Source organism: Streptomyces sp. RLA123 (genome assembly GCF_056270165.1).
Window position 1 is genome coordinate 6982494 of record NZ_JBWDOR010000003.1, and the last position, 53921, is coordinate 7036414.

A 53921-nucleotide genomic window follows, 5' to 3' on the forward strand; every position below is an offset into this window, starting at 1 on the left:
AGGTGTTCAGCCGGGCCGAGGTGTACTGGCAACTGCCGTACCAGCACTGGTACCCGGCGGGGTTCTCCTTGCGGGCGGTGATGACGAGGTGGCCCTGGCCGTCGAGGGCGGCGTTGCGGTTGCCCGCGGTGTAGTACTGCCGCTCGTGGTTGTTGACGTTGTCGCCGGTCTCGATCTGCCACTTGCCGCCGTCGACGCCGTTGCCGGCCGGGCCGTCGAACTCGTCGGCGAAGGTGGTGACGGCCGCCGCGGCGGCGGGGGCCGGTGCCGGGACGCCGCTCGCGGGGCCCGCGGTCGTGAGGGCGGCGAGGGCGAGGAGGCCGGTGACGCCGGCGGCGAGCAGGCCGCGGACGCGCGGGCGTCGGCGCGGGTGTGGGGGGACTGTGTTCACGCGCACTGCCTTTCATGGTGGGCATGTACCTGACATGCGAACAACTGCGGGAGGGCCCGGGCGCTGTCGTGCATGGGGGCGCGGGAGGTCCATCCGCCTTTGTTCAAGGCTTAGTTCACGCCGTGATTGAACTGCCGGGTCAAGAGCCCGTCAAGAGGTCTGGACCAAGAAGAGCGGGCCCGCGCGGGAATCCCCGCGCGGGCCCGCCGCGCACCGCTGTGCTGTCCCGCCACGTGCCCCGGCGGCTGCCCGTCAGGTGCCGGGCTTGCGCCCGTACACGTACACGTCGTCACCGGTCTTGAGCATGCTCCAGTACTTCTTCGCGTCCGCCGAGCGCATGTTCACGCAGCCGTGCGAACCCGGCGGGGACCAGACACTCCCCGCGATCGAGTGGAACGCCTCGCCGCCGTCGAAGAACTGGCTGTACGGCATCGCGACGTGGTAGATCGTCGAGTAGTGGTTGATGTGCCGCCAGTAGATCTTCTTCAGGCCGGTCCGCGTCTCGTAGCCGTTGCGGCCCGTCCGGACCGGCACCGGCCCGAACTTGAGGGTCTTGCCGTCCTGTATCCAGCTGAGCTGCCGGGTCAGGTCGACACAGGCGATGCGCCCCTTGTTCGTGGGGCACTTGCCCGCCTTGTTCGGCGTGCGGCCGGCCGCCTTCTGGGCGTTCATGATCTTCATGACACCCCAGGTCACCGGTCCCGCGTAGCCCGCGTTCGGGTAGATGCCGTTCTTCGTCTGGAAGGCGCGTATCGCGTTGCAGTCGGCCGACGACTGCTTCCCGTCCACGGGCCGCCCGAGGAACTTCTCCACTTGCTTCTGGTACGGCCCCTTGCTCGCTGTGCAGGCCGATGCGGCATGCGCCGTGCCGCCCCCCGCGACGACCGGAGTCACCGCCATCACGGCCACCGCGAGGGCCGCCCCCGCGCGCCGTCCCGCTGACAATCCCGCTCCCATGGTTCCCCTTCCCCGCCTGACCGCCGTGCGACGGCCTCACTCCCTAGGACATCCGGGAGCCGTGGGAGGTTGCGGTGACGGGACGGCGCATCGCGTCAACTACGCGGCATGGTCAGTGGGTTGAGGAACCCTCCAGTGCCTCCCGCACCGTGCGCACCGCCCGCTCCGTGTCCTCGCGGGTGATGTCCAGGTGGAACACGAAGCGCAGCCGCCCCGGGTAGGCGGCGCACAGCACCCCGCGCTCCGCGAGGCGTTCGCGTACCTCGTCCGCGGTCAGCCCCGGCGCCGGCTCGGCGAAGACCATATTGGTCTGCGCGGGTTCGACGACCAGGCCGGGAACGTCCTTGAGGCCCTCCGCGAACAGCGCGGCGTGCGCGTGGTCGTCGGCCAGTCGCGGCACATGGTGCTCCAGGGCGTGCAGCGCCCCCGCCGCCACGACACCGGCCTGCCGCATGCCGCCGCCCAGCGCCTTGCGCCAGCGCAGGGCACGCGCGATGAAGTCCCGTGAACCCAGCAGCGTGGAACCGAGCGGGGCGCCGAGGCCCTTGCTGAAGCAGACCGAGACGCTGTCGAAGTTCCCCGCGATCAGCCGCGCCTGCTCGAACGGGTCGCCGCCCGCGGCCACCGCCGCGTTGAACAGCCGCGCCCCGTCCAGGTGGGTGGCCAGCCCGTGTTCCCGGGCGAGTCCGGTGGCCGCGCGCAGGTAGTCCAGCGAAACGGGCCGGCCGCCGATGGTGTTCTCCAGGCAGAGCAGCCGGGTGCGCGGGAAGTGCGGGTCGTCCGGCTTGACCGCCGCCGCGATGTCCGCCGGGTCCAGCGTGCCGTCCGCGCGGTGCGGCAGCGGATGGGGCTGGATGCCGCCCAGCACGGCCGCGCCGCCGCCCTCCCAGCGGTAGACATGGGCCGACTGCCCGGCGATGTACTCGTCCCCGCGGCCGCAGTGGGTCAGCAAAGCGCACAGATTGCTCTGCGTACCGGAGGACACGAACAGCGCCGCCTCGAAGCCCAGGCGCTCGGCGATCCGCTCCTGCAGGGCGTTGACGGTGGGATCCTCCTTGAAGACGTCGTCGCCCACCGGGGCCTCTGCCATCGCCCGGCGCATCGCCTCGCCGGGCCGGGTGACGGTGTCGCTGCGCAGGTCCAGGACACGGGCGGGGGCCCCGCCGCCGACGTCGCCGACTCCGGAGGCAGCGGCAGGGGCAGTGGCAGTGGCAGTGGGCGTGGCATCGGTATTCGGCATGGCCTCACCCTGCCACGCCCGCCCCGGCGACCCGCGGCCGGTACGATCGCCCGGTGAAGCTCTACTGGCACGTCGTTCTGCCGCCGCTGTGCGCCTGACCGGGCGCACTCACTGACGGCACAGCCCGCCGCGGACCCGCGCCCCCGGCAGGCCACGCGCCATCCGGGGCCGCACCGGTGCGCCCGTTCCGAATCCGCTCCTTCCGATTCGTGACGAAAGGCCACCGCCGTGCCCGAACTCTCTCCCGCAGCCCCCGCGCGCCCGCTCGCGGCCCGACCGTCCGGCGGCCGCGCCCGGTTCACCCAGGGCGCCCTGCCGATCCTGACCGCCGCACTGCTGTGGGGCACCACCGGGACCGCCGCCTCCTTCGCGCCCGCCGGTGCGGCGCCCGCAGCGGTCGGCGGCGCGGGTCTCGTCCTCGGCGGCCTGCTCCTGCTGGCCGGCGCCCGGGGTGTCCCGGCGCTGCTGCGCTCCACCGGGCGGGGCCGCCGTCCGCTGCTCGCCGTCGGCGCCCTCGCCGTGGCCGGGTACCCGCTCGCGTTCCACCCGGCGGTCGCCCGCACGGGCGTGGCCGTCGCCACCGTGATCGCGCTCGGGAGCGCGCCGGTCTTCACCGGACTGCTGGCCTGGGCGGTCCGCCTCCACCGTCCGGGCCCGCGATGGACGGCCGCCACCGCGACGGCGGTGCTCGGCTGTGCCCTGCTCGTCCTGGGCGGCGGAGGCGGTGGCGGTGGCGCGGCCACCCGCACGGATGGCACCGGCGTCGCCCTCGCCGCCCTGGCCGGGTTGTCGTACGCGCTTTACTCACTCGTCGGCGGCCAGCTCATCGGGGGCGGCCACGCCCCCGGCGCGGTGATGGGCGTCCTCTTCGGTGCGGCCGGGGTTCTCACACTGCCGGTCGTCCTGGCGTCGGGGGCGACGACGTGGCTGCCGACCGCGCGCGGTGCGGCCGTCGTCCTGCACCTCGCGCTGCTGACCACGTTCCTCGCCTACCGCCTCTTCGGCCACGGCCTGCGCCGTACGTCCGCCTTCGCGGCCACCACCCTCACGCTCGCCGAGCCCGCGGTCGCCGCCCTGCTCGGCGTCGCCGTACTGGGCGAGCGCCTCGGCCCGCTGTCCTGGACGGGCCTCGGCGTGCTCGGCCTGGCCCTGGTGGTCCTCTCCCGCGGGGACGGGTGAGGGCGGGGCCGGTCCGCGGAGTCAGGAGGAGTACTGGAGTGCCCGCGGCCCGGCGTACAGAGCTGTGAACGGGGCGCTCGACGCCGCGCCGCCGGCCTTCCGTGACAGCGGCAGCCACAGGGAGAGGTTCAGGCTCGTCCGGTCGAACACCTTGCGCGCGCCGAGCTCACCGGCGGCGCGGCCCGCCTCGGCGGCGTCGAGGTGTTCCAGCGCGGCGAGGGCGTCCTGCACGGCGGACCTGTCCGACACGGAGTCCGCGGCGCGGACGCGGAGCAGGCCGATCTGCCGCTCGTCCGGCTGGTGCAGCAGCCAGACGCCGGCCAGCCCCTGCCCCGCGGCCTCCTCGAGGACGGCCGGCCACGCGTGCTCCAGCACCCGGGCGTCGTCCGCCCGCCCCGGGCAGGACCAGCGCTCCAGCCTGCTGACGTGGTGTGTCGAGGCCAGCGGCGTGAGGTCGTGGGCGCCGGCGACCCGCCAGACGCGGCGGTCGACGCGGGTGAAGAACGGCCGGTTCCAGAAGGGGACACCCGGCTCCAGTTCGAGCTGTTCGGTGAAGCGCACGTAGGCGACGGCGTTCTCCCAGGTGTCGAAGACATAGCGGCCGCCGACCTGGTTGGCCGCCGACCTGGTTGACGCCCAGGTGCTCGTCCCTTCGCAGGGGCACGTATTTGTGGTGCATCCCGGGGCGGTCGTCCATGGCGGGACGGTCGGCCTCCACCAGGCCGGCGATCTGCTGGACGGACAGGTCGCCGGGCAGATCGAAGTCGGACGTGAAGGCGGCTTCGGCGGCGATCCGTCCGGCGGGGTGGTCACGGATGTCCCTGGGTGTCCTTTCGCGTGACGCCTTGCCGTCCCGAAGCGCTGCCGCGCCTCACATCGCCGTCGGCGGAAGGTCGTCCTCCTCCACCCGTTCGCCCTCCGCCTGGGAAGGGGTGGTGTGGGGGACGTCGGGGTGGATCTCCATGGTGCTGCGCTCCGCGGGGTCGTACTCCCGCTCGCCCTCCGCCTGGGAGGGGGTCTGGAGGTAGACGCGGGGATCGGTGTCGGAAGCTCTGGAGTTCATGGTGCTCCTCCTTCGCGGGATCCCCTCCATCGTGCTCCTTCAGGCGCGGCGGGGCGAAACCAGCAGGAAGGCAGCCCGGCCGCCGCGGTCGCGGTGGAGCGTGCACTGCCAGCCGTGGGGTTCCAGCAGCGCGCGGCACCGTTCGAGCGCGGCCTCGGCGGGGCCGTCCCCGGGCGAGGGCCAGGAGACCTCGGCGACGCCGTCCTGCGCGGCGGCGGGGGCCACGGTGTAGCCGGGCCGGGTGGCGCGGCCGGAGTCGTCGCGGGCGGACGGCGGGAGGCCCGCGGCCTCCAGGGCGAGGGCGACGGCGTGGACGTACCGGTCGCGTTCCCAGGGTGCAGGGCGGCCGGTGTCGCCGTCCTGGAGGACGCGCCGGATCTCCAGCAGGCCGGACCAGGCCGCCGCGACCTCGGCGGCGCGCGAGCCGGAAGCGGAGCCGGAGCCGGTCCTTCCGTCCCCGGTGCCCCGTCCGTCGTCGGCCGCGAACCCTGACACGCCGGCCTCCGGCTCGCGCGCCGGGTCGCCGCCGGGCTCCGGCGCCGGCCGCGCCGCAGGGAGATCGGTGCGGGCCAGTTCGGCGCGGACGCGCAGGCCCTCCGGGGTCAGGTAGTGGCCGCCGGTGCGTCCGTACCGCACCGCGAGGCCCTGGTTGGCCAGCGCCGTGCAGGTCGCCTCCCGCGCCCCCAGCAGCCCGGTGTTCGCGTCGGACTCCAGGAGGGCTCTGCGCTGTGCGGCGGTCAGGGGCATGAACCGCAGCCTATGTGCCCTGCGCCGGCTCCTGGAATGCCCTACACTCGAAATTCGAGCAGCTGTTCGAATGGAAGGGCGGAGGCGGGCACGACCATGGTCGAACCGGAGCGCTACCAGGACCAGGACCCGGGGCCCTGTGTGCTCTACATCCGCTGCGGCGGCACGGACCCCGCGACGCTCGCCGCCCTGGCGGGGCTGGTCGGCCAGTTCACGCCGGTCGTGCGCGTCGAGCGGCCGGACGCGGTCGTGGCCGACGTGCGCCCCGCGGTGGGCTTCTACGGGCTGCTGCCGGAACAGCTCGCCCTCATGATCAGCACCCGGGCCTCCGCGCTGTACGACGTGGGCCTGACGATCGGTGTCGCCGGCAGCCGCACGGTGGCGTACCTGGCGGCCCACGACAGCCTGGCCGGCCGCATCCGGGCCGTGGACGCCGATCCCGGCGCCGTCGCCGACTTCCTGCGCCCCCAGCCCGTCGCGGCCCTCCCCGGGATCACCGCGGAAGCCGTGAGCGCACTGGTCGTGGCCGGCCTGGGCACCGTCGGCCGGGTGGCCGCCGCTCCGCTGCCCGAGGTGCAGCGGATCCTCGGCGCCGGCCCCGGGCGGGCGGTGTGGGACCGCGCGCACGGCGTCGACGCGGGCCCGCTCGTCCCCGAGTCGCCGCCCGGTTCGCTCGCCGCCGACCGCCTCTTCACGGCCGACGCCACCGACCGGGGCGCGCTGAGCCGGGCCGTCCTCGAACTCGGCCTCGGCCTCGGGGACCGGCTGGGGAGCACGGGCCGCACGGCGACCGGCCTCACCCTCACCATCCGGCTGGGCGGCGGGTCCTCCGTCAGCCGCAGCCGTACTTTCCCCGCCGCCACCTCCGATCCGGGCGAACTGGCGGAGGCCGCCTATGCGATGCACGAGGCGCTCGGCGCGCACCAGGCCCCCGTGCGTGCGGTGGCGCTGCGCGCCGAGGGGCTGTCGGGCGCCGGCGCCGTGCCCGCACGTCCCGTGCCCGCGGGGGCCACCGCACGGGGCCGTGCCGTGCTGCCGTCGACCTTCGCGGTGCACCCCGTTCAGGAGGAGCGCCGGATGTCCTCCTGAACCACCGCCTCGAGCAGCGCGGCCATCAGTTCGCGGCCGTCCAGTGGCCGCGGCTGCGGGGACCGCCGGGCCCGCGTCATGTCCGCGAAGCACGGATCGCAGACGCCGAGGGGGAGGTGCGGGATGCCGCAGTCGCGGACGGTGTCGTCCCCCCGTCCGCAGACATCGCAACGCCAAGATGCCGCCACATGTTCGATGGTGCCCGGTCGGGGCGCTTCGCAACAGGGCGCGACCGGCCCGCGACGCGACGTCAACCTCCGTCGCACCGCGGGCCGTTGCTCCCCGCGGGTGCCGTCGCCCGGCTACGCGTCCCCGATCACGCGCAGTGTGTGCGCCCGCAGCGCGCACGCCACCATCCCGTCGGGGGTGTGCCGCAGTTGCGGCTCGGTCGCCGGGTGGTGCCCGGAGATCAGGTCGACGATGCGGTAGGCGGCCTCCTCGTCCTCCGCCGCTGTGCACACCAGCACCGTGCCGTCTCCTGCCCCGGGCGTGGCGTCCGTTCCCTGTGCCATGCGTCCCCTCCGTCGGTCCCGGTCTGTCGCCGTCACGGTGGACGCGTCGGAAGACAGCGGCGACGGTGCCCCGGTTCTGCCGCCGCCTGCCGTTCACCCGCACGAAGCACCACGCGGTGCAAGCGGCTTACGATGAGTGGCCCGCAGTCGGACCCGGAGAGGAAGCCTTGGCCAAGCAACGGATTCCGGTCGTCGTCCTCGCGGGATTCCTGGGTTCGGGAAAGACCACGCTCCTCAACCACCTGCTGCGCACCAGCGGCGGGACCCGCATCGGCGCCATCGTCAACGACTTCGGCAGCATCAACATCGACGCCCTGTCGGTGGCGGGCCAGGTGGACTCGATGGTCGCCCTCGACAACGGCTGCCTGTGCTGCGCGGTCGACGCGACCGAGATGGACGACATGCTCGCCCGTCTCTCCCGGCCCCAGGCCCGGATCGACGTCATCGTCGTCGAGGCCAGCGGGCTCGCCGAACCGCAGGGCATGATCCGGCTGCTCCTTGCCAGCACGAACACCGCCATCACCTACGGCGGTCTCGTGGAGGTCGTCGACGCCGCCGAGTTCGAGGCCGTCCGGGCCCGTCATCCCGAACTCGACCGCCATGTGCGCGCGGCCGACCTCGTCGTCCTCAACAAGACCGACCGTGTGGACGCCGCGGCGCTCGGCCGGGTCCGCGCGGGCCTGACCGCGCTCGCCCCGGAGACCCCGCTCGTCGAGGCCGCCCACGGCCGCGTCGAACCCGGCCTGCTCTTCGACCCGCGGCCGCGCCCGGCGGACGACGCGCCGGCGCGTCAGCTCTCCTTCGAGGAACCGTCCGCGGACCATGCCGATGACTTCGACTGCAACGACTGCAACGACTGCAACGACCACGAGGGACATCTCCACGCCTCCTACGAGAGCGTCGAGTTCACCTCCGAGGCGCCTCTGCACCCGCGCCGCCTGGCGGAGTTCCTCGACAGCCGCCCCGCCGGGCTGTTCCGCATGAAGGGCTTCGTCCGCTTTGCCGCGCCCGGCCACCGGCAGAAGTTCACCCTGCACGCCGTGGGCGGCTTCCTGCGTTTCACGTCCTCCGCGTGGGCCCGCGGGGAGTCCCGGGCCACCCGCCTGGTCATGATCGGTTCCGGCCTGGACGCGGACGGCCTGCGCAAGCGGCTCGACGCCTGCGTGGCCGCTCCTGCGGCCGAGATCCCGGAGGACGCCATGCTCGGCGTCCTGCGCTACGTACGGCCCTGAGCCCGCCGCCGGCGCGCCTCCCGGGTGGCCCCGCACGCGCACAGCACGGCGGCCGTGAGCGGGATCAGCGGGAGGAGGACCCCGATCGTCCAGTTCAGGACGCTGTGATCGGTGGCCACCCGTGTACCCCACCAGGTGCGCACCACGGACACCACTTGCCCGGGCCTGCCCGGGTACCGCACCATCACCGGATCGTGCGACGCGGCCGGGCGCGCCGCCGTGCCGACCGGCCGTCCGGTGCACTCCGTCGGCGCCCGCCCCCGTTCCCCGGTGCGCTTCTCGCACTCCAGGAGCACCACGCGCTCCTCACGGCCCAGCGCCCCGACGTCGAACGCCCCATGGGCGGCCGTGAAGGCCGCCACCGCCAGCAGCAGCGCGGTGAGCAGCGACCACACCAGGCAGACGGCCTTCGCGCTGCCACGCCTGCGCCGCTTCGCGAGCACACCCTCAGCGTAGGCCGTCCGCCCCGCTGCCTGCGGGTCAGAAGAACCCGACGACCAGCCGTACCCCGCCGCCGCCGAATCGCCCCGCCATCGCCCGCATCACGGCGAGGGCACGCGGCCAGTGCGTCTCCCCGCCCAGTACCACACCCGCGGTCAGCGGTTCGTAGTGACAGGTCCCTGTCGGAACCGGCCACTCGGTGCTCCGATCCTCGCGCAGCCCCGGCGGCGCCGGGCCCGTGACGGCGAGGACGTCCGCGGGCCATTCGGACGGCACCAGCCACTGATCGAGCGAGTGCGGCAGGGCGGTCCGCATCCAGGTCAGCCGCCCCGCGAGATGAGCGGGGGCAGCAGTGGCTGGCAGAGCGGCCGACTCGGACCACGTGACCCAGGTGGTGTCCTCCAGTTCGGGGCCGTCCGCCCGACGCAGGGAGGGCGCCAAGCCGCCGGACAGCTCGTCGGGCAGCCCGCGTCCCGCCGCGAGGGGACGGAACCCCGCGGAGTCGCGCACGCCGAACAGCGGGCCGAAGGCAGTCCTGCTCGTCGTCCAGCCGCCACAGGTCCACGGCCAATGACCCATGGCTCACCGTCGTAGAAGTCCGTGCCCGCGCCGGGATGCCGGAACCCGATGCCGCCGTGGACGTCCGGGCACCCGGCGATGTCGCGCGGCGATGTCGCGCGGCGCCGGTCAGCGGCCGCGCAGGGCGCCGGCCGTCGTGCCCGCGCGCTCGCGCAGAAGAACGCGCAGGGTGTTGGCGTGCTCGTAGCCGACGCGGCGGGCGACGGCCTCAACGGGCAGGTCGGTGGTGCGCAGGAGGTGCGAGGCCCGCTCCACGCGCAGGTCCTGGACGAAGCGGACGGGGGAGACGCCGAGGACGCGGCGCACCGCGCGCTGGAGCGTGCGTTCCCCGACACCGACGGCCCGTGCGGCCTCCGCGATGCCGATCGGCTCGTCGAGCCGGTCCCGCACCCACCGCTCGAAGGCGGCGACGGTCGGGTCGCTCTGGGCCAGCGCGCTGGGGATGATGTACGCGGACTGGGACGCCCGGTGGTCGACGACGAGGTAGCGGGCGACCAGGTCGGCCAGCGCCGGGCTGCTCATGCGGACGACGGCGAGGGCCAGGTCGACGTGGCCGAAGGCGGCCCCCGCGGTGGTCACGCCCTCGCACGTGGTGACCACGCGGGTCTCGTCGACGGTGACCGCGGGGTAGCGCTGCCGGAGGACCGGTGCGAGCCACCAGCTGGTGGTCGCGCGCAGCCCGTCCAGGACGCCGGACTCGGCCAGCAGGAACGTCCCCGTGCACGCCGAGGCGATCGGCTGCCCCTCCTGCCGGGTACGGGCCACCAGCCGGCGCACCGGGGCCGTCCCGGACCCCGCCACACGCTCCAGCAGGGCGTCCGGGCGGCGCTCCGCGAGGGCCGGCACGAGCAGCAGGTCCGCCCCCGCGGCCGCCGCGAAGGGCGCCGCGGCGACGGTGTGCCCGGCCCCGGTGCGCACACGGCGGCGGTGCGCACACGGCGGCGGAAGCCGACGGTCGTCACGTTCCACTCCGGCGGGGGGCTGCGGCAGCTCCCCGCGCACGGCGTTGGCCGCCTGGAGCACGTCGAGAATCGCGGAGAGCCCCGAGTCGAAGACCCCGTCGTACGCCACCACGGCTATGTCCATGACGGGAACGCTATGGGACACGCCGTTTCCGACACTGGGAGGAGACGCCGGGCGCACCTAGCGTTCTCGGTGTCCGGACGGATCGCTCACGCCGACGAACCCGGGCTTCCGGGTACCCCGGAACCCGGGTACCCGGGAACGCCCAGAATCGGAGCATGTGATGACGAAGATCGGTCTCCTGGTCCGCATCGAGGCCAGGCCCGAGCACGCGGCCGAGGCCGAGACGATGCTGCGCGACGCACTGGAGCTCGCGCGGGCGGAAGCGGGGACGGTCACCTCGTTCTCGTTCCGCGAGAGCCCCACCGTCTTCGGGGTCTTCGACTCCTTCGAGGACGAGACCGGTCGCACCGCCCACCTCCAGGGACGCATCGCCGAAACCCTTCAGGCGGCGGCCGGGTCGAAGCCGGCGTCCCCGCCCGACATCCGCCGGGTCGACGTGCTCGCGGCCGAGCTGCCCTGACGCCGCCCCGTTCGTCCACCGTCCACCGTCCATCGTTCACGGACGCAGGGAGGGAGCAGGCCATGGCCAGGACCACGGTCGTCAATCTCAAGGGCCACCGCGGCGACCCCGACTACGCGGACGTCGTCTACGTCGGCCGTCCGGCCCAGCGCGGCGGCTGGCATCTGCCGGGGTCCCCGCTGGCCAGCCCCTTCCGGCCGGGGCCGGACGGCACCCGTGAGGAGGTCCTGGAGATGTACCGGGACCACCTGCTGTCGCGGCCCGATCTGCTCGCGATGCTGCCCGGCCTGCGCGGCCGGCGACTGGGCTGCTGGTGCGTGCCCGAGCCGTGCCATGCCCAGGTCATCGCGGAACTGGCCGACCGCGACTGACGTTTGGCGCGGGCGCGGCGGCGATGTCCCGATCCGTGGGTCACGTGTCCCCATGGACCCGGGCCGGCGCGCCCCGTGCGACGCAGACTGGATCTGTCGGCCCCGGGCCCCGCCGGGGCGACAACACGAACTTCCTGGAGACACGCCATGGCCGAGATCATCGCGGACGTCGAGGTGCCCGAGACCAAGCTGGTGCACGAGGCCACCGAGCTCGTGCGGGACGCGGCGTCACCGGTCGTCTTCCACCACTCGCGCCGGGTCTTCTTCTGGGCCTCGATGCGCGGCCGCCTGCGCGGGTGGGACTACGACCCCGAACTGCTCTACGTCGGCGCCCTCTTCCACGACCTCGGACTGACCGAGCGGTTCGCGCGGACGGACCAGCGCTTCGAGATCGACGGCGCCGACGAGGCCCGCCGCTTCCTGCTGGAGCACGGCGTCGACAAGAGCCGCGCCCGCCTGGTCTGGGAGGGGATCGCCCTGCACACCACGCCGGAGATCCCCTGGCACATGGCGCCGGAGATCGCCCTGGTGACCTCCGGGGTCGAGGTGGACGTCCTCGGCATCGGCTACGACGAGATCCCGGCGGAGCAGCGGGAGGAGGTCGTCGCCGTCCACCCGCGGCCGGACTTCAAGAACAACATCCTCAAGGAATTCACCCACGGCATCGCGCCCCGCCCTGACACCACCTTCGGCAATGTCAAGGCCGACGTGCTGGAGCGCTTCGTGCCCGGCTATGTCCGCGGCAACTTCGTGGACACCATCCTGGAGTCGCCCTGGCCCGAGTGAGCGAAGGCCTCCCCGTGCTCAACCCCGGTCGGGGGAGGACCCGTTGGGGTGGGTGGTGCGGAAGCGCTCGCGGTACGCGCCCGGGCTGACGCCCAGCCTGCGGCGGAAGGCGCGCCGCATCGTCTCCTCCGACCGGAAGCCGCTGCGCCGGGCGACGGTGGACAGGGCGTCGTCGCCCGCCTCCAGCAGCGCCTGAGCGGCCTCCACACGGACGCGCTCGACGTACTCCGCGGCGGTGCCACCGGTCTCGTGGCGGAACAGCCGGGTCAGATGACGGGGGGACACCCCCGCACGCCCCGCGAGCGCCGGCAGGCTGTGGTCGCCCACCGGATCGGCCGCCACCTCGTCCAGCACGTCGCGCAGCACCGACTGCGCGGCGTGCCGCGACGTCTGGCGCACGCTGAACTGCGACTGCCCGCCGGGCCGCGCCATGAAGACCACCAGGTACTTCGCGACGGCGCGGGCGACCTCCGCCCCGTGGTCGGACTCCACGAGCGCCAGCGCCAGATCGATGCCGGCGCTGATCCCCGCCGAGGTGATGAAGCGGCCGTCACGTACGAAGATCGCGTCGGAGTCCACCCTGATGGCGGGATACCGGGCGGCCAGATCGGCGGCGAGCCGCCAGTGCGTGGCGGCCCGGCGTCCGTCCAGCAGCCCGGTCGCCGCCAGCGGGAACGCCCCGGCGCACACGGCGGCGACGGTGCGGGAGTTCTCCGCGAGCCGGGTGACGGCCTCGATGAGCGGGGTGTCGGAGACCGCGGCCCACCAGTCGGACCGCCCGGGGACGACGAGGGTGTCCAGGGGGAAGTCGACCGCGTCCAGCGCCATGTCGGGCATCAGGGGCAGCCCGGCCGTGCTGGTCACCGGCTTGCCGTCGAGGGAGGCCGTGTACGTCAGGTAGTCCGCGCCGTACTCGTTGGCGACGGTGTACACCTCGAGCGGCCCGGCGACGTCCATCAGCTGCACCCCGTCGAAGAGCACGACCAGGACGCGGTGCGGTGCCGTCCGGCCGGGGGACGCGGTGCCGGTGTTCACGCCGAATGCCTCTCCGTCGGTCGCTCCGGGGCCGGCCGTGCCGGACCGCGGGGTCACGACCATCATCACCCGGCGGCCGGACCGCCCCCACGGGGGTGACCGTCAGACCGGCTGGGCGGACCCAGTCGGCGCGACGGGCCGGTGGAGCGGCGCCAGGCACCGTGTGGTCACCACCCGGTGCGTGTGCTCGTCGTCGTGGATGGCGGTCGAACCGGCGAGCCGACGCACGATGTCCAGCCCGCGCCCGTGCTCGTCCGCCGGGGTGCCGTCGACCGGCCCGGTCGTCCCCGGCCTGGAGTCCCCGGTGTCGGTCACGGTGATCACCAGCCCCCGCCCGCAGATGGTGAGGCGCACCGACATCTCGGCGCGGCCGTGCCGCGCCGCGTTGGCGGCGAGTTCGTCGACGATCAGCTCGGCGCAGTCCCGGTCCTCGGTGGCCAGCCCCCACATCACCAGCATCTCGGAGGTGAAGTGCCGGGCGGTGCTCACGTAGGCCGGTTCGGCCGGCTGTACCAGTTCCGCCGATTGTGTGGAGAGGATGTCTGCGGACATGACCCCGGCCCTTCAGCGATGAGATCCGCGTTCCCCACGACGGCGGGGAAGCGCCGTCCACGCCGAGCGGGTGCCGCGCCCCGGCGGACCCGGGCGGCTAGCGTGGACAGGTGCGTCTACTTGTGATGTCCGATACGCACGTGCCCAAACGTGCCAAGGAGCTGCCGTCCGAACTCGTGGGCCTGATCGCACACGCGGACGTCGTCCTCCACGCCGGCGACTGGGTGGACGAGGCGACCCTCGATCTGCTCCAGGCGCGCGCCCGGCGCGTGATCGGTGTCCACGGGAACAACGACGGCCCCGGCCTGCGCGCCCGGCTGCCCGAGGTCGCCCACGCGGAACTCGGCGGCCTGCGCTTCGCCGTCGTCCATGAGACCGGGCCGGCGCAGGGGCGGGAGCGCCGCTGCGAGGAACGGTTCCCCGGAGTGGACGTGCTCGTCTTCGGCCACAGTCACATCCCCTGGGACTCCACGGCGCCCGGCGGCATGCGGTTGCTCAACCCCGGTTCGCCGACCGACCGCAGACGGCAGCCGCACTGCACCTACCTGACCGCGGAGGTGGCGGGCGGCGCGCTGACGCAGGTCGTCCTGCACCGGTTGCCGCCGCGCACCTGAGGTCGTATGCCTCGCGGCCGGCCGTCAGTGCTCCAGCGCCGGCCCGCCGGCCGGCCGCACGCGCGCCCCGGCGGGGGCGTCGGGCACCTTCGGCGGGTTTGCCACGGGGACGACGCCGGCCGCCGGGAGCAGGGACAGCACCGCCTGCCGGTGGGCCTCGCTGGTCTCCTCGTCGTACGGGTCGGGAGTGGCGGGCACCTGCATGCGCAGCACCGGACCGGTGCCCAGCCGCGCGTAGCCGCGTCCCGCGGGGACCTGCGCGGCGGAGGTCGTGCCCTGGGGCGCGCCCAGCACGGCCTGCGTCTGGTCGGTGCTGACCGCCCCCAGCAGCACCCGTGCGCGGGTGTGAGCGACGACCACCTGCGACAGGGAGTCGGCGGTGTCCAGCTGATCGGCGACGGCCACGGTGACCCCGGCCCCGCGCCCGTGGCGCAGCGGAACGTCCAGCAGTTCCTGCGGGTCGGGCCGGCCCTCGGCGTGCGCGAGCTGGGTCAGCGCGGTCGGCCCGTCGACCAGGATCCACAGGGGCCGCCGCACGTCGTCCGGCGCGCCCCGGCCGGCCTGCCGGGCCCGGTTGACGGCGATGAGGCGCCGCTCGGTCTCGTGTGCGGCCCACTCCAGGGTGGCCAGCGCGCCGGCGAGTCCGCTCTCCACCGCCAGTACGCCCGGCCGTCCGTTGAGGCAGGCGTACTCCCCGGTCCCGCTGCCGTCGATGACCACGAGGTCGCCGTCCGGGAGGGCCTGGAGCGCGATGGACCGCAGGAGCGTGGTGGTGCCCGTGCCGGGGCGGCCGAGTGCGAGCAGGTGCGGTTCGGTCGAGCGCGGCCCGGTGCGCCACACCACCGGCGGCGCGTCGCGGACCTCCTCGCCGTCGGTCACGGGCACGGTGCGCTGTACGGCCTCGGCATCGGTGAAGCCGAGCACGGTCTCGCCGGGCGCGGTGACGAAGCGCTGGGCGGCGATGCCGGTGGGCAGCGGGGGCAGGGCGCTGAGGGTGAGGTGGTTCTCCTCCTCGTTCCAGTCGAAGCGGTACTCCCGGCCGCGTCCGGCCTTGGCGTGCAGGACATGCTCCACCCGGGCCCGCGCCACGGACTCCCCGTCGGTGAAGTACGCGGGGTACTTCAGGTGCAGCCGGGTCAGCCGGCCGTCCTCGAACTCGTAGTCGCCGAAGACGTTCTCCCAGCTCCCGTCGTGCGCGTACAGCGGGCTGGGGTCGCCCGGGTCCGACAGATAGGGCACCAGCGACTCGTACAGCGCGGTCAGCCGGTCGTTCTCCGCGCCGCTGGGACCGCTCGGCGCCGGAGTACGGTCCCGGCCCATCCACGCCGCCGAGCCCATCAGGGCGGCGACGGCCAGGTAGGCGCCGTACGGCAGGAGCACCAGGAGCAGGAAGCCCGCCCCCACCGCGGCCATCAGCGCCGGGCCGCGGCGGTCCTGCGGGGTCTTGCCCCACCAGGCCCGCAGCCAGCCGAGCTGGCGGCGCATCCCGCGGGAGATCACGATCAGCGGATGGAGCACATCGGTGGCGCTGTCGGCGACGCCGCGCGCCATGTCGCGCCCGCGGGCGAGCGCGAGGCGGCTGCTCAGCAGAGTGGGGAGGGGGCGCCGGGCCACGAGGAGCTCCAGAGGATCGCTGCGGGACGGGAACGACAACGGGGGCGGGCCCGGTGCGAAGGCGCGCCGGGCCCGGTGCGTGGACCGTGCGGTGACGGCCCGGCTAGAACTTGATCCCGCCCAGCAGGCTCGCCAGGCTCGCCCCTCCGGCCTTGATGCTCGGGGCGATGGCGGTGCCCGCGAGGTAGAAACCGAACAGGGCGCAGACAAGTGCGTGGGAGGCCTTGAGGCCGTCCTTGCGGAAGAACAGGAAGACGATGATGCCGAGCAGGACGACGCCTGAAATGGACAGGATCATGGGGCTACTCCTGTGTGATGGGGACTGTCACCATGAGTTGTTCCAGAATTACAGAAAGTAATAAGATCTGAAAAGCAGCAAATGGGTGATTTATGGAAGAATTCGCCCGATCGGCCCTGAAGGGCGGTTTCTCCGGCGTGATCCTTGCCGGTCGCCCGGCGTGTCATGTGGCAGGCCCCGCCGAAGGAGCAGTGAAGTCCCCCGAACGAGTGATCGTCGTCGTCAGGGTTCGGCCATGGCTTCTCGTACCGTCCCCGCCGGTGGATCGTGCCGGAACCGGGCATGCGGCGGGTGTGAAGGTGGTTGACGCTGCATAAGGTGGATCACACGGACCCCGCGCAGTCCCCCGTCCATTCGAGTGAGGAACGATGAGCGAGCCGACCCCGCAGGCCGAACCGGCGCACGATCCCGAGGTGCTGCAGCTGGCGGCCAAGGTCTTCGACCTCGCCCGTCAGGGCGGAACCGAGACCCTGGTGGCCTACGTCGACGCCGGTGTGCCCGCCAACCTCACCAACGACCGTGGCGACACGCTGGTGATGCTCGCCGCCTACCACGGCCACGCCGCGACCGTCGCCGCCCTGCTGCGGCACGGCGCCGACCCCGACCGTCCCAACGACCGCGGCCAGACCCCCCTGGCCGGTGCCGTGTTCAAGGGCGAGGACGAGGTGGTCCGCGCTCTGCTCGACGCCGGGGCCGACCCGGCCGCCGGCACCCCCTCGGCCATCGACACCGCTCGCATGTTCGGCAAGACCGACCTGCTCGAACTCTTCGGCGCCGCGTGATGCCGCGCGCCGCGACGACCCGACGGACCGCGAAGAGAAGTGGACCCATGACGGAAACCGACAGCTGGATCAACCCGCTGCGCGATCCATCCGACCTGCGGCTGCCCCGCATCGCGGGCCCCTCCGGCCTGGTGATCTTCGGTGTGACCGGTGACCTGTCCCGCAAGAAACTGATGCCCGCCGTCTACGACCTGGCCAACCGGGGGCTGCTGCCGCCGGGCTTCTCGCTCCTCGGCTTCGCCCGCCGCGACTGGGCGGACGAGGACTTCGCCCAGGTCGTGCACGACGCCGTCAAGGAGCACGCGCGTACCCCCTTCCGCGAGGAGGTGTGGCAGGAACTCGCGGCCGGTATGCGCTTCGTGCCCGGCGACTTCGGCGACGACGAGGCGTTCGAGAAGCTCCGCGTCACGGTCGAGGACCTGGACAAGGCCCGGGGCACGAGCGGCAACTTCGCCTTCTATCTCTCCGTGCCGCCGAAGTTCTTCCCGCAGGTCGTGCAGCAGCTGAAGAAGCACCGGCTGTCCGAGGCCCCCGAGGGCTCGTGGCGCCGGGCCGTGATCGAGAAGCCGTTCGGGCACGACCTGGTCAGCGCGCAGGAGCTCAACCGCGTCGTCCACGAGGTCTTCCCGCCCGCCGAGGTGTTCCGGATCGACCACTACCTGGGCAAGGAGACGGTCCAGAACATCCTGGCGCTGCGCTTCGCCAACACGATGTTCGAGCCGCTGTGGAACCGCAGTTACGTCGACCACGTGCAGATCACGATGGCCGAGGACATCGGGATCGGCGGCCGGGCCGGCTACTACGACGGGATCGGCGCGGCGCGGGACGTCATCCAGAACCACCTGCTGCAACTGCTGGCGCTGACCGCCATGGAGGAGCCCGCCTCCTTCGAGGCGAGTTCGCTCGTGCAGGAGAAGCTCAAGGTCCTCCAGGCGGTCAAGCTGCCCGCCGAGCTCGGCAAGCACACGGTGCGCGGGCAGTACGCGCACGGCTGGCAGGGCGGCGAGGAGGTGTCCGGCTACCTGGAGGAGGAGGGCATCGACCCCGACTCGACGACCGACACCTACGCCGCCGTCAAACTCGGCGTCGACAACCGCCGCTGGGCGGGCGTCCCCTTCTATCTGCGCACCGGCAAGCGGCTCGGCCGCCGGGTCACGGAGATCGCGGTGGTCTTCCAGCGCGCCCCGCACCTGCCGTTCAGCCGTACCGACACCCAGGAACTGGGGCAGAACGCCCTGGTCATCCGCGTGCAGCCGGACGAGGGTGTGACCGTGCGCTTCGGCTCGAAGGTGCCCGGCACCTCGATGGAGATCCGCGACGTGTCGATGGACTTCGCCTACGGCGAGTCCTTCACCGAGTCCAGCCCGGAGGCGTACGAGCGGCTCATCCTGGATGTGCTGCTCGGCGACGCCAACCTCTTCCCCCGCCCGCAGGAGGTGGAGGAGTCCTGGCGCATCCTCGACCCGGTCGAGAAGCACTGGGACACGCAGGGCAAGCCCGAGCAGTACACCGCAGGGACCTGGGGTCCCAAGGCGGCGGACGAGATGCTCGCACGAGACGGCAGGAGCTGGCGCCGGCCATGAACATCGACCTCACCCACACCACCTCGGCCAAGATCAATTCGGCGCTGGTGCGCGCCCGCAGGAGCGTGGGCAGTCCGGCCGTCGGCATGGTGCTGACCCTCGTCATCGTCACCGACGAGGGCAACCACTACGACGCGCTCAAGGCCGCCTCGGACGCCTCGCGCGAGCACCCCTCGCGCATCCTGGTGGTCATCAAGCGGCCCGGCCGCTCCCCGCGCGAGCGCAAGAGCGCCCGCCTGGACGCCGAGGTGCGCGTCGGCGGCGAGACCGGCACCGGTGAGACCGTCCTGCTGCGGCTGCACGGCGAACTCGCCGACCACGCCCACAGCGTGGTGCTGCCGCTGCTGCTGCCCGACGCGCCCGTCGTCGTCTGGTGGCCGGTCGACGCCCCCGACCACCCGGCCGAGGACGCACTGGGCGCGCTGGCGCAGCGCCGGATCACCGACGCGTACGCGGTCGAGCGCCCGCTGGAGCAGATCGACGCCCGTGCCGCCTCCTACCGGCCCGGCGACACCGACCTGTCCTGGACCCGGCTGACGCCCTGGCGGTCCATGCTGGCCGCCGCGCTCGACCAGGCACGCGTCACCGTCACGTCCGCCGTGGTGGAGAGCGAGGCGGACAACCCCAGCGCCGAACTCCTCGCGCGCTGGCTCGGCAACCGGCTGGGGGTGGCGGTGGACCGCGTCGTCACCGACGGCCCGGTGGTCACCGCCGTACGGCTGCGCACCGCCGGCGGCGACATCCACATCGACCGCCCGGAAGGCCCGCTGGCCACCCTCTCCATCCCCGGACAGCCCAGCCGGCACCTGGCGCTGATGGTGCGCACCACCGCGGAGCTCATCGCCGAGGAACTGCGGCGCCTCGACCCGGACGAGATGTACGCCACGGCCCTGCGCCACACCGAGGACGCCTCGGCGCCGCGCCGCGCGAAGACCACCGCCCGCAGCACCGCGAAGCGCGCGACCCCGGCGGCACCGGAGGCCGCCAAGTAGACGGACTGCCGCACGAGCACGCCGGGTGCCGTGCACACCGCCGCAAGCGCGAGCAACGCGGCCGTGGTGAACAGCCAGCACACCACGACCGTCAGCGCCGACTGCGCGTGTGCCCGCCACCCGGCGCGCCCGCTCCTGAACGTGAGCCGCGCGTGCAGCTCCGTCGTCAGCACGGTCGAGGCCGCCGTCACCACGGCGTTCGCCACCGCGAAGGGCATCGGCCCGGACAGCAGGACCAGCACCCAAGAGGACGCCAGCCCCACACCGCCGCCGCACAGGGTGAACCGCGCGAAGGCGCCCATGGTGCCCGGCGCGGCGTCCGAGGCGGAGGGGGTGGCGTCGGAGGCGGTGTCCGACGTGGGGCGTCGGCTGAGGCGGATCCGGTCCCCGGTCATGGTGTCCATGACCCGAAGGCTGCCCTTCCCCGCTGACAGGGCGCTGACCGCGCGCTGACACGCCCCCGGCGCGCGCCTGTACGGCCGCCTCAGGCGCCGTCCGCCAGCAGCCCGTGCAGCGCGGCACGTGCGACGGCCTCGGCCTCCTCCGCGTCGAGCGGGGCGTGACCGGTCATCAGACGGAAGACGAGCGGTCCGAAGAGCAGATCGGTCGCGGTGCCCGCGGTGACCCCGGGCCTGGCCCTGCCCTCGGCGACGAGGCGCTCCCACAACGCGGCGACGGCCTCGCGTCGGGCCTGAAGGAAATAGGCGCGGAAATAGGGTGCCCCGCCGGGGTCGGTGGCGCAGGCGGCCAGCAGCTGGCGGAAGACCCTGCCGCTGTCGCCGGAGAAGAACCCGCTGACGCGGCGCACCTGTTCGCACAGATCGGCCGTCGCGTCCCCGCTGTCGGGCAGCGGGATCGCGTCCGCCATCCGACGGCCGAAGGCCTCGGCGGCGACGGCGGTGCGCGAGGGCCAGTGCTTGTAGATGGTCATCTTGCTGACGCCCGACCGGGCGCTGACCGCGTCGACCGTGGCCGCCGACAGCCCGCCCTCGGCGAGCAGGTCGGCGGCCGCGGCCAGGACCGCCTCCCGCGCCCGGACGCTGCGCGGGTGCACCGAGGGGGCGGGGACCGCGGGGTGGGGGTACGGCTCAGCCGGTGGCAGCGACATCGTCGTGATCCGTACTGGTGGCCACCGGGCGCCACCGCTCCAGCTCGTCCGCCATCGAGTGCAGCTTGGCCTCGATCCGTTCGACGCTGTCGGGCCCCAACTGGAGGCGCAGCGGCGCCTTGTCGCTGCCCCCCAGGCCGACGATGATGCGGGCGGCCTTCACGGGGTCACCGGGCTGGGTGTGGTTGTGCTCCGGGGCCGTGTCGCGCGTGCCGCCGGCGGTGGAGGCGTAGTCCTCGATCAGGTGGGACTCGGTGTGCAGGCTCGAACTGTCGAGGAAGTCGGTCCGGAAGCGGCCCGGCTCCACGATCGTCACCCGGATGCCCAGCGGCCCGACCTCGCCGGCGAGTGCCTCGGACAGGCCCTCCACGGCGAACTTCGTGGAGGCGTAGACGCCCCAGCCGGGCGTGGCGGTGAAGCCGCCCACGGAACTGATGTTGAGGATGTGCCCCGAGCGGCGCGCGCGCATCCCCGGCAGGGCGGCGCGCAGCACATTGAGGGTGCCGAACACATTCGTCTCGTAGACCGCCTTGGCCGCCGCGTCGGAGATCTCCTCGACCGCGCCGAGCACGCCCCGGCCGGCGTTGTTGACCAGGACGTCGATGCCGCCGAAGCGCGTGGCCGCCGCCTCGACGGCAGCCCGCGCCTGCCCTTCGTCGGTGACGTCGAGCGGCAGCGCGAGGAGCGCGTCGCCCGCGTCGGGGAAGAAACGCCGCACGGCCTGTGGATCACGTGCGGTGGCCGCGACGACGTGTCCCGCCTCCAGGGCGGCGCGGGCGATCTCGGCGCCGAGGCCCCGTGAGGCGCCGGTGATGAACCAGCTGCTCATGATTCCCGCTCTCTCCGGCCGCGGTGGTCAGACGGCCGCGGTCAGTGCGTCGAACTGCGCGTCGGTCAGGGTGAGTCCGGCTGCCGCGATGTTGTCCTCCAGGTGGGTGACGCTGGACGTGCCCGGGATCGGCAGCATGTTGGCAGAGCGCTTCAGCAGCCATGCGAGCGCGAGCTGCGACGGGGAGGCGCCCTGGTCGGCGGCGATCCGCTCCAGGGGGCCGCCCGGCTTGGCGAGCTCTCCGGTGGCCAGCGGGAACCAGGGGATGAAGGCCATGTCTTGCTGCTCCGCGTACGCGAGCACGTCCTCGGCGGCGCGGTCGGCCAGGTTGAAGCGGTTCTGCACGGACACGATCCGGGCCGTCCGCGCGGCCTCCTCGATGTCGCCGGTGCTCACCTCGCTGAGCCCGATGTGCCGGATCTTGCCCTCCTGCTGGAGCGCGGCGAGCTCGCCGACCTGGTCGGCGACCGGGACCTCGGGGTCGATGCGGTGCAGCTGGAGCAGGTCGATCCGCTCCACCCCGAGGTGACGCAGGCTGAGTTCCACCTGCTGGCGCAGGTACGCCGGCCGGCCGACCGGGACCCACACGCCCGGCCCGGTCCGCACGAATCCGACCTTCGTGGCGATCGCCAGGTCGTCGGGGTACGGGTGCAGCGCCTTGTGCAGCAGCAGGTCGGCGGTGAACGGCCCGTAGGCGTCGGCGGTGTCGATGAACGTGACCCCGAGCTCCACCGCGCGCCGCAGGACACGCACCGCTTCCGCCGGGTCCCGCGGGTCGCCCCAGACTCCTTCGCCGGTGAGCTGCATGGTGCCGTACCCCAGGCGGTGCACCGGCAGGTCGCCGCCGATGACGAAGGTGCCGGAATCGCGGGCGCCGGTGTCCGCGCTGATCGATGTCATGAGGAACCTCCTGTATGAACTATACGTACAGTATGGATCCGCGCCCCCGGTTCCGCGACGCATGACGGACGGGCCTGTGACAACGGGGGGTTGTCGTCATCGCGGCATGGCCGACACCAAGGACCTTTCCGCGCACGATCGCGCCTTCGAGCGGATCAGGGAGGTGCGGGCGCAGGCCGTCCACCACGCCCGTCTCGCCTCGGTTCGCCGCCGAACGGCGCGAGCTGATGCGGGGACTCGTCCGGCAGGCAGGGCGTCTCCCGGTCCGACATCGCCCGACGCCCTCGGGGTGAGCCGCCAGGCCGTCCAGAAGACGCCGGCCGTCCGGGACGCCGTCCCGGATGCGGGTCGCCGGCAGTGGCAGCGGTGGTGAGTGGCGGAGCCGGGTGCCGGAGGGCTCGGCAGGCGCGCGCCCGCACGGTCGGCGACAATCGCCGACAGTGACCGGTGGACCGCGGGACGAGAGGACGGACGCCATGGATCAGATGCCTGCCGCGTTGCGGAACATCAGTGACCGCGAGAAGGAGCTGTCCCGCGGGGCGAGCATCTACCACGACACTCCTGTGCGGCACACGATGGAGTTCGCGTGGGAGCGGACCGACGGGGCCGGCCAGTCGGTGCTGGCCGTGATGGGGAGCAGCGGGGCGATCCCGATCCCGGTGACCGGTCAGGACATCGCCGTGCACGACCACGACGTACGGGTGGTCTCGGTGCGCACGTCGTACACCCGCTCCCCGGACGAGGGCGTCCCCATGCTCCACACCAGGGTCATGGTCGCCCCCGGGGCCTGATCCGCGGCCCGTCCGGCCGGGGACCGGGTCAGCGGTCCGGGCGGGGAAACGCCATGGGCGTGTTGTGGGGCGTGATGACCTGGATGGGCGAGGGCCACGCGTGCGCGGCGCCCGGCAGCGCGCGGTGCGCCTGCATGACGATCTGGCAGGCATGGCGCATGTCCTGGCGCAGGTCGTGGTGGAGCACCGCCGACAGGCGGCCCTCGCGCAGCAGTCGCGTGTTGTCCTGGTCGAGGTCGTGCGCCACGAAGACCCGGCAGTCGCGGCCGAGGGCGTCGAAGGCCTCCACGGTGGCGACGTTGCCGCCGCCGATCGAGTAGACCGCGCGGATCTCCGGATCGCGGCGCAGCGCGTCGAGCACCAGCTCGCGGAGCGTGTCGTCCAGCCCGTCGCTGTCCGTGATCTCCACCAGCGCGCGCTGCGGCCGAAGGGCCCGCAGCGTGGAGCGGAACCCCATCTCCCGCTCCTCCTCGCCGCGGAAGAAGCCCCGGCTGATGGTCACCAGCACATTGCCGGGCCGGTCGCCGAGCCACTGCCCGACCAGGTAGGCGGCGGTGGCGCCGGGGCGCGAGGAGGCGGGCCGCCGGCTTCCCATGGGCAGGCTCGGGCGGGCCGACGAGATCGCCGACTTCGTCGTGCTGCTGCTGTCCGACCGCAGCGGTGTGGTCACCGGATCGGTCCTCGACTGGGACCAGAACGTCCTCGGCGGCCTGGACTGACCCCGGCCGCCTCCCCCCGCTTCCCCCGCCTCGCCCTCGCCCTCGCCGTCCGCCGTCCGCCGTCCGCCGTCCCAAGGAGCAACCACCCATGCGCATCGGCCTGATGGGCCTCGGCCGGATCGCGGCCCTCCATGCGGAGACCCTGGCCGCGCTGCCCGTCGTGGAGTCCCTGGTCGTCACCGATCCGCTCGCCGCCGCGGCCGAGGCCGTCGCCACCCGGCACGGCGCCGAGATCGCCGCCTCGCCGGAGGAGGTGCTCGCCTCGGGCGTCGACGGGATCGTCGTCGCGGCCGCGACGGACGCGCACCCCCGGCTCATCCTGGCCGCGGTCGAGGCGGGTGTGCCCGTCTTCTGCGAGAAGCCGGTCGCCCGCACGATCGGGGAGAGCGCCGATGTGCTGCGCGCCGTCCAGGACAGCGGCGTCCCCGTCCAGATCGGCTACAACCGGCGCTTCGACGCGGGCTTCGCCGCCGCGCGGGAGGCCGTCGCCGCCGGTGAGCTGGGGCTCCTGCACACCGTGCGCTCCACCACCCTGGACCCCGAGCCGCCGCCGGCCGCCTACGTCGCCGTCTCCGGCGGCATCTTCCGCGACTGCTCGGTCCACGACTTCGACATCGTGCGCTGGGTGACCGGCCGCGAGGTCACCGAGGTGTACGCGGCGGGCGGCAACCGCGGCGCCGATCACATCGCCGCCGCCGGCGACGCCGACACCACGGCGGCCGTGCTCACACTCGACGACGGCACGCTCGTCCTGATCTCCAACAGCCGCCACAACCCGCGCGGTTACGACGTCCGGATGGAGCCGCACGGAACGAAGGACAGCATCGCGGTGGGCCTCGAGGACGGGCTGCCGCTGCGTTCCGTCGAGCCCGGCGCCCGCTTCCCCGCCGGGCCCCCGCACCACTTCTTCATGGACCGCTTCCGCGCCGCCTACCGGGCCGAGCTCGCCGCTTTCACCGAGGTGGTGGCGGGGCGCCGGCCGTCGCCGTGTAGCGTCGCGGACGCGGTCGAGGCGGGCTGGATCGCCGAAGCCTGCACGCTGTCACTGCGCGACCGCCGACCCGTACGGATGGAAGAGGTACGTACCGCATGAGCACCGAACCCCTGCGCATCGGAGTGCTCGGCGCCGCCCGCATCGCCGAGCGCGCCATTGTCGACCCCGCCCGCATCACCGGCCACCGCCTGGTCGCGGTCGCCGCCCGCGACCGCGGCCGGGCCGAGGAGTTCGCCGCCGCCCACGGCGTCGAGCGGGTCCACGACTCCTACGCCGACCTGATCGCCGACCCCGAGATCGAGGCGATCTACAACCCGCTCGCCAACGGCCTGCACGGGCCGTGGAACCTCGCCGCCATCGCGGCGGGCAAGCACGTCCTCACCGAGAAGCCCTCCGCCAGCAACCTGGAGGAGGCGATCGAGGTCCGGGACGCCGCCGCCAAGGCGGGCGTCGCCTTCATGGAGGCGTTCCACAACCTGTACCACCCCGTGGTCCGGCGCCTGCACGAGCTGCTGGAGACCGGCGAGCTCGGCGAGCTGCGGCACGTCGAGGCCACGGTGAACATCCCCGCCCCGCCGGACACCGACCCCCGCTGGTCGCTGGAGCTCGCCGGCGGCGCGATGATGGACCTCGGCTGCTACGCCCTGCACGCCCACCGCGCCCTCGCCCCCTGGGGCGGCGGGGCACCGCGCCTGGCGGCCGCCCGTGGCGGCGAGCGCGCCGGCATGCCCGGCGTGGACGAGTGGATCGAGGCCGACCTGGTCTTCCCCGGCGGCGCCACCGGAACGGCGCGCTGCAACATGGACGCGGCGACCGAGGACATGAGCATGCGCGTCGTCGGCAGCCTGGGCGAGGCGACCGTGGCCAACTTCGTCCTGCCGCACCTGGACGACCGGCTGACGGTGCGGACGGCGGAGGGCGAGCGGGTGGAGGAGCTGGGCCGGCGTACCTCGTACACGTACCAGCTGGAGGCCTTCGCCGACCTGGTGCGCGGCGGGACCCGGGTGGCCACCGACGCCGACGACGCGGTGGAGTCGATGCGCCTGATCGACGACGTCTACCGCGCGGCGGGCTTCGAGCCGCGCCCGCGCTTCGCGCCCGTCACACCACCAGCGGCTGGTCCGTCGGCGTGATCGGCGCCGGCAGGCAGGTCGTCCCGCGCAGCGCGCGGTCCACGGCCGCCGCCGCCGAGCGGCCCTCGGCGATGGCCCAGACGATCAGCGACTGACCGCGTCCGGCGTCGCCCGCGACGAAGACCTTCTCCACGGTGGTGGCGAAGGCCGCGTCGCGGGCGATCCGGCCGCGCGCGTCGAGTTCCAGGCCCAGTTGCGGGACGACGCCGGCGTCGTGCTCGGGGCCGGAGAAGCCCAGGGCGAGCAGCACCATCTGGGCCGGGACGACCCGCTCGGTGCCGGCCCGGGGACGCCGCCCGGTGGGCTCCACACCGACGAGGTGCAGCGAGGCGACCTGCCCGTCGTCGTCCCCCTCGAAGCGGAACGTGGAGGCGGAGAAGACCCGGATGTCGCCCTGCGGCCCGGGCAGCGGGACACAGCCGTGCTCGGCGGTGTCCCAGTGCTCACGGCGGCCCAGCACCCGGGCCTCCTCGTGGGCGGGGGAGATCCGGAAGACCCGGGGGTAGACCGGCCAGGGTTCGTGCTCGGGGCGGTCCCCGCCCGGCAGGGGATTGATGTCGAGCTGGACCACGGACGCGGCGTGCTGGCGCAGCACGGTCCCCAGGCAGTCGGCGCCGGTGTCCCCGCCGCCGACGATCACCACGTCCTTGCCCTCCGCGCTGAGCGGTGACACGGCGAGATCGCCCTCGCACACCCGGTTGGCCAGCGTCAGGTAGTCCATGGCCTGGTGGATGCCCGTCAACTCGCGTCCCGGTACCGGAAGTTCGCGCCAGGCGCGGGCGCCCACCGCGAGCAGTACCGCGTCGTGCTCGGCGATCACCCGGTGCGCGTCGAGGTCGCCGCCGACGTCGGCGCCGCAGCGGAAGCGGGTGCCCTCGGCCCGCATCTGGCACAGCCGCTGGTCCAGATGGTGCTTCTCCATCTTGAACTCCGGGATCCCGTACCGGAGGAGGCCGCCGAGCCGGTCGTCGCGCTCGTACACCGTGACCGTGTGGCCGACCCGGGTGAGCTGCTGCGCGGCGGCCAGTCCTGCGGGCCCCGACCCGACGACGGCCACGGTGCGGCCGGTGTGCCGCTCCGGGGGGAGGGGGACGGCGAGGCCGTCGGCCCACGCCCGGTCGGCGATCGCCACCTCGACGTTCTTGATCGTGACGGGGTCGGCGTTGATCGTGAGGACGCAGGCGCTCTCGCAGGGCGCCGGGCAGAGCCGGCCCGTGAACTCGGGGAAGTTGTTGGTGGCGTGCAGGTGCTCGCACGCCGCGGCCCAGTCCTCGCGGAAGACCAGGTCGTTCCAGTCCGGGATCATGTTCCCCAGCGGGCAGGCGGCGTGGCAGAACGGGATGCCGCAGTCCATGCACCGGCCCGCCTGGGCGGAGACGATCGGCAGCAGGCTCTGGCCCGTGTACACCTCCTGCCAGTCCTGCACCCGCTCGTCCACCGGGCGCCGTTCGGGAGTACGGCGAGGGGTGGTGAGAAAGCCCTTGGGGTCCGCCATGGCCGCCTCCGGCGCGCCTGCGTGACGATCATGAAGAGCACGGTGGCCGCGTCCCCCGGCGAACCGCACCGTCCGGCCACCATACGTCCGCTTCGGATGGATTTCGACCGGATTTCGATGGCGCGGGGCGAGGGCGCCCCAGCCGGCGAAGGCCAGGCCGCGCTGGATGGCGCCGAGGCCATCGGGAACGGGGCGCAGCCGAGCACGGTGAGGAACGCCCGGTCGGTAGCAGCGCGCGGTGAGCGACATCGTCAGCGGACCGCGGTGGCGCAGCGCCTTCAGCGGCTCGGCCGGCCCGGTCTTGCGGGCCGGTAGCGGCATCGGCGCGCCGGAAGCGCGCACGGAGCGTCCACGGTTACGCCGAAGCCCCCGTGCGCGCCGGGGCGCACGGGGGCTTCGGGCGGGGCGAAAGGCCCCCTGCGGCCTACAGTCCGTACCGCTCGCGGGCCTCCTCGACCGACTCCCGCTTGACCTCACCGCGCGCGGCCAGCGCCGCGAGCGCCGCCACGACGACCGACTGCGGGTCGACGCCGAAGTGGCGCCGCGCCGCCTCGCGGGTGTCGGAGAGACCGAAGCCGTCGGTGCCGAGGGAGTACCAGTCCTGCGGCACCCACTGGCTGATCTGGTCCGGGACCGCGCGCATCCAGTCGCTCACGGCGAGCACCGGACCGGGGGCGCCCTCCAGGACCCGGGCGACATGCGGCAGCGCGGGCTCCTCGCCGCGCAGCCGGGCCGCGTCGTACGCCAGACCGCCGCGGCGCAGCTCGGTCCACGAGGTGGCCGACCAGACGTCCGCCGCCACGCCCCACTCGGCGGCCAGCAGCCGCTGGGCCTCCAGCGCCCAGTGGATCGCGGTGCCCGACGCGAGCAGTTGCAGGCGCGGGGCGTCGCCGGGCAGCCCGGCGGTTCCGGCCTCGCGGAAGCGGTACAGGCCGTTGACGATGCCCTCCTCGACGCCGGGGGCGTCGGGCATCGGCGGCTGCGTCTTGGTCTCGTTGTAGACCGTGAGGTAGTAGAAGACGTCCTCGGCGTCCGGCCCGAACATGCGCCGCAGTCCGTCGCGGACGATCACGCCCAGCTCGTACGCGAACGCCGGGTCGTAGGCGACCGCCGCCGGGTTGGTGGAGGCGATCAGGTGCGAGTGCCCGTCCGCGTGCTGGAGGCCCTCGCCGGTCATGGTGGTGCGCCCGGCGGTCGCGCCGACCAGGAAGCCGCGGCCGAGCTGGTCGCCCAGGGCCCACATCTGGTCCGCGGTGCGCTGCCAGCCGAACATCGAGTAGAAGATGTACAGCGGGATCATGGGCTCGCCGTGCGTGGCGTAGGCGGTCGCCGCGGCTGTGAACTCGGCCATCGAACCGGCCTCGGTGATCCCCTCGTTGAGGACCTGGCCGTCCTTGGCCTCCCTGTAGTACATCAGCATGTCGCGGTCGACCGGGTCGTAGGTCTGGCCGAGCGGCGAGTAGATGCCGGCGCTCGGGAAGAGCGACTCCATGCCGAACGTGCGTGCCTCGTCGGGGACGATGGGTACCCAGCGGCGGCCGGTCTCCTTGTCCCGCATCAGGTCCTTCACCAGCCGGACCAGCGCCATGGTGGTGGCGATCTCCTGACCGCCGGAGCCCTTGGCCAGCGACTCGAAGGCCTTCGCCGGCGGCTCGGGCAGCGCCACGGGATGCACGGTACGGGCCGGGGCGGGGCCGCCGAGGGCTGCGCGGCGCTCCTGGAGGTAGCGCACCTCGGGCGAGTTCGGGCCCGGGTGGATGTAGGGCACCAGGTCGGTGTCGAGGGTGCTGTCCGGGATCGGCAGCTCCAGCAGGTCCCGCATCGCGCGGAACTGCTCGCCGGAGAGCTTCTTCATCTGGTGGTTGGCGTTGCGCGACTCGAAGCCGGGGCCGAGCGTCCAGCCCTTGACCGTCTGGGCGAGGATCACGGTGGGCGCGCCCTTGTGCTCGACCGCGGCACGGTAGGCCGCGTACACCTTGCGCGGCTCGTGGCCGCCGCGGGAGGTGTGGAAGCACTCGGCGATCTTCGCGTCGGTCAGCAGGCGGGCCATCTCGACGAGTGCCGGGTCGGCGCCGAAGAAGTGCTCGCGGATGTACGCGGCGTCGCGGGTGGCGTACGTCTGGAACTGGCCGTCCGGGACCTCGCGCAGCCGCCGCACCAGGGCGCCGGTGGTGTCCAGGGCGAACAGGTCGTCCCAGGCGGAGCCCCACAGCGACTTGACGACGTTCCAGCCGGCCGCGCGGAACTGGGCCTCCAGCTCCTGCACGATCTTGAAGTTGGCGCGCACCGGGCCGTCGAGCCGCTGGAGGTTGCAGTTGATGACGAACGTGAGGTTGTCCAGCCCCTCGCGGCCGGCGAGCGCCAGGGCCGCGGTCGACTCGGGCTCGTCCATCTCGCCGTCGCCGAGGAACGCCCACACGTGCGAGGCGGAGGTGTCCTTGATGCCGCGGTGGTGCAGGTAGCGGTTGAAGCGCGCCTGGTGGATGGCGCTCAGCGGGCCGAGACCCATCGAGACCGTGGGGAACTCCCACAGCCACGGCAGCCGGCGCGGGTGCGGGTACGAGGGCAGGCCGTTGCCGCCCGCTTCCTGCCGGAAGTGGTCCAGGTCGGCCTCGGTGAGCCGGCCGTCCAGGAAGGCGCGGGCGTAGATGCCGGGGGAGGCGTGGCCCTGGATGTAGAGCTGGTCGCCGGAAGCGGGCCGCGAGTCGCCGGACAGCGCGGCGCCCGGCGCCTGCTTGCCGTGGAAGAAGTGGTTGAAGCCGGTCTCGTACAGCCAGGCCGCGGAGGCGAAGGTGGCGATATGGCCGCCCAGTCCCTGCCGGCTGCCGCGGGTCACCATCGCGGCCGCGTTCCACCGGTTCCAGCCGGCGATACGGCGTTCCATCTCCGGGTCGCCCGGCAGTTCCGGCTCATCGGCCGTCGCGATGGTGTTGACGTACGCCGTCTCCAGCGGACTGGGCACGTCGAGCCCCGAGGCCCGGGCGTGGTCCAGCGTGCGGCGCATCAGGTACGCGGCGCGGTGCGGGCCGGCGGCATGACTGACCGCGTCCAGGGAGGCGGCCCATTCGCCGGTCTCCTCGGGGTCGGGGTCGGGCAGGTGAGCGGGTGTGCTCGGCGTGGCGTCGGTCATCGGTGACCGCCTTCCAACTGGTTCGGGGCGGGGCCGCTTCCAGCATAGTTCTGATCGATGATCGATCAAATGGTTGTGGCGCGTGTCACAGAAGTATGCATCCGGAGGAACGCGCCCGATGGTGCCTAGGTGCGTGGCGCACACCCGAGCACGTGTTCCCTCACCAGCTCGCCCACGCGCGGGTCGCCGCGCCGGAAGACCTCCACGACCTGCTGGTGCTCCTCGGCGTACGCCTGCTGCCGGGTTCCGAGCCAGCGGATCGACAACGCCGTCCAGACCTCGATGCCCAGTGACTCCCAGGTGTGCAGCAGCACGCTGTTGCCGGACGCGCGGACCAGCTCCCGGTGGAAGGCGACGGTGTGCCGCACCTGCGCCTGACCGTCCCCGTCCCGGTCGGCGGCGTGCAGCAGGGCGACCTCGGCCTCCAGGAGCGACAGGTCCGTCCGCAGCCGGGGCGCCGCCAGTTCGGCGGCGATCTGCTCCAGGCCGGCCCGCACCGGGTAGATCTCCTCCAGGTCGGCCGCCGTCATGCTGCGCACCCGTACGCCCTTGTTCGGCGCCGACTCGATCAGCCGCATGACCTCCAGCTCGCGCAGCGCCTCGCGCACCGGCGTCTGGCTCACCTCCAGCTCGACCGCGATGCCGCGCTCGACGATCCGCTCGCCCGGCTTCCAGCGCCCGCTGACGATGCCCTCCACGATGTACTCGCGGATCTGCTCACGCAGCGAGTGGACGACGGGGGGCGTCATGCGGACTCCTCGGAGACGACGGCTGATGCCTAGACGATACGGCCGCCGCCCGCCATGCCGCCCCGCCCGCCGTGGGTGCCGGGGCGCGGGCGGCTACGCGGGGGCGTACACGACCGTGACCGGCGCGTGGTCCGACCAGCGCTCGGGATGGGTGGCCGCGCGCTCGACGCGGGCCGAGGCGGCGCGGGCGGCGAGCCCGCGGGTGGCCACGTGCAGGTCGATGCGCCAGCCGCTGTCGTTGTCGAAGGCCCGGCCGCGGTACGACCACCAGCTGTACGGGCCCTCGCCCTCGGGGTGGAGCCGGCGGACGACATCGGTCCAGCCGCCCTCGTCGTACAGCCGCGACAGCCAGGCGCGCTCCTCCGGCAGGAAGCCCGCGTTCTTCTGGTTGGCACGCCAGTTGCGCAGGTCGCGCTCGGTGTGCGCGATGTTCCAGTCGCCGCAGACGAGCGCCTCGCGGCCGCCGGCGGCGCTCTTCTCGCGGAGCGTGGCCAGGTGGGCGAGGAACTCCTCCATGAAGCGTTCCTTCTCCGTCTGCCGCTCCGTGCCGACCTCGCCGGAGGGCAGGTAGAGGCTGGCGACCGTGATCCCGGGCAGATCGATCTCCGTGTAGCGGCCGGACCCGTCGAACTCCTGCGAGCCGAAGCCGATCCGCACCGCCTCGGGCTCCTGGCGCGAGTACACCGAGACCCCGGCCCGCCCCTTGGCCGCCGCGGGGGCGTGCACCACGTGCCAGCCCTGCGGCGCGCGGACCTCCTCCGGCAGCTGGCCGGGCTCCGCGCGCACCTCCTGGAGGCACACCACGTCGGCGGAGGTGGCCTCCAGCCAGGGCAGGAACCCCTTCTTGGCCGCGGCGCGCAGCCCGTTCACATTCACGGTCGTCACGGTGAGCATGACCGGGACGATACCGTCCGGCGGGTCCGCTCCCGCCGGACACGTTCCGTACGCACGTACGATATGCGGGTGCAGATCCGGATGACTGGCTACGACCACCCCGACGCCGTGCTGCTGACCGCGCAGGTCCAGCAGGAGTACGTGGAGCGCTACGGCGGCCCCGACGACACCCCGGTGGACGTCACGCAGTTCGACGCCCCGTACGGCCGCTTCCTGCTCGGTTACCTCGACGACGCGCCCGCCGCGACCGGCGGCTGGCGGGCCCAGGACGCCTCGCCGGAGGGCTTCGCGGACGGCGACGCCGAACTCAAGCGCATGTACGTCGTCCCGCAGGCCCGCGGCAAGGGCCTGGCCCGGCGCATGCTCGCGGAACTGGAGCGCGACGCGGCCGCCGCCGGCCGCACCCGCATGGTGCTGGAGACCGGCACGATGCAGCCCGAGGCGATCGCGCTCTACACCTCGTGCGGCTACACGCCGGTCGCCAAGTTCGGTCACTACAAGGACAGTCCGCTCAGTGTGTGCCTCGGCAAGTCCCTCCTTTCCGTCGGCCCGGCCACTGCCGCGGCGGCGCTGCCCGCGTAATCTGGGGGCATGATCGAGGACAGCGGGACCGCCCGCCTCGCGGCCGGAAAGTACCTCCTGGTCACGACCTACCGCCGGGACGGCCGCACCGTGCCGACCCCGGTGTGGGTGGTGCGCGACGGCGACGCCCTGGGGGCGTGGACGGCCGCCGACTCCGGCAAGGTCAAGCGGATCCGCAACCGCGCGGACGTCCTGATCGGCCCGTGCGATCCGCGCGGTAATCCGACGGGGGATCAGGTGCCCGCCCGCGCCGAGATCGTGGGAGCGCAGGACACCGAGCGCTACCGCTCGCTCGTCGCCCGCAAGTACGGGCTGGCGGGCCGGATCATCCTCTTCGGCAGCCGACTGCGCCGGGGCCGCGAGGGCACGGTGGGCGTGCGGATCACGCTCGCGTGAGCGCCCCGCCGGCCAGGGGAGCCCGGTCCCTCCCGTCCACTCCCTCCGCTTTGCCGGGCCGTCACGGCGTCTGCACGGTCAGCGTCTGCCGCGACTGCTGCTGCGGCACGGAGAAGGTCCCCGGCGTCGACCACGCGGCCCAGTTGGCCGGTCTCGAGGACGCGCTCGACGGGGTGTGCCGGGTGCGGGTCACCGACTGCCTCGACGTGTGCGAGCAGGCCAACGTCGTGGTCGTCCAGCCGTCGCCCCGCGGGCGCGCGGCGGGCGGCCGTCCCGTCTGGCTCGGACTCGTCAACGACCCCGGTGCCGTGGAGGACATCACGTCCTGGGTGCGCGCCGGCGGCCCGGGGCTCGCGGAGCCGCCCGCGGTGCTGGAGCTGTACGCCATCAGGCCGCCGAACGGCCAGGGCGGCGGATGAAACGCCGGCCTCGCGGCGAACGGAAGGGCCGCACGGGCGTCGCTGCCCGTACGGCCCGGAACCAGATCTGACGAAGAGTCAGTCGATGCTGCGCAGGATGTGCAGCTCGTTCAGATCGTCCTCGTACCCGGCGAGACGGATCGGCGCGGACCTGGCCCAGACATCCAGATTGCGCACCTCCCGCTGCGGGTTGGGCTGATCGTCAGGCTCCTTGGGGAGCTGGTTCCGCTTTGACTTCTCGGGTGTCACCGCGCACTCCTTCGTGTCGGGTGAGCCGGACGCCGGGCCCGGCCGCTGCCGGACGCCTACGCCCGGTCGGGCTGATGGGCTGAGCGGACGCGGTGGCGCCGGTTGCGGAACCGGGCGGGGGCCGCGGTGGGCGGGCTCCTCCCGGGGCGGAGGCCGTGGGTGGGTGGTGCTCGCCCAGGGGCCGTTCCGTCGAACCCCAGCGTAAGCCCGCCCGGAGGGCGCCACCATCCAATTGGCCGCGACGCGCCCGGGGCGCGGGTCGCGGCCCGGTGTCAGCCCGTGCGCCGGGAGGCCCCGCCGCGCGCGCAGGCAAGGGTCGCCCACACCGCGCGGCCTGTACCGCGAGTGGGCGGTTTGACACCCCAGCCTTCGGCCAAATGGGCGACGAGGGCGAGTCCGCGGCCGTTCTCGTCGGCGTCCGCGGCCCGGCGGCTCAGCGGGCCGGCGTCACCGCGCCCCTCGTCGACGATCTCCACGTGCAGCAGTCCGCCCGCGGTCCACAGCGCACAGGCGACATGCTCGCTCCCGCTGTGCAGCACGGCGTTGGTGAACAGTTCCGTGACGACGAGCCCCGCGTCGTCCCCGAGTGCCTCCAGGCCCCAGTGGCCCAGCGTCGACCGCACTTGGCGGCGGGCGATCCCGACCGACGAGGCGTGCGCCGGAAGGCGAAGCCGGAAGGTGTCCCGGGCGCTGAGGGCATGAAGCACACCGATAACTATGGCCAGAGCGTGCACAGAAGGCAAGGGCCATTCTGCAAATTGCATAATCGCCAATACAGGGTGTCGGTTCCATTCCTGACATGGCACACTGCTGCCATGGGAGAGAGGGATCGTGGCTGAGGCCAGGGCCGGCGGAGCGCCGACCGTCCTGCGCGTCATCCTCGGCAAGCGCCTCCACCACCTGCGGGAGAAGGCCGGGCTCTCGTACGAGCAGGCCGCGCGGGCCCTCGACGTCACGCACGCCACCGTCCGCCGCATGGAGAAGGCCGAGGTCGGCCTCCGTATCCCGTACGTCGAGAAACTGCTCGGCCTCTACGGCGTGCCGCAGGCCGAGGCCGACGCCTTCACCGACCTCGCCCGGGAGGGCAACCGGCCCGGCTGGTGGCACCGCTACCGCGATGTCCTGCCCACCTGGTTCAGCGCGTTCGTCAGTCTCGAGGCCGAAGCCGGCACGATCCGCGCCTACGAGCCGCACTACGTCCCCGGCCTGCTGCAGACCGAGGAGTACGCCCGCGCCGTGCTCCGGGCCGGCAGCCCGCACGCGTCGGCCGCCGAGACCGAACGCGCCGTCGCCCTGCGGCTGGAGCGCCAGGCGCTGCTGTGCCGGCCCGGAGCGCCGCTGCTGTGGGTGGTGATGGACGAGACCGTGCTGCGGCGTCCCATCGGCGGCGCGGACGTCATGCGCGCCCAGCTCGAACGACTTGTGGCGGCGTGTGAACTCCCTTACGTGCGGCTGCAGATCATGCCCTTCACCGCCGGCCCGCACCCCGCGATGTACGGGCCCTTCCACATCTTCCGGTTCCAGATCCAGGAACTGCCGGACGTCGTCTTCACCGAGAGCCTGGTCGGCGCCGCCTACCTGGACGACCGGGACGACGTGTCGCTCTTCCTCGAGGCCCTGGACCGGATGTGCGCGCAAGCCTCGCCCGCACACAGCACCGCAGCCATCCTCGATGGCATCCGCAAGGAGATCTGACACACATGGACGACCGCATATACAACGGCATGCGTGCCCAGGACCTCGGAACCGAGGGCTGGCACAAGCCGTGGAGCGGCGGCAACGGGGGAAGTTGCGTGGAAGCCATGAAACTGGCGGACGGCAGAGTCGCGCTGCGGCAGTCCACCGACCCCGACGGGCCGGCGCTCATCTACACGGACCTCGAGATCAAGATGTTCATCCAGGGCGCGAAGGACGGACAGGCGGACTTCCTGCTGTCCTGAGGCCTCCCGGATGACTACTTCGAGTGAAAACGGCCCGCGCGGGCAACCGCGGCGACCAACGGGCTGTCTCCGGCGGTGATCCGCCGGACGGACGGGACAAGGGGAGTATCACCATGGCCGAGGACTTCGGACCGCTGTACGAACCCGGCGTCGCCTATGTGCGCATCGCCGCGGCCGACGCGGCGACCGCCCACCGCGTCGCCGATCTCATCGCCTCCCGCTACCCCGGCACTCGCCCGCCGAGCGTGACCACCAACGCCGACGGGCTGGTGGAGTTCGCCCTGTTCACCCACACGCTGGAGTCGAGCCCCACCCACCCGTACGACAACTGAACCGCGGGAGCCGCGGCGGCCTCAGTGCCCCGCGGCGTAGCGCCAGAAGTCGCGCATCAGCGCGGGCGGGGTGGGCCCGGCCAGCTCCCGCTGGGTGAGGAGCACGGTGACCGCGCCGGTCGACGGCACGATGTGCGCCGCCGTGCCGGTGCCGCCGACCCAGCCGTAGCGGCCCGGCACGTTCCACGGGTCGACGGCCGCGACGTCCACCGATCCGCCGAACCCCCAGCTCTGGCCCCCCAGGAACAGCGGGCTCGCCTCCCGCTGGGCGGGTGTCAGGCGGTCGGTCGTCATCAGCCGCACCGACTCCGGCGACAGCACCCGCCGGCTGCCCGTGCTGCCGCCGCCGAGCAGCATGCGGGCGAAGGCGTGCAGGTCGTCGGCGGTCGACACCAGTCCTCCTGCGCCCGAGGGGAACGCGGGCACGGTGCTCCACTGCCCGTCCGGCGCGTCGACGAGCTGCAGCCCGCCCGGGTGGTCGGCCCGGTAGTAGCCGGTGAACCGGCCGAGGTCGCCCGGGGGCACCGCGAAGCCGGTGTCCGCCATGCCGAGCGGCTCGAAGATCCGCTCCGCCAGGAACTCCGGCAGCGACCGCCCCGAGACCCGGGCGATCAGCACGCCCTGGATGTCGGACGTGGTGTTGTACAGCCAGGCCTCGCCCGGCTGCCGCAACAGCGGGATGCGCGACAGCGCGGCCATCCACGCGTCCGGCTCCGCGACGTGCTGGGGCATCGGCGGCCCCTGCTTCAGCTCGGCGAACAGCGGAGCCACCGCGGGGAGCGAGAAGTCGGAGGGGAAGCCGTATCCGGCCCGGGCGTCCAGCAGATCGGCCACGGTGATCGCGCGTGCGGCCGGGACCACGTCGTCCACCGGGCTGTTCGGGGTCCGGACGACCACGGGCGACGCCAGTTCCGGCAGCCACTTCGCCACCGGGTCGTCGAGTGCGAGCCGCCCGTCGTCGAGCAGCGTCATGACGGCCGCGGCCGTGACCGGCTTGGAGACGGAGGCGATGCGGAAGACGGAGTCCCGGGCCATCGGGGCCGGCGCCGTGTCGGCGATGCCGGCGATCCCGGCCGAGCCGACGGCCGCCACCTCGGTCCGGTCGCCGCGGGCCACCAGGCCCACCGCCCCCGGAACGGTTCCGTCGGCGACGTACGCGTTGAGGATGTCGTGCAGATCGGTCATCGGTCCACCTTCGCGAAAGTACGGTCGGCAAGGGAGACCGCCCAGGGACGGAGAACTCATCGGTGGCGGGCCCGCCGGTTGCCCGGACGCGCGGCACGCCCGCAACGGCCGCTATTCCCCGGCCTGTTGACCGCCCGGAGGGCGGGTCCCCCCGGTGGACGACGCGGTGCCTCGCACGGCTCACTGCCGCCCCCGTGGTCGGCGTGGTCGGGCTGTCGGGTGATCCGGACAACGCGGCGCGGGTGGACCTCCCGGCGGTAGCCGGGGGAGGGACTTCCTTACGCCCCTGGGCCGGCTCCCGCGGGCCTGTCGACCGCCCGCCAGGGCGTGTTGCGCGAGGAGCGCGGGCCGCCCGGAGGGCGGGTCCCCCCGGTGGACGACGCGGTGCCTCGCACGGCTCACAGCCGCCCCCGTGGTCGGCGTGTGCGGGCTGCCCGGACGATCCGACAATGCGGCGCGGGTGCACCTCCCGGCGGTAGCCGGAGAGGGACTTTCGCAACGCGCCTAGGCCGGCGGCGCGCCCGCGCCCGAGGGCCGCCGGTCCGCACCGAGGCCGGCCAGCCGGGCCAGCCGGCGGTGGGAGTCCAGCAGGGCGTCCCGGTCGTACCCGGCCGTGCTGACCAGGACCTCGTCCGCGCCGGTGCGGGCGACCAGCCCTGCCAGCGCCGCTCCGGCCCCGGCCTCCGTGCCGTGGATGCCGCCCGCCAGCGACTCCTCGAAGTGGTCGCGTTCGCGCGCGGTCATGGGGCCCGCGAGGATCGCCTCCGGCGGCCCCAGCGGCGGGAACTCCCCGTGGCTGCGCGCGTACGCGGCCGACCATGCCTCGGAGACCAGCAGCCGGCGTGCCGCCTCGGTGGTCGCCGCGACCGCGACCGGCGTGGAGACCACCACGTAGGGCCGGGCCGCCCACTCCGAGGGCCGGAAATCGGCGCGGTACCGGTCGATCGCCGCGCGCATCCGCCCTTCGTCACGGCCCGCGATCACCAGCGGCAGCCCGAAGGCCGCGGCCTGCGCCGCCCCCGAGCCGGTGGCCAGGACGAACACCGGTACGCGCAGGCCCTCCGGCGGACGGGCGTGCACGGCGGTGCCCCCGCCCGGGCTGCCGGTGAAGTAGCCCAGCAGCTCGGTCAGCAGCCCCGCGAAGTCGTCCGCCGCGCTCGCGTCCCGGCCCAGCGCCTTCCGCACCCCGTCGGTGAAGCCCACCGAGCGGCCCAGCCCCATGTCGATCCGCCCGGGGAACAGCGACTCCAGCACCCCGAACTGCTCCGCGACCACCAGGGGCCGGTGATTGGGCAGCATCACCCCGCCCGTGCCCACCCTGATCCGGGACGTCGCCCCCGCGATCGCCGCGGCCAGCACGGACGGCGCCGAGCCCGCCACTCCCGGCACCCCGTGGTGCTCGGACACCCAGAAGCGGTGGTAGCCCAGTTCCTCGGCCCGCCGCGCCAGCCACACGGTGTCGCGGCACCCCGTGGTGCTCGGACACCCAGAAGCGGTGGTAGCCCAGTTCCTCGGCCCGCCGCGCCAGCCACACGGTGTCGCGCAACGCCTGCGCGGGCTCCTGCCCTTCGCGCACCGGGGACCGGTCGAGGAGCGAGAGCCGGAAGGACGGCGGAAGCACGGGCGGCGGTGGCGATGTCACCCTGGCTTCAACGCCCCCCGCGGCCCCGGATTCCCGCGCTCGGAGATCGTCATCGGCCACGCGAGGGCGGCGTTCGCGGGGTAGCCTCGGGGAAGACCAGCGGGGACGGCCGGAGGCTGCGATGACGGAAGCCGCGCGCGCGACGGGGCGGGCCGGTGGGCTGACGCTCGGAGAGCCGGCGGGACGGTGGGTGCTGGTCGCCGTCGTCCTCGGATCGGGCATGACCTTCCTCGACGGCACCGTCGTCAACGTCGCGCTCCCCACCATCGGCCGCGACCTCGGCGCCTCCCTGGCGGGGCTCCAGTGGACCGTCAACGCCTACACCCTCACCCTGGCCGCGCTCATCCTGCTCGGCGGCTCCCTCGGGGACCGCTTCGGGCGGCGCAAGATCTTCCTGATCGGCACGGTGTGGTTCGCGCTGGCCTCCCTGATGTGCGGCCTGGCGCCCGACATCCACGTGCTGATCGCCGCCCGCGCCCTCCAGGGAGTCGGCGGCGCGCTGCTGACGCCGGGATCGCTCGCGCTGATCCAGTCGTCCTTCGCCTCCGAGGACCGGGCCCGCGCGATCGGCGTGTGGTCGGGCCTCGGCGGCATCGCCGGGGCGCTCGGGCCGCTGCTGGGCGGCTGGCTGGTGGACTCCGTCAGCTGGCGCTGGGTCTTCTTCATCAACCTGCCGCTCGCCGCACTCGTGCTCGCGGTGTCGTCGCGGCATGTCCCGGAGAGCCGGGACGAGTCCGCCACCGGCGACTTCGACGTGGCGGGAGCCGTGCTCGGCGCGGTGGGGCTCGCCGGCATCACGTACGCGCTGATCGGCGCGGGCGGGCACCGGGCCGACCTGACAGCCGTCGGGATCTCCGGCTTCCTGGGTCTGGCGGCGCTGGCCGGCTTCGTGTGGACGGAACGGCGCAGCAGCCATCCCATGCTGCCGCCCGGCCTCTTCGCCAACCGCCAGTTCACCGCCGCGAACCTGGTGACCTTCGCCGTCTACGCCGCGCTCGGCGGCGTCTTCTTCTTCCTGGTGCTGGAGCTGCAGACCGAGGCCAGGTTCTCCCCGCTGGCGTCCGGGTCGGCGCTGCTGCCGATCACGATCATCATGCTCGCGCTGTCCGAACGCTCCGGGCGGCTGGCCGAGCGGATCGGCCCGCGCATCCCCATGACGGTCGGCCCCGCGGTCTCCGCCGTGGGACTGCTGCTGATGCTGCGCATTGGCGCCCACGCCTCGTACGTGGCGGACGTCCTCCCGGCGGTGTGCGTCTTCGGGCTCGGCCTCGCCTGCACGGTGGCCCCGCTGACCGCGACCGTCCTCGGGGCGGCCGACGTGCGGCACGCGGGCACCGCCTCCGGCGTGAACAACGCGGTCGCCCGGGCGGCCGGCCTGCTGTCCGTGGCCGCCCTGCCGCTGGTGGTGGGGCTGTCCGGTGACGACTACGAGAACCCGGCCGCCTTCGGGCACGGTTTCCGCCTCGCCGTCATGGTCTGCGCCGGGCTGCTCGTGGTGGGATCGGTGCTGGCATGGACCTTCATCCGTTCCGACGTGCTGAAGGAGAGCCCGCAGGAGCCGGACTCGGCCGCGAAGGAGCTGCCGCCCCTCCACCACCACTGCGCGATCGTGGCCCCGCCGCTCCAGTGCAACGCGGAGAGCCCGTACCCGGAGGCCTGCGGGCCCGCAGCGCCGGGCCCGTCGTCGCCGTCCACCCCGGGGAAATCCTGAAGGGACGCACGCCGTACGGTCCGGTCACCCTGCGCGGCCGGTCCGTAGCTCGCGGCGGGGGGCACGATGCGCGTCCGACGGGGGCGGCCGGGGGGAGAGAGCTTCGTAGCGCCCGCCGTTGCGCCCGGGGGCGTCCGGCCGTGCGCCCGGCGTCACGCACCGGTTCCCGAAGAAATCAGTACTCCTCGGTGCCCCGCACCAGGTGCATCGCGGCCTCCTCGGCGGAGGCGGCGGCCCCGTCGACACCGATGTCGTAGGCGACCATGCCATCGGTCTCGTAGTGCGCGCCCTCGTCGGGGGCGACCAGCCGGCCGGCGCGCGGCCCGCCGACCTCGTCGTCGATCAGCTCACCGTCGGTGTCCGAGGCGTCACCGATGCCGTCACCGGTGGGGACGGCCAGCTCCGGAAGTTCCTCGGCCAGTCGCTCGTCCAGCGTCTCCCCCCGCAGGCGGCCCTCCGCGGTGGTGGCCGCCTTGTTCACCGCCCAGGGCCGCTCCGGCGGTGAGTAGCCCTCGTCGAGCACCTGGTCGACGCCGTGGTAGTCCAGCGTGTCCTCGGGCTCCAGCAACCCGGCGTCGTCCTGCACCTCGGACCCGTCCGGCTGGTAGACCTCATCACCCATGTCGTTGTCGCTCATGTCCGTCTCCTCGCTCACGCGCCGCCACCACCGACGTCGGCGCGCCGCCTCGCGGGCCGCGTGCCCCCCCTGCCTCCCAGACTCTTCCGTTCGGACGCCGGACGCCACCCGAAGGCGGGAAAAAGCCCGGTCGCCGCGGTGTTCCCCGGACATTCACCCGGCGGACCCGTGCCCGCCGCCACGAACCCCTGGTCCCCCGCGCCGTCCGGCGGCACCCTTGCCTGCGATCACACGCACCTGACGTCGAGTCGACAAGGATCGGTGGGATGACGGGTATCAGTCGCCGGAAGTTCGTGGCACTGTCCGCGGGGGCAGCCGCGGGGGCCGCTGTCACGCAGACGGGCGGGGCGGCCGCGGCGCCGCAACAGCAGGCGGCAGCCGCCGTCGGGACCATCGCCGATGTACGGCACGTGGTCGTGCTGATGCAGGAGAACCGCAGTTTCGACCACTACTTCGGGACGCTCAAGGGCGTGCGCGGCTTCGGCGACCGGGCCACGATCACCCTGTCCGGGGGCCAGCCGGTCTTCAACCAGCCGAACGGCACCGGACGCCAGTACCCCTGGCGGCTCAGTGCCACACCGGCCGCCGGGGGCGCCGACCCCGAGACGCTCGCCCAGTGCAACGGCGACCTGCCGCACAGCTGGTCCTCCCAGCACGCCGCGTGGAACAAGGGCGCCCTGGACTCCTGGGTCTCCGGTGTCGGCAATGTGCGCTCCCTGGGCCACCTCAACCGGGCCGACATCCCCTTCCACTACGCCCTCGCGGACGCCTACACCATCTGCGACGCCTACTACTCCTCCACGCTGAGCGCGACCGGGCCCAACCGGACGTACCTGTGGAGCGGGAAGGTGGACTCCTCCAGCCACGACGGCGGCGACGAGTCGGGCCTGACCTGGCAGACGTACGCCGAGGCCCTGCAGAACGCCGGGGTGAGCTGGCGGGTCTACCAGAACGCCGACGACAACTACGGCGACAACGGACTGGCGTACTTCAAGCAGTTCACCCAGGCCGCCGCCGGCACCCCGCTGCACGACCGCGGCATGGCCTCCGTCCCGCGGGTGACCGGATCGACCCCGGACGACATCGTGGCCGCCATCAAGGCCGACGTGCTGGCCGGCACGCTGCCCCAGGTCTCCTGGATCGTCCCCAACCAGGCCTTCTCCGAGCACCCCTACGCCCCGCCCGGAGACGGCGCCCACTTCGTGCACCAGGTGCTCCAGGCCCTGAGCGCGAACCCGGCGGTCCTCGACTCGACCGTGCTCTTCCTCAACTACGACGAGAACGACGGCTACTTCGACCACGTCCCGCCGCCGTCTCCGCCGGCCGGCACGGCCGGGGAGTTCCTGAGCGGCACGCCGTACGGACTGGGCTTCCGCGTCCCGATGATCGTCGTCTCGCCCTGGACGCGCGGCGGCTGGGTGTCCTCCGAGGTGTACGACCACACCTCCGTGATCCGCTTCATGGAACGCTGGACCGCCGCCCTGGGCACGCCCGCCACCAGCCCCAACATCAGCGACTGGCGCCGCAAGGTCACCGGCGACCTGACCCGCTGCTTCGACTTCACCGCGCCCGTGGGCGGCCTTCCCGCCCTGCCCGCGACATCCGTCATCGGCATCAACACCTGCGCGCCGCTGCCCAACCCCAAGCCCACCGACAACGCGCTGCCCGTCCAGGAGGCGGGCACCCGGCCGGCCCGCGCCCTGCCCTACCAGCCGAACGGGTACCTGGACCGGCTCGAGTTCGGCAGCGGAGGCACGATCCTCGCCTGGATCGCCATGAGCAACCAGGGCCCCCAGGCCACCGGCGCCGCGCACTTCTCCCTCCACCCCAACGCCTACCGCAGCCGCGTGCCCTGGCAGTACACGATCGACGCGGGCGGGACCGGCAGCGACTACTTCAACATCGGCTCCGGCTACGGCGACGGCAAGTACGACCTGACGCTCGTCGGCCCCAACCGCTTCCTGCGCCGCTTCACCGGCGACGCCAAGGCCGCGGGCAAGGCCTGCGAGGTCGTCCCCTCGTACGCGGCCGCCCCCGACACGGGCAAGCAGGCGGTCCGGTTCCGCATGACCAACACCTCGGCCGCCGCCGTCACCTTCACCATCAGGGCGAACCAGTACCGCACCGACGGCCCCTGGACCTACACCGTTCCCGCCGGCGGCAGCACCGACGACTTCTTCAACGCCGTCGCGTACTCCTCCGGCTGGTACGACTTCACGGTCACGATCGGCTCCGACGCGTCCTGGTCGCGCCGCTTCACCGGTCACCTGGAGACCGGCGCCGCGAGCGTCACCGGCTGACCCGCTCTCAGGCCTCCTCGTGGATGCCGATCACCTTGCGCAGCGTGTCGCGCGCGGCGTGCGAGCTGCCGCCCTGCTCCAGCAGGGCGGCGGCGATCGCGTCCAGTTTGGTCTGGAGGGCGTGCTCCGCGCGGCGCTCGGAGTTCTTCAGGAGCGCCAGAAGGAGCAAGGTGACGGCCGTCATCAGGTCCGCGGTGAACAACTGCCAGTTCAGCGGCAGCCCGAGGACGTGTACGACGACGAAGGCGGCCACCATGACGACACACACCGTGTAGAAGGCGGGGGAGGCGGTGAAGTTCGAGGCTCCCTCGGACAGCCGCTCGAAACGGCCGCCGCGGCCGCGTTCGTCGGTGCGTTCCACCGGGTGCTGGAAGGTCATGGCGTTCTCCTCGGGCGGCGTCGGTTGCGGCACGGCCGTGTCCTGCCGTCCTTCCCCTGCTGCCCCGGACGGCCGGGCGCATCCCTGCCGGCGGCCGCGGCCGGGAGCGGGACGCCCGCACCCGGCCGCGGTCGCGAACGGTCAGCAGATCCGGGGCAGTTGTTCACCCAGCGGCAGGTCGACCACCCTCGTCCCGCCGAGCCCGGTGCGCGCGACGACCATGCCGGCGTGGTCCTCGACGCACTCGCCGATCACGGCCGCGCGCGCCCCCAGCGGGTGCGCGCGCAGGGCTGCCAGCACCCCGTCCGCGTGGGCCCGGGGGACGAAGGCGACGAGTTTGCCCTCGTTGGCCGCGTACATCGGGTCCAGACCGAGTACCGCGCACGCGTTGGCGACGGCGGAGGGCACGGGCACCGCGCGCTCGTCGATGACGACGCCGGTCCCCGAGGCGGCGGCGATCTCGTTGAGCGCCGCGGCGAGCCCGCCCCGGGTGGGGTCGCGCAGCACGTGGAGATCGGTCGTCACCGCGAGCATCGCCTCGACGAGGCCGTTCAGCGGGGCGCAGTCGCTCTCGATCTCGACGCCGAACTCCAGCCCCTCGCGCACGCTCATGACGGCGACGCCGTGCGCCCCGATCTCCCCGCTGACGATGACGACGTCACCCGGCACCGCGCGTTGCGGCCGGATGTCGACGCCCTCGGGTACCAGCCCGATGCCGGCGGTGTTGATGTAGATCCCGTCGCCGTGCCCGGACTCGACGACCTTGGTGTCCCCGGTGACGATCTCGACCCCGGCGGCACGGGCGGCCGCACCGATCGCCTCGGCGACCCGGGCGACCAGGGGCATCTCCACGCCCTCCTCCAGGATGAACCCGCAGGACAGGAAGGCCGGCCGGGCGCCGCTCATCGCGAGGTCGTTGACCGTGCCGTTGACGGCCAGGTCGCCGATGCTGCCGCCGGGGAAGAACAGCGGCCGCACCACGTAGGAGTCCGTGGAGAACGCCAGCCGCGCGCCGCCGAGCGGGACCACCGCGGAGTCGGCGAGCTGGGCCAGCACGGTACCGCCGAAGGCCGGGGCGAAGACGTGCCGGACGAGTTCGGCGGAGAGCGCCCCGCCGCCGCCGTGCCCCATCACCACCCGGGGCTGGTCGCGCAGCGGCGCGGGGCAGGTCCAGCCGGAGAAGTCCGGCGTGGCAAGGGTGTCAGCGATCTCAGCCAACGGGGCTCGCCTCCAGGGGTGCGCTGGTGCCGCCGAGCCGGCGGTAGAGGTAGTAGGCGGCGCAGGCCCCCTCGCTGGAGACCATCGTCGCGCCCAGCGGGTTGCGGGGGGTGCAGGCGGTGCCGAACGCCTCGCACTCGTGCGGCTTGATCAGGCCCTGCAGGACCTCGCCGCTGCGGCAGGCGGCCGGCTCCCGGGTGGTGATGCCGGTGACCTCGAAGCGGTGTTCCGCGTCGAACTCCCGGTACCGCGGGGAGAGCCGCCAGCCGCTGTCCGGGATGACGCCGATACCGCGCCACGCGCGATCGGTGACCTCGAAGACGTCCGCGAGCATCGCCTTGGCCGCCGCGTTGCCCTCGGGCCGGACGGCCCGCGGGTAGGCGTTCTCGACGGAGTGCTCGCCGCGCTCCAGCTGGCGCACGGTGCGGCGCACCCCCTCCAGGATGTCCAGCGGTTCGAAACCGGTGACGACGATCGGCACGCCGAAGCCGTCCGCCAGCTCCGGGTACTCCTCCGTCCCCATCACGCTGCACACGTGCCCGGCGGCCAGGAACGCCTGCACCCGCACCTGGGGCGACCGCATGATCGCCTCGATCGCGGGGGGCACCCGGACGTGCGAGACCAGCAGGCTGAAGTTGCGGATGCCGAGCCTGCGGGCCTGATGGACCGTCATGGCGTTGGGAGGGGCGGTGGTCTCGAAGCCGATGCCGAAGAACACCACCTGGCGGTCCGGGTTCTCCCGCGCGACGCGCAGCGCGTCGAGCGGGGAGTAGACCACGCGCACGTCGCCGCCCTCGCTGCGCACCCGGAACAGGTCGCGGCCGGTGCCGGGCACGCGCAGCATGTCGCCGAACGAACAGAAGATCACGTCGGGCCGGGAGGCGATCTCCAGGGCCTTGTCGATGACCTCCAGCGGCGTCACGCACACCGGGCAGCCGGGCCCGTGGATGAGCTCGACCTCCGGGGGTAGCAACTGGTCGATGCCGTGCCGGATGATGGTGTGGGTCTGGCCGCCGCACACCTCCATCAGCGCCCAGGGGCGGGTCACGGTCGCACGGATGTCGTCCAGCAGCCGCTTGGCCAGTCCGGGGTCCTGGAACTCCTCGATGTACTTCACCGGTCCGCCTCCGCCGAAGCGGTGCCGGCCGGGGTGGTGCCCGCCTCGGACGCCGCCTGCTGCCAGGGGTCGCCGAACTCCTCCTCCAGCAGCCCCAGGTTCCCGAAGAGGGCGAGCGTCTGCCGCGCCGACTCCTCGTCCAGGCGCTGAAGCGCGAAGCCGACGTGGACGATGGCGTACTCGCCGACCTCCAGATCGGGCAGGTACTCCAGGCACACTTCCTTGATCACGCCGCCGAAGTCGACGGTCGCCATCCTGGTCCCGTCACGTTCCTCGATCTCCAGCACCTTGCCGGGTACCGCCAGGCACATCAGCTGTCTCCTCGCTCTGGGTGGGGGGTCCGGGGGCCGTCGCCGCGAGCCGCGGCGACGAGTTGGCCGAGCGCCAGGCCGCCGTCGTTCGGCGGCACCAGGCGGTGGAGCAGTACCTCGAAGCCGTCCGCGCGCAGCGCGCCCGCGCAGGCCGTGGACAGCAGCGCGTTGGCGAAGACGCCGCCGCTCAGCGCGACCGTCCCGATGCCGTCGCGGTCCCGTACGGCGGCGCACACCCGGTGTACGAGGTCCGCCACCGCCCGGTGGAAACGGCCCGCGACGACGCCCGCCGGAACGCCGCGGCGCAGGTCCGCGACGACGGCCGCGAGTACCGGGCCCGGTTCGCAGGCGGTGGCGCCGTCCACGCCGCCGCCGTCACGCAGCGCGAACGCGTAACCCTCCCGGGGCAATTCGCCCGCGGCAACGGCGGCGGCCTCGAGTTCCACGGCGGCCTGCGCCTCGTACCCTGCCTCCTGGCACACCCCGGCCAGTGCGGAGACGGCGTCGAAGAGCCGGCCCATGCTCGAGGTGGGAACGCAGAGCAGATCACGCTCCAACTGTGTCGCCAGCAGCTGGAGTTCGTCCTGCGGGCAGGCCGCCACGCACGGCAGGTCGGCCGCCCAGGGCAGTCCCGCCGCCCGCAGATGCGCCAGAGCCATCCGGTAGGGCCGGCGCACCGCGGCGTCCCCGCCCGGCAGCGGCACGTAGGCGAGGTGGGCCGCGCGCCGGAAGCCGTCGTAGTCGGCGAGCAGGAACTCCCCGCCCCAGACGGCGCCGTCGTCGCCGTGACCGGTGCCGTCGAAGGCGACGCCGAGCACCGGCGCCGTCCCGTCCAGCCCGGCCTCGGCCATCGCCGCGGCGACGTGCGCGTGGTGGTGCTGCACCTGCCGCAGCGGACGCTCCCCGGCCGCGCGCCGCGCCCAGCCCACCGACCGGTAGCCCGGGTGCCGGTCGGCGGCCAGCAGCACCGGCCGCACCCCGGTGATGTCCTCCAACTGCCGCTCCGCGGCGCCGAAGGCGGTCAGCGTCGCCAGGTCGTCCATGTCCCCGACGTGCGCCGACATCCAGGCGTGCCGTCCCTCGCCCACGCAGAAGGTGTTCTTCAGGTCGCCGCCGACGGCGAGTGCCGGGACCACGGACACCGGCAGCGGCACGGGGAAGGGCGCGTAACCCCGTGAGCGCCGCACGGGCAGTTCACCGCCGTCGCAGATCCGCACCACCGAGTCGTCGCAGGGCACATGGATCGGCCGGTCGTGCGTCAGCCACGCGTCGGCGAGCCCCGCCAGCCGCCGCAGCGCCTCCTCGTCGTCGGTGACGATGGGTTCGCCGCCCAGATTTCCGCTGGTCATCACCAGCAGCCGGGGGCCGGGCGGGTCCCCGGGCAGCCCCAGCAGCAGATGGTGCACCGGGGTGTACGGCAGCAGGACACCGAGGTCGGCGACCCGCGGCGCGACGGCCGGCGCCACACCCTCCGCATCGGGCCGGCGTCGCAGCAGCACGATGGGCCGCCGTGTCCCGGCCAGCAACTCCCGCTCCGCGGCGTCCGCATGGGCCAGCCGCGCCACGTCCGCGAGGTCCCCGGCCATCAGGGCGAACGGCTTGTCGCCCCGGTTCTTGCGCGTCCGCAGCAGCCGTACGCTCGTCTCGTTCCCCGCGTCGCACGCCAGGTGGTAGCCGCCGAGCCCCTTCACGGCGACGATCGCGCCGTCCGCGAGCAGCCGCCGCGCGCCCCCGAGCGGATCGGGTGCCGCCGCCTCCACGGTGCCGCGCCCGCGCCGCACCAGCAGCCGCAGCCGCGGCCCGCAGTCGTGGCAGGAGACCGGCTGGGCGTGGAAGCGCCGGTCGCCGGGGTCCTCGTACTCGGTCCGGCAGGCACCGCACATCGGGAACCCGGCCATCGTCGTGCCGGCCCGGTCGTAGGGCAGTGCGGTGACGATCGTGAAGCGCGGGCCGCAGTGCGTGCACGTGATGAACGGGTGGCGGAAGCGGCGGTCGCCCCGGTCGCGCAGCTCCGCCAGACAGGCCCCGCAGGTCGCGGTGTCGGGGGAGACCAGCGTCCGCGCGGCGCCCTCGCCCGCCCGCGAGGCGGCGATGGAGAAGCCCGAGCCGCCGGCGAGCGGCACCGCGGCGTGCGAGACGGACTCGACGACCGCCAGCGGCGGGGCGTCGGTGCCGACGCGGACGCAGAAGGCCGCGACGGCCGCGGGCGCGCCCTCGACCTCCGCGACCACGCCCTCACCGGTGTTGCCGACGTGCCCCGACAGACCGAGCTCCCGGGCCAGTCCGAAGACGAACGGCCGGAAGCCGACCCCCTGCACCACGCCCCGCACCAGCACCCTGCGTCGCTGCGCGGCCGAGTCGGCCGCAGGGGCCCGCCGGCCGGCCATCAGTGCGCGTGACCGACGGCCGTACGCGTCATCACGGGCCGGTGGACCGCGGCCCCGGCACGCACCGCGAGCGCCCGCTCCAGCAGCACGCCCACGCCCTCGCCGCCGCGTACCGACGTGCGGACCACCTCGACACCCGGGTTCACCTGGGCGACGTTGGCGAGGAACGCCTTCTCGTCGAAGTCGACGGCCGCCGCGATGTCGTACTTGGTGATCACGACCAGCTGTGCCAGTCCGAAGGCGCTGGGGTACTTCAGCGGCTTGTCCTCGCCCTCGGTGACCGAGGCGAGGACCACGCGCAGCGACTCGCCGAGATCGTAGGAAGCAGGGCACACCAGGTTGCCGACGTTCTCCACGAACAGCAGGTGGGTGTCCTCGGGCAGCCACGCCTCGATGTGCGAGCGCACCATCCCGGACTCCAGGTGGCACAGCCCGTCGGTCAGCACCTGCCGCACCGGGGCGCCCGAACGGCCCAGGCGCACCGCGTCGTTCTCGGTGGCCAGGTCGGCGGTGAGCGCGGCGACCGGCACGCCGCGCAGGCGGGCCAGGCCGAGTTCGGCCTCCAGCAGGGCGGTCTTGCCGCTGCCGGGGCTGGACAGGAGGTTCACCATCACGGTCCCGCGCGCGGCCAGGTCCTCGCGCAGGTGCTGAGCGCCGTGGTCGTTCCTGGCGAGCACGGCCTGCTGCAGGTCGGTGACTTTGCACATGACGGTCAGCGCTCCTCGGCGAGTGATGCGGACGGTGGGGCGGGTGTGACGGTGTCGGCCCACCGCACCTCGGTGATGCGCAGTTCCCGGCCGGACAGCAGTTCCGACGCGCCCGCGCCGCAGCGGGGACAGCCCAGCTGCGGCGGCAGCCCGGTCGGCCATGCGTGGTCGCAGGAGCCGCACCGGGCCCGGCCCGGCACGGTCTCGGCCGACAGGGAGGAGCCCTCGAGGACGGTGCCGGAGCAGGCGAGGTCGAAGCAGAAGGACAGGGAGTCGGGGAGCACACCGGCGAGTTCGCCCACCTCCAGCCGGACCTCCCGCACGCCCTGCGGGGCGGCGCCGTCGGCCGCCAGGCGGGCGGCGGCCTGCTCGACCTGCTCCACCACCGCCATCGCGATGGACATCTCGTGCATCGGTCTCTTCTCCGGTGTGGGGTGCCGGCCGGGCCCCCGGCTGCCGCCGGGCGGTACCCCCGGCTCGCGCGGCTCCATTACAGGCCGGTCGTGGCGGGCCCCCGGCCCGCCACGCCGCCGGCCCGGCGGCGGGTACCCGTTCGGCCTCACATGGATCGGATGTGCATGTAGCGCTTCACGTCGGGCAGGACGCGTGACATGGCGAGGACGGCCGCGGCCGCTCCCACCGCGCCGAGGACGATCTTCCACATGGCGGGTGCTCCTTTCTGTGGTTCCGTTGTGTCCGCTGTGTCCGTTGTGTCCGCTGTGTCCGCTGTTTGTGCTGTGCGGTCTGTTCGGCCGTTCCGCTCACTGCGGACGGGCCGCGGGGGCGGTCGCCGCGTGCGGGCTGCCGGTCCTCGCGCACTCCTCGCCGACGACCCGCAGGACGAGGCCCACCGCCTCGTCCACGGCGGCGGCGACGGGTGCGCTCAGCCCGATGCCCTCGTCCAGACATGCCGGTTCGCAGCCCACGACCAGCACGCGCGCGGGCCGGCTGCCCGCGCCCGTGCCGGCGCTGAGGGTGTCCAGCAGTGCCAGGACGGCGTCCGGCGTCATGCGGTGGCCGTCGACGACCGGCGGCTCCGCCGGGTCGCCCACCGGGTGCGGCGGCACTTCGATCAGCCGCAGGGTGCCGGGCGGCTCGCCCCCCGGCACGGCGTCCACCAGGACCACGCAGCGGTAGCCGTCCAGCAGCTGGTACGCCAGGTGCACCCCGCGGACGCCGGTGTCGGTGACCTCGGCGCCCTCGGGCAGCGGGTGCCCGGCCAGCCGCCGTACGACCTCGACGCCGAAGCCGTCGTCGCCCAGGAAGATGTTGCCGATGCCGGCGACCAGCACGCCCCCGCCGCTCACGCCTCCTCCGCCGGGGCCAGTTCGTCGGGCTGGAAGTACAGGAACCGGCCCTGCAGCCGCCGGAGTTCGGCGCCCGGGTCGCCGTCGACGGTGACCGCCAGGTGCACACCGCCGTCCACGTCGTGCAGCACCGCCTCCACCAGCGCGCCGCGCCCGTGCAGGAACAGGTCCTGGGCGTCGGTGCGCCGCTTGCCGGGGCGCAGCACGACCCGGCTTCCCGCGCCGACGGACCTGCCCTCGATCACCACGCGGTCGCGGGCCGGGTCCACCGAGGCGTCGGCGCCCGGATCCCACCAGGGCGTGTCCGGCGCGGTCACGGCCGGCACCGGGTCCTGCCCGGTGACCTCGCGCAGCGCCCGTACGGCGCCGTGCAGACGCTCCATCACCTCCGGCGGCATGGTCTCCGCCAGGTCGATCACGGCGGCGGCCCGGTCGTCGGTGCCCCGGGCGTGCCGCTTCTCCTCGTCGGTGAGGGCGGCGGTGCGCAGGGCCAGGATCTCGTCGATCTCGGTGGCGTCGTACATCGCGCCGAGGCTCTCCGGGGCGATGCGCGGATGGTCCTCCAGGATGATGGGGGAGGACAGCACCACGTCGGCGGCTCCGTCGTCGCCGGCCAGCACCGGCCAGGTGTGCTCGTTGCGGCACTCCGCGACGGCCCCGCGCGCCCACTGCGGCGGATCGGTCATGGAGACGAAGGAGCCCGCGGTCAGCCCGAGCATCAGGTGCGCCGACACCAGCGAGTGCGGGAGCGCGTCCTCGCGCCTGGCCGCGGTGCCCGGGCCGGTGTTCTCGACGACGGCGGTCAGCCGCAGGACCCGGTAGGGGCCCGGGAGTTCCTCAGCGGTGATCCGGACGACGCCTTCCAGCGCTTCCCTGCGCCGTACGACCGCGCCCACGCGCACGCCGTCCTCGTCCTCGACCGGCTCGGTCGTCCCGGCCGCGGGCAGGGTGAACGGGAGCGTGATGCCGCCGTCGGTCAACTCGGGCATCGTGACCGCCAGTTCGACGCGTTCCTCGATGCCCTCGTCCCAGGGCACCAGGACCCGGTCGGGCAGTTGCAGCTCCTCCACCGGCTCGTACGACCCGTCCGGCAGCAGGCGCCGGACGGTGCGCCGCTGGGCGTGCAGGAAGCGCACCTCCGCGTGGAGCACGGCGTCCGCGCGCGGTTCCATGAGGAGCTGCGTGCGCTGGGCGGCGGGTTCGCCCGAGGCGGCCGCCCACGCCGGGGGCACGAGCACGCCGAACTGCCAGCGCATGCGGTTCTTGGCCGACGACGCCCGGTACGGGTACAGGACGTAGCCCTCGAAGAGCACGGCGTCGGCCACCTTGCGGGCGGTGTCGAAGCGTTCGGCCGCCCCCTCGGTCTGCGCCGTCTGCGCGGTCTGCGTCGGGCCGGCCGCCTCCGCGGCGCCCGCCGTCACCGTGCCGCTCCGGAGAGCAGGGCCTCGACGGTGGCCTCCCAGGACGGCAGCGCGTGCCGGCTGCGGAAGGACCGCAACGCGTCCATGGAACCGCGCGGCAGCCGGATCCAGCCGCAGCCGGGGAAGTGCGCGTCGATCGTCTCCCGCCACACCGCCACCGGCAGGCGGCACGTGGCCTCCTTGTGCCAGGGCACCGGCAGCACCTGGAATCCGCCGGGTCCGAGGAAGGCGGTGCCGGAGAAGAGCATGAGCAGCGGCGCCTCCCCCTCCCGCAGCGCGTCGAAGTACTTGGCGGAGGCGATGTCCATGTCGTAGGTGCACGGCACCGGCAGTTCGACCTCGACCTCGCCGGTGAAGCCGGGCACCATCACCGACACCTGGGCGAACTGGAGCGGTTGCAGGGTGCTGCCCCAGCGTTCCGGCTCGCCGAAGAGGTCGCCCAGGCCCTCGGCCTCCTCCGGCGCGTACGCGCGCTGCGCCGGCTCGATGCGCAACTGGCAGCGCAGCGCGATCGCGTGCACCCGCTCCCCGCCGGAGGCGGTGATCCGCAGCCGGAAGACGAGCGTCGGTCCCGCGGCGTACGGATCGGCCCGTACGCCCGTGCACGTGAAGCCCAGCTCGGTCACGGCCGGTTCCCTTCCCGCGGCGCTCGGGCCGCCCGCTGTCGTAGGTCGTCGAAGAAGGCGGCGAGCTCGGCGCGGGCACCGGGCCCGCCGTCGAAGCCCTGCCAGGTCAGCCGCAGCCGGCCGACGAGTTCGTACGCCCGGTCGACCGGCGTCAGGTAGCACTCGCCGCCGTCGTCCTCGCGACGCACCAGCAGCGTCTCCACGTCCGGCCGCAGCGCGCGGGCCAGCGGGGAGTCGCCGAAGACGGCGTCCCAGGTGCCCGGGTCGACATCGCTCTCGGTGGCGCCCGCCGGGCTCGGGTAGAGCACGACGGGGCGGTCGAGGGAGGCGTTGTGGAAGAAGAAGGCCACGGACACCGGGATGCGCAGCCGTTGCCAGGCGACCGCGTCCGGTACCGAGCCGGGGTCGGAGAGGTAGCGGTCGGGCACCGAGGCGAAGCGCCCGCCGCCCGCGCCGGGCCGGTCGAAGAGCAGCGAGCAGGGCGTGCAGGCACAGGCCAGCGCGCGTTGGTCGATGTCCACCAGGTGCCGGTGAGGACCCGTCAGCGTCACCCCGCACAGCTCGCAGCGCTCGGGTGCGGCCGGGCGCGGGGCGACGAAGCGGCGCAGCCCGGCCGCGGGCGGGGACTGCGGGCTCACGGCGCCCCCGGCGGGCGCGTGCCGATCTGGAGCAGCGCGGGTTCCCGGGCGGCCGGAGCGGCCTGCGGCAGC

Annotated in this window: 63 protein-coding genes and 3 pseudogenes (2 of these 66 cut by a window edge); 24 read left to right on the forward strand and 42 right to left on the reverse strand. The window is 73.6% G+C overall.

All coding sequences use genetic code 11. The features are described 5' to 3' along the window. The 3 genes from RV983_RS32035 to ltaE form a co-directional block, all read right to left on the reverse strand. Nucleotides 1-343 carry the start of an RICIN domain-containing protein gene (locus RV983_RS32035; RefSeq protein WP_475990522.1) on the reverse strand. It extends 899 nt beyond the left edge of the window, so 343 of the gene's 1242 nt are visible here — the first part of the coding sequence; it begins with the start codon at nucleotides 341-343; its stop codon lies beyond the left edge, outside the window. 300 nt (nucleotides 344-643) lie between these two features. Beyond that, nucleotides 644-1291 carry a L,D-transpeptidase family protein gene (locus RV983_RS32040; protein ID WP_475990523.1) on the reverse strand — a complete coding sequence of 216 codons (648 nt, stop codon included), beginning with the start codon at nucleotides 1289-1291 and terminating at the stop codon, nucleotides 644-646. Between the two features lie 169 nt (nucleotides 1292-1460). Beyond that, on the reverse strand, nucleotides 1461-2588 hold the full coding sequence (gene ltaE / locus RV983_RS32045) for a low-specificity L-threonine aldolase (RefSeq protein WP_475989197.1): 1128 nt from the start codon (nucleotides 2586-2588) through the stop codon (nucleotides 1461-1463). 228 nt (nucleotides 2589-2816) lie between these two features. Between ltaE and RV983_RS32050 the strand changes: the two genes are divergently transcribed. Then, on the forward strand, nucleotides 2817-3767 hold the full coding sequence (locus RV983_RS32050; protein ID WP_475989198.1) for a DMT family transporter: 951 nt from the start codon (nucleotides 2817-2819) through the stop codon (nucleotides 3765-3767). A 21-nt stretch (nucleotides 3768-3788) separates the two neighbouring features. Here the strand turns inward: RV983_RS32050 and RV983_RS32055 are convergent, their stop codons facing one another. Beyond that, nucleotides 3789-4328 carry a hypothetical protein gene (locus RV983_RS32055; RefSeq protein WP_475989199.1) on the reverse strand — a complete coding sequence of 180 codons (540 nt, stop codon included), beginning with the start codon at nucleotides 4326-4328 and terminating at the stop codon, nucleotides 3789-3791. Nucleotides 4329-4380: 52 nt separating this feature from the next. Here RV983_RS32055 and RV983_RS32060 point away from each other — a divergent pair, with 52 nt between their 5' ends. After that, complete coding sequence (locus RV983_RS32060) at nucleotides 4381-4608, forward strand: hypothetical protein (protein WP_475989200.1); 228 nt, start codon at nucleotides 4381-4383, stop codon at nucleotides 4606-4608. Between the two features lie 30 nt (nucleotides 4609-4638). On the opposite strand, the gene RV983_RS32065 is transcribed toward RV983_RS32060, so the two are convergent. Both RV983_RS32065 and RV983_RS32070 read right to left on the reverse strand, forming a co-directional pair. After that, a complete protein-coding gene (locus RV983_RS32065) occupies nucleotides 4639-4830 on the reverse strand; it encodes a hypothetical protein (protein WP_475989201.1) in 192 nt (63 codons plus the stop codon). A 39-nt stretch (nucleotides 4831-4869) separates the two neighbouring features. Continuing rightward, entirely contained in the window at nucleotides 4870-5577 is a 708-nt protein-coding gene (locus RV983_RS32070; RefSeq protein WP_475989202.1) for a hypothetical protein, read from the reverse strand. A gap of 96 nt (nucleotides 5578-5673) precedes the next feature. Here RV983_RS32070 and RV983_RS32075 point away from each other — a divergent pair, with 96 nt between their 5' ends. Then, nucleotides 5674-6666, forward strand: coding sequence for a DNA polymerase Y family protein (locus RV983_RS32075; RefSeq protein ID WP_475989203.1), 993 nt, complete (start codon nucleotides 5674-5676; stop codon nucleotides 6664-6666). Here the strand turns inward: RV983_RS32075 and RV983_RS32080 are convergent. Both RV983_RS32080 and RV983_RS32085 read right to left on the reverse strand, forming a co-directional pair. Next, nucleotides 6639-6854, reverse strand: a complete 216-nt coding sequence (locus tag RV983_RS32080) for a hypothetical protein (protein WP_475989204.1) — start codon at nucleotides 6852-6854, stop codon at nucleotides 6639-6641. The two genes, RV983_RS32075 and RV983_RS32080, sit on opposite strands and share 28 nt — an antisense overlap. Nucleotides 6855-6968: 114 nt before the next feature. Next, nucleotides 6969-7178, reverse strand: a complete 210-nt coding sequence (locus RV983_RS32085; RefSeq protein WP_475989205.1) for a hypothetical protein — start codon at nucleotides 7176-7178, stop codon at nucleotides 6969-6971. Between the two features lie 167 nt (nucleotides 7179-7345). Between RV983_RS32085 and RV983_RS32090 the strand changes: the two genes are divergently transcribed. Next, entirely contained in the window at nucleotides 7346-8410 is a 1065-nt protein-coding gene (locus tag RV983_RS32090; RefSeq protein WP_475989206.1) for a CobW family GTP-binding protein, read from the forward strand. Here the strand turns inward: RV983_RS32090 and RV983_RS32095 are convergent. The 3 genes from RV983_RS32095 to RV983_RS32105 all read right to left on the reverse strand — a co-directional run bounded on the left by RV983_RS32095 (nucleotide 8395) and on the right by RV983_RS32105 (nucleotide 10516). Next, nucleotides 8395-8853: a hypothetical protein gene (locus RV983_RS32095; RefSeq protein WP_475989207.1), complete on the reverse strand. Its 459-nt coding sequence runs from the start codon at nucleotides 8851-8853 to the stop codon at nucleotides 8395-8397. The genes RV983_RS32090 and RV983_RS32095 overlap by 16 nt on opposite strands. Nucleotides 8854-8890: 37 nt before the next feature. Beyond that, complete coding sequence (locus RV983_RS32100; RefSeq protein ID WP_475989208.1) at nucleotides 8891-9430, reverse strand: hypothetical protein; 540 nt, start codon at nucleotides 9428-9430, stop codon at nucleotides 8891-8893. Nucleotides 9431-9538: 108 nt separating this feature from the next. After that, nucleotides 9539-10516: a GlxA family transcriptional regulator gene (locus RV983_RS32105; protein WP_475989209.1), complete on the reverse strand. Its 978-nt coding sequence runs from the start codon at nucleotides 10514-10516 to the stop codon at nucleotides 9539-9541. A 160-nt stretch (nucleotides 10517-10676) separates the two neighbouring features. Between RV983_RS32105 and RV983_RS32110 the strand changes: the two genes are divergently transcribed. From RV983_RS32110 to RV983_RS32120, 3 genes are all read left to right on the forward strand, one after another. Beyond that, nucleotides 10677-10976, forward strand: a complete 300-nt coding sequence (locus RV983_RS32110) for a putative quinol monooxygenase (RefSeq protein ID WP_475989210.1) — start codon at nucleotides 10677-10679, stop codon at nucleotides 10974-10976. A 62-nt stretch (nucleotides 10977-11038) separates the two neighbouring features. Further along, nucleotides 11039-11347 carry a DUF4326 domain-containing protein gene (locus RV983_RS32115; protein WP_475989211.1) on the forward strand — a complete coding sequence of 103 codons (309 nt, stop codon included), beginning with the start codon at nucleotides 11039-11041 and terminating at the stop codon, nucleotides 11345-11347. 147 nt (nucleotides 11348-11494) lie between these two features. Beyond that, nucleotides 11495-12133, forward strand: a complete 639-nt coding sequence (locus tag RV983_RS32120; protein ID WP_475989212.1) for an HD domain-containing protein — start codon at nucleotides 11495-11497, stop codon at nucleotides 12131-12133. A gap of 18 nt (nucleotides 12134-12151) precedes the next feature. Here the strand turns inward: RV983_RS32120 and RV983_RS32125 are convergent, their stop codons facing one another. Both RV983_RS32125 and RV983_RS32130 read right to left on the reverse strand, forming a co-directional pair. Then, nucleotides 12152-13168: a GlxA family transcriptional regulator gene (locus RV983_RS32125; RefSeq protein ID WP_475989213.1), complete on the reverse strand. Its 1017-nt coding sequence runs from the start codon at nucleotides 13166-13168 to the stop codon at nucleotides 12152-12154. Nucleotides 13169-13270: 102 nt separating this feature from the next. After that, the gene (locus tag RV983_RS32130) at nucleotides 13271-13720 is read right to left on the reverse strand and encodes an ATP-binding protein (protein WP_475989214.1); all 450 of its coding nucleotides are present in this window, start codon (nucleotides 13718-13720) and stop codon (nucleotides 13271-13273) included. Between the two features lie 110 nt (nucleotides 13721-13830). Here RV983_RS32130 and RV983_RS32135 point away from each other — a divergent pair, with 110 nt between their 5' ends. Further along, a complete protein-coding gene (locus RV983_RS32135; RefSeq protein ID WP_475989215.1) occupies nucleotides 13831-14334 on the forward strand; it encodes a metallophosphoesterase family protein in 504 nt (167 codons plus the stop codon). A 24-nt stretch (nucleotides 14335-14358) separates the two neighbouring features. Here the strand turns inward: RV983_RS32135 and RV983_RS32140 are convergent, their stop codons facing one another. Next, the gene (locus RV983_RS32140) at nucleotides 14359-15948 is read right to left on the reverse strand and encodes a P-loop NTPase family protein (protein ID WP_475989216.1); all 1590 of its coding nucleotides are present in this window, start codon (nucleotides 15946-15948) and stop codon (nucleotides 14359-14361) included. 103 nt (nucleotides 15949-16051) lie between these two features. Further along, nucleotides 16052-16246, reverse strand: coding sequence for a hypothetical protein (locus tag RV983_RS32145; protein WP_018534760.1), 195 nt, complete (start codon nucleotides 16244-16246; stop codon nucleotides 16052-16054). Nucleotides 16247-16614: 368 nt separating this feature from the next. Between RV983_RS32145 and RV983_RS32150 the strand changes: the two genes are divergently transcribed. Genes RV983_RS32150 through RV983_RS32165 form a run of 4 tightly spaced genes read left to right on the forward strand, consistent with a single transcriptional unit; the run spans nucleotide 16615 to nucleotide 20056 of the window. Beyond that, entirely contained in the window at nucleotides 16615-17028 is a 414-nt protein-coding gene (locus RV983_RS32150; RefSeq protein WP_475989217.1) for an ankyrin repeat domain-containing protein, read from the forward strand. A 47-nt stretch (nucleotides 17029-17075) separates the two neighbouring features. Beyond that, nucleotides 17076-18611 carry a glucose-6-phosphate dehydrogenase gene (zwf, locus tag RV983_RS32155; RefSeq protein ID WP_475989218.1) on the forward strand — a complete coding sequence of 512 codons (1536 nt, stop codon included), beginning with the start codon at nucleotides 17076-17078 and terminating at the stop codon, nucleotides 18609-18611. After that, on the forward strand, nucleotides 18608-19603 hold the full coding sequence (gene opcA / locus RV983_RS32160) for a glucose-6-phosphate dehydrogenase assembly protein OpcA (RefSeq protein WP_475989219.1): 996 nt from the start codon (nucleotides 18608-18610) through the stop codon (nucleotides 19601-19603). The genes zwf and opcA overlap by 4 nt, the downstream gene beginning before the upstream one ends. 30 nt (nucleotides 19604-19633) lie before the next feature. After that, a complete protein-coding gene (locus tag RV983_RS32165; RefSeq protein ID WP_475989220.1) occupies nucleotides 19634-20056 on the forward strand; it encodes a hypothetical protein in 423 nt (140 codons plus the stop codon). Nucleotides 20057-20087: 31 nt separating this feature from the next. On the opposite strand, the gene RV983_RS32170 is transcribed toward RV983_RS32165, so the two are convergent. The 3 genes from RV983_RS32170 to RV983_RS32180 are packed head-to-tail and all read right to left on the reverse strand — an operon-like array spanning nucleotide 20088 to nucleotide 22440. Beyond that, on the reverse strand, nucleotides 20088-20711 hold the full coding sequence (locus RV983_RS32170) for a TetR/AcrR family transcriptional regulator (RefSeq protein ID WP_475989221.1): 624 nt from the start codon (nucleotides 20709-20711) through the stop codon (nucleotides 20088-20090). Next, nucleotides 20692-21540: an oxidoreductase gene (locus tag RV983_RS32175; protein ID WP_475989222.1), complete on the reverse strand. Its 849-nt coding sequence runs from the start codon at nucleotides 21538-21540 to the stop codon at nucleotides 20692-20694. The genes RV983_RS32170 and RV983_RS32175 overlap by 20 nt, the downstream gene beginning before the upstream one ends. A 27-nt stretch (nucleotides 21541-21567) precedes the next feature. Beyond that, nucleotides 21568-22440, reverse strand: a complete 873-nt coding sequence (locus RV983_RS32180) for an aldo/keto reductase (RefSeq protein ID WP_475989223.1) — start codon at nucleotides 22438-22440, stop codon at nucleotides 21568-21570. A 476-nt stretch (nucleotides 22441-22916) separates the two neighbouring features. On the opposite strand from RV983_RS32180, the gene RV983_RS32185 reads away from it, so the two are divergent. After that, nucleotides 22917-23231 (forward strand): hypothetical protein, encoded by a 315-nt coding sequence (locus RV983_RS32185; RefSeq protein ID WP_475989224.1) that lies wholly within the window; start codon nucleotides 22917-22919, stop codon nucleotides 23229-23231. A 28-nt stretch (nucleotides 23232-23259) separates the two neighbouring features. On the opposite strand, the pseudogene RV983_RS32190 reads toward RV983_RS32185, so the two are convergent. Beyond that, a pseudogene (locus RV983_RS32190) lies at nucleotides 23260-23793 on the reverse strand (substrate-binding domain-containing protein); the annotation flags it as partial. A 4-nt stretch (nucleotides 23794-23797) separates the two neighbouring features. Between RV983_RS32190 and RV983_RS32195 the strand changes: the two are divergent. The 3 genes and pseudogenes from RV983_RS32195 to RV983_RS32205 all read left to right on the forward strand — a co-directional run. Next, nucleotides 23798-23950 (forward strand): annotated as a pseudogene (locus RV983_RS32195) (SDR family oxidoreductase); the annotation flags it as partial. An 88-nt stretch (nucleotides 23951-24038) separates the two neighbouring features. Continuing rightward, entirely contained in the window at nucleotides 24039-25043 is a 1005-nt protein-coding gene (locus RV983_RS32200; RefSeq protein WP_475989225.1) for a Gfo/Idh/MocA family protein, read from the forward strand. After that, complete coding sequence (locus RV983_RS32205; protein ID WP_475989226.1) at nucleotides 25040-26077, forward strand: Gfo/Idh/MocA family protein; 1038 nt, start codon at nucleotides 25040-25042, stop codon at nucleotides 26075-26077. Before RV983_RS32200 ends, RV983_RS32205 begins: the two co-directional genes overlap by 4 nt. Here RV983_RS32205 and RV983_RS32210 read toward each other — a convergent pair. The 4 genes from RV983_RS32210 to RV983_RS32225 form a co-directional block, all read right to left on the reverse strand. Further along, nucleotides 26046-27572 carry a glutamate synthase subunit beta gene (locus RV983_RS32210; protein WP_475989227.1) on the reverse strand — a complete coding sequence of 509 codons (1527 nt, stop codon included), beginning with the start codon at nucleotides 27570-27572 and terminating at the stop codon, nucleotides 26046-26048. The two genes, RV983_RS32205 and RV983_RS32210, sit on opposite strands and share 32 nt — an antisense overlap. 424 nt (nucleotides 27573-27996) lie before the next feature. Then, the gene (gene aceE / locus RV983_RS32215; RefSeq protein ID WP_475989228.1) at nucleotides 27997-30702 is read right to left on the reverse strand and encodes a pyruvate dehydrogenase (acetyl-transferring), homodimeric type; all 2706 of its coding nucleotides are present in this window, start codon (nucleotides 30700-30702) and stop codon (nucleotides 27997-27999) included. 125 nt (nucleotides 30703-30827) lie between these two features. Beyond that, nucleotides 30828-31451, reverse strand: a complete 624-nt coding sequence (locus RV983_RS32220; protein ID WP_475989229.1) for a GntR family transcriptional regulator — start codon at nucleotides 31449-31451, stop codon at nucleotides 30828-30830. 93 nt (nucleotides 31452-31544) lie between these two features. Then, nucleotides 31545-32345 carry an exodeoxyribonuclease III gene (locus tag RV983_RS32225; protein WP_475989230.1) on the reverse strand — a complete coding sequence of 267 codons (801 nt, stop codon included), beginning with the start codon at nucleotides 32343-32345 and terminating at the stop codon, nucleotides 31545-31547. Nucleotides 32346-32414: 69 nt separating this feature from the next. On the opposite strand from RV983_RS32225, the gene RV983_RS32230 reads away from it, so the two are divergent. Genes RV983_RS32230 through RV983_RS32240 form a run of 3 tightly spaced genes read left to right on the forward strand, consistent with a single transcriptional unit; the run spans nucleotide 32415 to nucleotide 33742 of the window. Continuing rightward, nucleotides 32415-32927: a GNAT family N-acetyltransferase gene (locus RV983_RS32230; protein WP_475989231.1), complete on the forward strand. Its 513-nt coding sequence runs from the start codon at nucleotides 32415-32417 to the stop codon at nucleotides 32925-32927. A gap of 9 nt (nucleotides 32928-32936) precedes the next feature. Next, nucleotides 32937-33323 carry a PPOX class F420-dependent oxidoreductase gene (locus RV983_RS32235; protein ID WP_475989232.1) on the forward strand — a complete coding sequence of 129 codons (387 nt, stop codon included), beginning with the start codon at nucleotides 32937-32939 and terminating at the stop codon, nucleotides 33321-33323. A gap of 50 nt (nucleotides 33324-33373) precedes the next feature. Further along, nucleotides 33374-33742, forward strand: coding sequence for a (2Fe-2S) ferredoxin domain-containing protein (locus RV983_RS32240; RefSeq protein WP_475989233.1), 369 nt, complete (start codon nucleotides 33374-33376; stop codon nucleotides 33740-33742). A gap of 78 nt (nucleotides 33743-33820) precedes the next feature. On the opposite strand, the gene RV983_RS32245 is transcribed toward RV983_RS32240, so the two are convergent. Beyond that, a complete protein-coding gene (locus RV983_RS32245; RefSeq protein ID WP_475989234.1) occupies nucleotides 33821-33991 on the reverse strand; it encodes a hypothetical protein in 171 nt (56 codons plus the stop codon). A 272-nt stretch (nucleotides 33992-34263) separates the two neighbouring features. Beyond that, complete coding sequence (locus RV983_RS32250) at nucleotides 34264-34698, reverse strand: ATP-binding protein (protein WP_475989235.1); 435 nt, start codon at nucleotides 34696-34698, stop codon at nucleotides 34264-34266. Nucleotides 34699-34822: 124 nt separating this feature from the next. Here RV983_RS32250 and RV983_RS32255 point away from each other — a divergent pair, with 124 nt between their 5' ends. From RV983_RS32255 to RV983_RS32265, 3 genes are all read left to right on the forward strand, one after another. Next, on the forward strand, nucleotides 34823-35686 hold the full coding sequence (locus RV983_RS32255) for a helix-turn-helix domain-containing protein (RefSeq protein ID WP_475989236.1): 864 nt from the start codon (nucleotides 34823-34825) through the stop codon (nucleotides 35684-35686). A gap of 5 nt (nucleotides 35687-35691) precedes the next feature. Further along, nucleotides 35692-35931: a DUF397 domain-containing protein gene (locus RV983_RS32260; RefSeq protein ID WP_475989237.1), complete on the forward strand. Its 240-nt coding sequence runs from the start codon at nucleotides 35692-35694 to the stop codon at nucleotides 35929-35931. Between the two features lie 113 nt (nucleotides 35932-36044). Then, nucleotides 36045-36263: a hypothetical protein gene (locus tag RV983_RS32265; RefSeq protein ID WP_475989238.1), complete on the forward strand. Its 219-nt coding sequence runs from the start codon at nucleotides 36045-36047 to the stop codon at nucleotides 36261-36263. Between the two features lie 21 nt (nucleotides 36264-36284). On the opposite strand, the gene RV983_RS32270 is transcribed toward RV983_RS32265, so the two are convergent. From RV983_RS32270 to RV983_RS32280, 3 genes and pseudogenes are all read right to left on the reverse strand, one after another. Further along, nucleotides 36285-37448 (reverse strand): serine hydrolase domain-containing protein, encoded by a 1164-nt coding sequence (locus tag RV983_RS32270; protein WP_475989239.1) that lies wholly within the window; start codon nucleotides 37446-37448, stop codon nucleotides 36285-36287. A 504-nt stretch (nucleotides 37449-37952) separates the two neighbouring features. Beyond that, complete coding sequence (locus tag RV983_RS32275) at nucleotides 37953-38903, reverse strand: MsnO8 family LLM class oxidoreductase (RefSeq protein ID WP_475989240.1); 951 nt, start codon at nucleotides 38901-38903, stop codon at nucleotides 37953-37955. A gap of 58 nt (nucleotides 38904-38961) precedes the next feature. Next, a pseudogene (locus RV983_RS32280) lies at nucleotides 38962-39312 on the reverse strand (hypothetical protein); the annotation flags it as partial. On the opposite strand from RV983_RS32280, the gene RV983_RS32285 reads away from it, so the two are divergent. Next, the gene (locus RV983_RS32285; RefSeq protein ID WP_475989241.1) at nucleotides 39212-40801 is read left to right on the forward strand and encodes an MFS transporter; all 1590 of its coding nucleotides are present in this window, start codon (nucleotides 39212-39214) and stop codon (nucleotides 40799-40801) included. The pseudogene RV983_RS32280 and the gene RV983_RS32285 overlap by 101 nt on opposite strands. Before the next feature lie 175 nt (nucleotides 40802-40976). Here RV983_RS32285 and RV983_RS32290 read toward each other — a convergent pair whose 3' ends face one another. Next, nucleotides 40977-41438: a DUF5709 domain-containing protein gene (locus tag RV983_RS32290; protein ID WP_475989242.1), complete on the reverse strand. Its 462-nt coding sequence runs from the start codon at nucleotides 41436-41438 to the stop codon at nucleotides 40977-40979. Nucleotides 41439-41704: 266 nt separating this feature from the next. On the opposite strand from RV983_RS32290, the gene RV983_RS32295 reads away from it, so the two are divergent. Further along, entirely contained in the window at nucleotides 41705-43738 is a 2034-nt protein-coding gene (locus RV983_RS32295) for a phosphocholine-specific phospholipase C (protein ID WP_475989243.1), read from the forward strand. A gap of 7 nt (nucleotides 43739-43745) precedes the next feature. Here the strand turns inward: RV983_RS32295 and RV983_RS32300 are convergent, their stop codons facing one another. From RV983_RS32300 to RV983_RS32360, 13 genes are all read right to left on the reverse strand, one after another. Then, entirely contained in the window at nucleotides 43746-44150 is a 405-nt protein-coding gene (locus RV983_RS32300; protein WP_475989244.1) for a low affinity iron permease family protein, read from the reverse strand. A gap of 108 nt (nucleotides 44151-44258) precedes the next feature. Further along, complete coding sequence (gene hypE, locus RV983_RS32305) at nucleotides 44259-45326, reverse strand: hydrogenase expression/formation protein HypE (RefSeq protein ID WP_475990524.1); 1068 nt, start codon at nucleotides 45324-45326, stop codon at nucleotides 44259-44261. A 1-nt stretch (nucleotide 45327) separates the two neighbouring features. Next, nucleotides 45328-46452 carry a hydrogenase formation protein HypD gene (gene hypD / locus RV983_RS32310; protein ID WP_475989245.1) on the reverse strand — a complete coding sequence of 375 codons (1125 nt, stop codon included), beginning with the start codon at nucleotides 46450-46452 and terminating at the stop codon, nucleotides 45328-45330. Then, nucleotides 46449-46763, reverse strand: a complete 315-nt coding sequence (locus RV983_RS32315) for a HypC/HybG/HupF family hydrogenase formation chaperone (protein WP_475989246.1) — start codon at nucleotides 46761-46763, stop codon at nucleotides 46449-46451. The genes hypD and RV983_RS32315 overlap by 4 nt, the downstream gene beginning before the upstream one ends. Further along, nucleotides 46763-49150, reverse strand: coding sequence for a carbamoyltransferase HypF (hypF, locus tag RV983_RS32320; protein WP_475989247.1), 2388 nt, complete (start codon nucleotides 49148-49150; stop codon nucleotides 46763-46765). The genes RV983_RS32315 and hypF overlap by 1 nt, the downstream gene beginning before the upstream one ends. After that, complete coding sequence (hypB, locus tag RV983_RS32325) at nucleotides 49150-49857, reverse strand: hydrogenase nickel incorporation protein HypB (protein ID WP_475989248.1); 708 nt, start codon at nucleotides 49855-49857, stop codon at nucleotides 49150-49152. Before hypB ends, hypF begins: the two co-directional genes overlap by 1 nt. A 5-nt stretch (nucleotides 49858-49862) precedes the next feature. After that, complete coding sequence (locus RV983_RS32330) at nucleotides 49863-50270, reverse strand: hydrogenase maturation nickel metallochaperone HypA/HybF (RefSeq protein WP_475989249.1); 408 nt, start codon at nucleotides 50268-50270, stop codon at nucleotides 49863-49865. Between the two features lie 146 nt (nucleotides 50271-50416). Then, entirely contained in the window at nucleotides 50417-50521 is a 105-nt protein-coding gene (locus tag RV983_RS32335) for a DUF6893 family small protein (protein WP_475989250.1), read from the reverse strand. 97 nt (nucleotides 50522-50618) lie between these two features. Further along, on the reverse strand, nucleotides 50619-51164 hold the full coding sequence (locus RV983_RS32340) for a hydrogenase maturation protease (protein WP_475989251.1): 546 nt from the start codon (nucleotides 51162-51164) through the stop codon (nucleotides 50619-50621). Further along, entirely contained in the window at nucleotides 51161-52585 is a 1425-nt protein-coding gene (locus RV983_RS32345) for a hypothetical protein (protein ID WP_475989252.1), read from the reverse strand. The genes RV983_RS32340 and RV983_RS32345 overlap by 4 nt, the downstream gene beginning before the upstream one ends. Then, on the reverse strand, nucleotides 52582-53211 hold the full coding sequence (locus tag RV983_RS32350) for a DUF6084 family protein (RefSeq protein WP_475989253.1): 630 nt from the start codon (nucleotides 53209-53211) through the stop codon (nucleotides 52582-52584). Before RV983_RS32350 ends, RV983_RS32345 begins: the two co-directional genes overlap by 4 nt. After that, on the reverse strand, nucleotides 53208-53849 hold the full coding sequence (locus RV983_RS32355) for a DUF5947 family protein (protein WP_475989254.1): 642 nt from the start codon (nucleotides 53847-53849) through the stop codon (nucleotides 53208-53210). The genes RV983_RS32350 and RV983_RS32355 overlap by 4 nt, the downstream gene beginning before the upstream one ends. Next, a protein-coding gene (locus tag RV983_RS32360; protein WP_475989255.1) for a hypothetical protein crosses the window boundary here: on the reverse strand, nucleotides 53846-53921 show its 3' end. It continues 446 nt past the right edge of the window; the window shows 76 of its 522 coding nt (coding positions 447-522); its start codon lies off the right edge, out of view; its stop codon occupies nucleotides 53846-53848. Before RV983_RS32360 ends, RV983_RS32355 begins: the two co-directional genes overlap by 4 nt.

Coding starts and splice junctions, on each gene's coding strand:
- RV983_RS32040 (WP_475990523.1), bottom strand. CDS start 1,291: ATGGCGGTGACTCCGGTCGTCGCGGGGGGCGGCACGGCGCATGCCGCA.
- ltaE (WP_475989197.1), bottom strand. CDS start 2,588: ATGCCGAATACCGATGCCACGCCCACTGCCACTGCCACTGCCCCTGCC.
- RV983_RS32065 (WP_475989201.1), bottom strand. CDS start 4,830: ATGAACTCCAGAGCTTCCGACACCGATCCCCGCGTCTACCTCCAGACC.
- RV983_RS32070 (WP_475989202.1), bottom strand. CDS start 5,577: ATGCCCCTGACCGCCGCACAGCGCAGAGCCCTCCTGGAGTCCGACGCG.
- RV983_RS32075 (WP_475989203.1), top strand. CDS start 5,674: ATGGTCGAACCGGAGCGCTACCAGGACCAGGACCCGGGGCCCTGTGTG.
- RV983_RS32085 (WP_475989205.1), bottom strand. CDS start 7,178: ATGGCACAGGGAACGGACGCCACGCCCGGGGCAGGAGACGGCACGGTG.
- RV983_RS32100 (WP_475989208.1), bottom strand. CDS start 9,430: ATGGGTCATTGGCCGTGGACCTGTGGCGGCTGGACGACGAGCAGGACT.
- RV983_RS32105 (WP_475989209.1), bottom strand. CDS start 10,516: ATGGACATAGCCGTGGTGGCGTACGACGGGGTCTTCGACTCGGGGCTC.
- RV983_RS32110 (WP_475989210.1), top strand. CDS start 10,677: ATGACGAAGATCGGTCTCCTGGTCCGCATCGAGGCCAGGCCCGAGCAC.
- RV983_RS32115 (WP_475989211.1), top strand. CDS start 11,039: ATGGCCAGGACCACGGTCGTCAATCTCAAGGGCCACCGCGGCGACCCC.
- RV983_RS32120 (WP_475989212.1), top strand. CDS start 11,495: ATGGCCGAGATCATCGCGGACGTCGAGGTGCCCGAGACCAAGCTGGTG.
- RV983_RS32130 (WP_475989214.1), bottom strand. CDS start 13,720: ATGTCCGCAGACATCCTCTCCACACAATCGGCGGAACTGGTACAGCCG.
- RV983_RS32145 (WP_018534760.1), bottom strand. CDS start 16,246: ATGATCCTGTCCATTTCAGGCGTCGTCCTGCTCGGCATCATCGTCTTC.
- RV983_RS32150 (WP_475989217.1), top strand. CDS start 16,615: ATGAGCGAGCCGACCCCGCAGGCCGAACCGGCGCACGATCCCGAGGTG.
- zwf (WP_475989218.1), top strand. CDS start 17,076: ATGACGGAAACCGACAGCTGGATCAACCCGCTGCGCGATCCATCCGAC.
- opcA (WP_475989219.1), top strand. CDS start 18,608: ATGAACATCGACCTCACCCACACCACCTCGGCCAAGATCAATTCGGCG.
- RV983_RS32170 (WP_475989221.1), bottom strand. CDS start 20,711: ATGTCGCTGCCACCGGCTGAGCCGTACCCCCACCCCGCGGTCCCCGCC.
- RV983_RS32175 (WP_475989222.1), bottom strand. CDS start 21,540: ATGAGCAGCTGGTTCATCACCGGCGCCTCACGGGGCCTCGGCGCCGAG.
- RV983_RS32180 (WP_475989223.1), bottom strand. CDS start 22,440: ATGACATCGATCAGCGCGGACACCGGCGCCCGCGATTCCGGCACCTTC.
- RV983_RS32185 (WP_475989224.1), top strand. CDS start 22,917: ATGGATCAGATGCCTGCCGCGTTGCGGAACATCAGTGACCGCGAGAAG.
- RV983_RS32200 (WP_475989225.1), top strand. CDS start 24,039: ATGCGCATCGGCCTGATGGGCCTCGGCCGGATCGCGGCCCTCCATGCG.
- RV983_RS32205 (WP_475989226.1), top strand. CDS start 25,040: ATGAGCACCGAACCCCTGCGCATCGGAGTGCTCGGCGCCGCCCGCATC.
- RV983_RS32210 (WP_475989227.1), bottom strand. CDS start 27,572: ATGGCGGACCCCAAGGGCTTTCTCACCACCCCTCGCCGTACTCCCGAA.
- aceE (WP_475989228.1), bottom strand. CDS start 30,702: ATGACCGACGCCACGCCGAGCACACCCGCTCACCTGCCCGACCCCGAC.
- RV983_RS32220 (WP_475989229.1), bottom strand. CDS start 31,451: ATGACGCCCCCCGTCGTCCACTCGCTGCGTGAGCAGATCCGCGAGTAC.
- RV983_RS32225 (WP_475989230.1), bottom strand. CDS start 32,345: ATGCTCACCGTGACGACCGTGAATGTGAACGGGCTGCGCGCCGCGGCC.
- RV983_RS32235 (WP_475989232.1), top strand. CDS start 32,937: ATGATCGAGGACAGCGGGACCGCCCGCCTCGCGGCCGGAAAGTACCTC.
- RV983_RS32260 (WP_475989237.1), top strand. CDS start 35,692: ATGGACGACCGCATATACAACGGCATGCGTGCCCAGGACCTCGGAACC.
- RV983_RS32265 (WP_475989238.1), top strand. CDS start 36,045: ATGGCCGAGGACTTCGGACCGCTGTACGAACCCGGCGTCGCCTATGTG.
- RV983_RS32270 (WP_475989239.1), bottom strand. CDS start 37,448: ATGACCGATCTGCACGACATCCTCAACGCGTACGTCGCCGACGGAACC.
- RV983_RS32285 (WP_475989241.1), top strand. CDS start 39,212: ATGACGGAAGCCGCGCGCGCGACGGGGCGGGCCGGTGGGCTGACGCTC.
- RV983_RS32290 (WP_475989242.1), bottom strand. CDS start 41,438: ATGAGCGACAACGACATGGGTGATGAGGTCTACCAGCCGGACGGGTCC.
- RV983_RS32295 (WP_475989243.1), top strand. CDS start 41,705: ATGACGGGTATCAGTCGCCGGAAGTTCGTGGCACTGTCCGCGGGGGCA.
- RV983_RS32315 (WP_475989246.1), bottom strand. CDS start 46,763: ATGTGCCTGGCGGTACCCGGCAAGGTGCTGGAGATCGAGGAACGTGAC.
- hypF (WP_475989247.1), bottom strand. CDS start 49,150: ATGGCCGGCCGGCGGGCCCCTGCGGCCGACTCGGCCGCGCAGCGACGC.
- hypB (WP_475989248.1), bottom strand. CDS start 49,857: ATGTGCAAAGTCACCGACCTGCAGCAGGCCGTGCTCGCCAGGAACGAC.
- RV983_RS32330 (WP_475989249.1), bottom strand. CDS start 50,270: ATGCACGAGATGTCCATCGCGATGGCGGTGGTGGAGCAGGTCGAGCAG.
- RV983_RS32335 (WP_475989250.1), bottom strand. CDS start 50,521: ATGTGGAAGATCGTCCTCGGCGCGGTGGGAGCGGCCGCGGCCGTCCTC.